Annotated in this window: 48 protein-coding genes, 1 pseudogene and 1 riboswitch (2 of these 50 running past the window's edge); of the genes and pseudogenes, 12 read left to right on the top strand and 37 right to left on the bottom strand. The window is 69.1% G+C overall.

Translation table 11 applies throughout. The annotated features are described in order from the left end of the window. A protein-coding gene (gene tnpC / locus ALIDE2_RS00985; protein ID WP_013516299.1) for an IS66 family transposase crosses the window boundary here: on the top strand, window positions 1-214 show its 3' portion. Its footprint begins 1,301 nt before the window's first position; the window shows 214 of its 1,515 coding nt (coding positions 1,302-1,515); its start codon lies off the left edge, out of view; its stop codon occupies window positions 212-214. A 40-nt stretch (window positions 215-254) separates the two neighbouring features. On the opposite strand, the pseudogene ALIDE2_RS24890 reads toward tnpC, so the two are convergent. From ALIDE2_RS24890 to ALIDE2_RS00955, 7 genes and pseudogenes are all read right to left on the bottom strand, one after another. Further along, window positions 255-491, bottom strand: a pseudogene (locus ALIDE2_RS24890) (helix-turn-helix domain-containing protein); the annotation flags it as partial. A 59-nt stretch (window positions 492-550) separates the two neighbouring features. Then, the gene (cas2, locus tag ALIDE2_RS00980) at window positions 551-760 is read right to left on the bottom strand and encodes a CRISPR-associated endonuclease Cas2 (protein ID WP_274427686.1); all 210 of its coding nucleotides are present in this window, start codon (window positions 758-760) and stop codon (window positions 551-553) included. A 48-nt stretch (window positions 761-808) separates the two neighbouring features. Continuing rightward, window positions 809-1,738 (bottom strand): type II CRISPR-associated endonuclease Cas1, encoded by a 930-nt coding sequence (cas1, locus tag ALIDE2_RS00975; RefSeq protein WP_013517128.1) that lies wholly within the window; start codon window positions 1,736-1,738, stop codon window positions 809-811. Between the two features lie 5 nt (window positions 1,739-1,743). Further along, the gene (gene cas9, locus ALIDE2_RS00970; protein WP_013517127.1) at window positions 1,744-4,833 is read right to left on the bottom strand and encodes a type II CRISPR RNA-guided endonuclease Cas9; all 3,090 of its coding nucleotides are present in this window, start codon (window positions 4,831-4,833) and stop codon (window positions 1,744-1,746) included. 158 nt (window positions 4,834-4,991) lie between these two features. Further along, entirely contained in the window at window positions 4,992-7,727 is a 2,736-nt protein-coding gene (gene metH / locus ALIDE2_RS00965; protein WP_013517126.1) for a methionine synthase, read from the bottom strand. 29 nt (window positions 7,728-7,756) lie between these two features. Beyond that, a riboswitch (S-adenosyl-L-homocysteine riboswitch) is annotated at window positions 7,757-7,837 on the bottom strand. Between the two features lie 17 nt (window positions 7,838-7,854). Continuing rightward, window positions 7,855-8,778, bottom strand: a complete 924-nt coding sequence (locus ALIDE2_RS00960; protein WP_158307687.1) for an SdiA-regulated domain-containing protein — start codon at window positions 8,776-8,778, stop codon at window positions 7,855-7,857. 58 nt (window positions 8,779-8,836) lie between these two features. After that, a complete protein-coding gene (locus tag ALIDE2_RS00955; protein ID WP_013517125.1) occupies window positions 8,837-9,286 on the bottom strand; it encodes a PACE efflux transporter in 450 nt (149 codons plus the stop codon). A 186-nt stretch (window positions 9,287-9,472) separates the two neighbouring features. Here ALIDE2_RS00955 and ALIDE2_RS00950 point away from each other — a divergent pair, with 186 nt between their 5' ends. Then, a complete protein-coding gene (locus ALIDE2_RS00950) occupies window positions 9,473-10,765 on the top strand; it encodes a Glu/Leu/Phe/Val family dehydrogenase (RefSeq protein WP_013517124.1) in 1,293 nt (430 codons plus the stop codon). 24 nt (window positions 10,766-10,789) lie between these two features. On the opposite strand, the gene ALIDE2_RS00945 is transcribed toward ALIDE2_RS00950, so the two are convergent. Together ALIDE2_RS00945 and ALIDE2_RS00940 are read right to left on the bottom strand one after the other, a co-directional pair. Then, the gene (locus tag ALIDE2_RS00945; RefSeq protein WP_013721196.1) at window positions 10,790-11,980 is read right to left on the bottom strand and encodes a CaiB/BaiF CoA transferase family protein; all 1,191 of its coding nucleotides are present in this window, start codon (window positions 11,978-11,980) and stop codon (window positions 10,790-10,792) included. A gap of 131 nt (window positions 11,981-12,111) precedes the next feature. After that, window positions 12,112-13,125, bottom strand: a complete 1,014-nt coding sequence (locus tag ALIDE2_RS00940; protein ID WP_013517122.1) for a Bug family tripartite tricarboxylate transporter substrate binding protein — start codon at window positions 13,123-13,125, stop codon at window positions 12,112-12,114. 137 nt (window positions 13,126-13,262) lie between these two features. On the opposite strand from ALIDE2_RS00940, the gene ALIDE2_RS00935 reads away from it, so the two are divergent. After that, window positions 13,263-14,162, top strand: coding sequence for a LysR family transcriptional regulator (locus tag ALIDE2_RS00935; protein WP_013517121.1), 900 nt, complete (start codon window positions 13,263-13,265; stop codon window positions 14,160-14,162). A 51-nt stretch (window positions 14,163-14,213) separates the two neighbouring features. On the opposite strand, the gene ALIDE2_RS00930 is transcribed toward ALIDE2_RS00935, so the two are convergent. After that, window positions 14,214-15,491 (bottom strand): CaiB/BaiF CoA transferase family protein, encoded by a 1,278-nt coding sequence (locus ALIDE2_RS00930; protein WP_013517120.1) that lies wholly within the window; start codon window positions 15,489-15,491, stop codon window positions 14,214-14,216. 109 nt (window positions 15,492-15,600) lie between these two features. Here ALIDE2_RS00930 and ALIDE2_RS00925 point away from each other — a divergent pair, with 109 nt between their 5' ends. Continuing rightward, on the top strand, window positions 15,601-16,518 hold the full coding sequence (locus tag ALIDE2_RS00925; RefSeq protein ID WP_013517119.1) for a LysR substrate-binding domain-containing protein: 918 nt from the start codon (window positions 15,601-15,603) through the stop codon (window positions 16,516-16,518). Window positions 16,519-16,563: 45 nt separating this feature from the next. On the opposite strand, the gene ALIDE2_RS00920 is transcribed toward ALIDE2_RS00925, so the two are convergent. From ALIDE2_RS00920 to ALIDE2_RS00875, 10 genes are read right to left on the bottom strand one after another with little or no spacing between them, the layout of a single operon-like run. Beyond that, window positions 16,564-17,784: a CaiB/BaiF CoA transferase family protein gene (locus ALIDE2_RS00920; RefSeq protein WP_013517118.1), complete on the bottom strand. Its 1,221-nt coding sequence runs from the start codon at window positions 17,782-17,784 to the stop codon at window positions 16,564-16,566. Between the two features lie 7 nt (window positions 17,785-17,791). Continuing rightward, entirely contained in the window at window positions 17,792-18,772 is a 981-nt protein-coding gene (locus ALIDE2_RS00915) for a Bug family tripartite tricarboxylate transporter substrate binding protein (RefSeq protein WP_013517117.1), read from the bottom strand. A 23-nt stretch (window positions 18,773-18,795) separates the two neighbouring features. Further along, window positions 18,796-20,610, bottom strand: a complete 1,815-nt coding sequence (locus tag ALIDE2_RS00910) for an acyclic terpene utilization AtuA family protein (protein ID WP_013517116.1) — start codon at window positions 20,608-20,610, stop codon at window positions 18,796-18,798. Further along, window positions 20,607-22,601 (bottom strand): ATP-binding protein, encoded by a 1,995-nt coding sequence (locus ALIDE2_RS00905; protein ID WP_013721195.1) that lies wholly within the window; start codon window positions 22,599-22,601, stop codon window positions 20,607-20,609. Before ALIDE2_RS00905 ends, ALIDE2_RS00910 begins: the two co-directional genes overlap by 4 nt. Before the next feature lie 13 nt (window positions 22,602-22,614). After that, window positions 22,615-23,436 (bottom strand): enoyl-CoA hydratase/isomerase family protein, encoded by an 822-nt coding sequence (locus ALIDE2_RS00900; protein ID WP_013517114.1) that lies wholly within the window; start codon window positions 23,434-23,436, stop codon window positions 22,615-22,617. Between the two features lies 1 nt (window position 23,437). After that, window positions 23,438-24,601 carry an acyl-CoA dehydrogenase family protein gene (locus tag ALIDE2_RS00895; protein WP_013721194.1) on the bottom strand — a complete coding sequence of 388 codons (1,164 nt, stop codon included), beginning with the start codon at window positions 24,599-24,601 and terminating at the stop codon, window positions 23,438-23,440. A 10-nt stretch (window positions 24,602-24,611) separates the two neighbouring features. Then, window positions 24,612-26,231 carry an acyl-CoA carboxylase subunit beta gene (locus ALIDE2_RS00890; RefSeq protein ID WP_013517112.1) on the bottom strand — a complete coding sequence of 540 codons (1,620 nt, stop codon included), beginning with the start codon at window positions 26,229-26,231 and terminating at the stop codon, window positions 24,612-24,614. 49 nt (window positions 26,232-26,280) lie between these two features. Then, window positions 26,281-27,429, bottom strand: coding sequence for an acyl-CoA dehydrogenase family protein (locus tag ALIDE2_RS00885; protein WP_013517111.1), 1,149 nt, complete (start codon window positions 27,427-27,429; stop codon window positions 26,281-26,283). Next, window positions 27,429-28,289: an SDR family oxidoreductase gene (locus ALIDE2_RS00880; RefSeq protein WP_013517110.1), complete on the bottom strand. Its 861-nt coding sequence runs from the start codon at window positions 28,287-28,289 to the stop codon at window positions 27,429-27,431. Before ALIDE2_RS00880 ends, ALIDE2_RS00885 begins: the two co-directional genes overlap by 1 nt. Next, window positions 28,286-29,272, bottom strand: coding sequence for a tripartite tricarboxylate transporter substrate binding protein (locus ALIDE2_RS00875; protein WP_013517109.1), 987 nt, complete (start codon window positions 29,270-29,272; stop codon window positions 28,286-28,288). Before ALIDE2_RS00875 ends, ALIDE2_RS00880 begins: the two co-directional genes overlap by 4 nt. 130 nt (window positions 29,273-29,402) lie before the next feature. On the opposite strand from ALIDE2_RS00875, the gene ALIDE2_RS00870 reads away from it, so the two are divergent. Further along, on the top strand, window positions 29,403-30,152 hold the full coding sequence (locus ALIDE2_RS00870) for an IclR family transcriptional regulator (RefSeq protein ID WP_013517108.1): 750 nt from the start codon (window positions 29,403-29,405) through the stop codon (window positions 30,150-30,152). Here ALIDE2_RS00870 and ALIDE2_RS00865 read toward each other — a convergent pair. Genes ALIDE2_RS00865 through ALIDE2_RS00850 form a run of 4 tightly spaced genes read right to left on the bottom strand, consistent with a single transcriptional unit; the run spans window position 30,149 to window position 33,342 of the window. Then, window positions 30,149-30,580 (bottom strand): PaaI family thioesterase, encoded by a 432-nt coding sequence (locus tag ALIDE2_RS00865; RefSeq protein ID WP_013517107.1) that lies wholly within the window; start codon window positions 30,578-30,580, stop codon window positions 30,149-30,151. The two genes, ALIDE2_RS00870 and ALIDE2_RS00865, sit on opposite strands and share 4 nt — an antisense overlap. After that, window positions 30,577-31,734 carry an acyl-CoA dehydrogenase family protein gene (locus ALIDE2_RS00860; protein ID WP_013517106.1) on the bottom strand — a complete coding sequence of 386 codons (1,158 nt, stop codon included), beginning with the start codon at window positions 31,732-31,734 and terminating at the stop codon, window positions 30,577-30,579. The genes ALIDE2_RS00865 and ALIDE2_RS00860 overlap by 4 nt, the downstream gene beginning before the upstream one ends. 19 nt (window positions 31,735-31,753) lie before the next feature. After that, complete coding sequence (locus ALIDE2_RS00855) at window positions 31,754-32,962, bottom strand: thiolase (RefSeq protein WP_013517105.1); 1,209 nt, start codon at window positions 32,960-32,962, stop codon at window positions 31,754-31,756. Continuing rightward, window positions 32,959-33,342 carry a Zn-ribbon domain-containing OB-fold protein gene (locus ALIDE2_RS00850; RefSeq protein WP_041700551.1) on the bottom strand — a complete coding sequence of 128 codons (384 nt, stop codon included), beginning with the start codon at window positions 33,340-33,342 and terminating at the stop codon, window positions 32,959-32,961. The genes ALIDE2_RS00855 and ALIDE2_RS00850 overlap by 4 nt, the downstream gene beginning before the upstream one ends. A 300-nt stretch (window positions 33,343-33,642) precedes the next feature. On the opposite strand from ALIDE2_RS00850, the gene ALIDE2_RS00845 reads away from it, so the two are divergent. Then, complete coding sequence (locus ALIDE2_RS00845) at window positions 33,643-34,824, top strand: M20 aminoacylase family protein (RefSeq protein ID WP_013721193.1); 1,182 nt, start codon at window positions 33,643-33,645, stop codon at window positions 34,822-34,824. 20 nt (window positions 34,825-34,844) lie between these two features. Further along, on the top strand, window positions 34,845-35,846 hold the full coding sequence (locus tag ALIDE2_RS00840; RefSeq protein ID WP_013721192.1) for a Bug family tripartite tricarboxylate transporter substrate binding protein: 1,002 nt from the start codon (window positions 34,845-34,847) through the stop codon (window positions 35,844-35,846). A 54-nt stretch (window positions 35,847-35,900) separates the two neighbouring features. On the opposite strand, the gene ALIDE2_RS00835 is transcribed toward ALIDE2_RS00840, so the two are convergent. The 5 genes from ALIDE2_RS00835 to ALIDE2_RS00815 form a co-directional block, all read right to left on the bottom strand. Further along, a complete protein-coding gene (locus tag ALIDE2_RS00835; RefSeq protein WP_013517101.1) occupies window positions 35,901-36,884 on the bottom strand; it encodes a tripartite tricarboxylate transporter substrate binding protein in 984 nt (327 codons plus the stop codon). Between the two features lie 17 nt (window positions 36,885-36,901). After that, on the bottom strand, window positions 36,902-38,410 hold the full coding sequence (locus ALIDE2_RS00830) for a class I adenylate-forming enzyme family protein (RefSeq protein WP_013721191.1): 1,509 nt from the start codon (window positions 38,408-38,410) through the stop codon (window positions 36,902-36,904). A gap of 1 nt (window position 38,411) precedes the next feature. Further along, entirely contained in the window at window positions 38,412-39,392 is a 981-nt protein-coding gene (locus ALIDE2_RS00825; protein WP_013517099.1) for a Bug family tripartite tricarboxylate transporter substrate binding protein, read from the bottom strand. A 179-nt stretch (window positions 39,393-39,571) separates the two neighbouring features. After that, entirely contained in the window at window positions 39,572-40,771 is a 1,200-nt protein-coding gene (locus ALIDE2_RS00820) for a M20 aminoacylase family protein (protein WP_013721190.1), read from the bottom strand. Then, window positions 40,768-41,751 carry a Bug family tripartite tricarboxylate transporter substrate binding protein gene (locus ALIDE2_RS00815; RefSeq protein ID WP_013721189.1) on the bottom strand — a complete coding sequence of 328 codons (984 nt, stop codon included), beginning with the start codon at window positions 41,749-41,751 and terminating at the stop codon, window positions 40,768-40,770. The genes ALIDE2_RS00820 and ALIDE2_RS00815 overlap by 4 nt, the downstream gene beginning before the upstream one ends. 109 nt (window positions 41,752-41,860) lie before the next feature. Here ALIDE2_RS00815 and ALIDE2_RS00810 point away from each other — a divergent pair, with 109 nt between their 5' ends. After that, window positions 41,861-42,769: a LysR substrate-binding domain-containing protein gene (locus tag ALIDE2_RS00810; RefSeq protein ID WP_013517096.1), complete on the top strand. Its 909-nt coding sequence runs from the start codon at window positions 41,861-41,863 to the stop codon at window positions 42,767-42,769. Between the two features lie 30 nt (window positions 42,770-42,799). Here the strand turns inward: ALIDE2_RS00810 and ALIDE2_RS00805 are convergent, their stop codons facing one another. The 3 genes from ALIDE2_RS00805 to ALIDE2_RS00795 are packed head-to-tail and all read right to left on the bottom strand — an operon-like array spanning window position 42,800 to window position 46,046. Continuing rightward, on the bottom strand, window positions 42,800-43,825 hold the full coding sequence (locus ALIDE2_RS00805; RefSeq protein WP_013517095.1) for a tripartite tricarboxylate transporter substrate binding protein: 1,026 nt from the start codon (window positions 43,823-43,825) through the stop codon (window positions 42,800-42,802). Then, window positions 43,822-44,847 (bottom strand): NADPH:quinone oxidoreductase family protein, encoded by a 1,026-nt coding sequence (locus ALIDE2_RS00800; RefSeq protein ID WP_013721188.1) that lies wholly within the window; start codon window positions 44,845-44,847, stop codon window positions 43,822-43,824. The genes ALIDE2_RS00805 and ALIDE2_RS00800 overlap by 4 nt, the downstream gene beginning before the upstream one ends. A 14-nt stretch (window positions 44,848-44,861) precedes the next feature. After that, on the bottom strand, window positions 44,862-46,046 hold the full coding sequence (locus ALIDE2_RS00795; protein ID WP_013517093.1) for a CaiB/BaiF CoA transferase family protein: 1,185 nt from the start codon (window positions 46,044-46,046) through the stop codon (window positions 44,862-44,864). Between the two features lie 177 nt (window positions 46,047-46,223). Here ALIDE2_RS00795 and ALIDE2_RS00790 point away from each other — a divergent pair, with 177 nt between their 5' ends. Then, window positions 46,224-47,147 carry a LysR family transcriptional regulator gene (locus tag ALIDE2_RS00790; RefSeq protein ID WP_013517092.1) on the top strand — a complete coding sequence of 308 codons (924 nt, stop codon included), beginning with the start codon at window positions 46,224-46,226 and terminating at the stop codon, window positions 47,145-47,147. A gap of 14 nt (window positions 47,148-47,161) precedes the next feature. On the opposite strand, the gene ALIDE2_RS00785 is transcribed toward ALIDE2_RS00790, so the two are convergent. The 5 genes from ALIDE2_RS00785 to ALIDE2_RS00765 all read right to left on the bottom strand — a co-directional run bounded on the left by ALIDE2_RS00785 (window position 47,162) and on the right by ALIDE2_RS00765 (window position 52,548). Then, entirely contained in the window at window positions 47,162-48,370 is a 1,209-nt protein-coding gene (locus ALIDE2_RS00785; RefSeq protein WP_013517091.1) for an acetyl-CoA C-acetyltransferase, read from the bottom strand. 66 nt (window positions 48,371-48,436) lie between these two features. Continuing rightward, complete coding sequence (locus ALIDE2_RS00780; RefSeq protein ID WP_013517090.1) at window positions 48,437-49,720, bottom strand: acetyl-CoA hydrolase/transferase family protein; 1,284 nt, start codon at window positions 49,718-49,720, stop codon at window positions 48,437-48,439. Window positions 49,721-49,856: 136 nt separating this feature from the next. Beyond that, on the bottom strand, window positions 49,857-50,651 hold the full coding sequence (locus tag ALIDE2_RS00775; protein WP_013517089.1) for an enoyl-CoA hydratase/isomerase family protein: 795 nt from the start codon (window positions 50,649-50,651) through the stop codon (window positions 49,857-49,859). Between the two features lie 82 nt (window positions 50,652-50,733). Beyond that, the gene (locus ALIDE2_RS00770; RefSeq protein WP_013517088.1) at window positions 50,734-51,627 is read right to left on the bottom strand and encodes a MaoC/PaaZ C-terminal domain-containing protein; all 894 of its coding nucleotides are present in this window, start codon (window positions 51,625-51,627) and stop codon (window positions 50,734-50,736) included. A 3-nt stretch (window positions 51,628-51,630) separates the two neighbouring features. Continuing rightward, entirely contained in the window at window positions 51,631-52,548 is a 918-nt protein-coding gene (locus ALIDE2_RS00765; RefSeq protein ID WP_013517087.1) for an SDR family NAD(P)-dependent oxidoreductase, read from the bottom strand. Between the two features lie 184 nt (window positions 52,549-52,732). Between ALIDE2_RS00765 and ALIDE2_RS00760 the strand changes: the two genes are divergently transcribed. From ALIDE2_RS00760 to ALIDE2_RS00750, 3 genes are all read left to right on the top strand, one after another. Continuing rightward, window positions 52,733-53,626 carry an HTD2 family dehydratase gene (locus ALIDE2_RS00760; RefSeq protein WP_041700548.1) on the top strand — a complete coding sequence of 298 codons (894 nt, stop codon included), beginning with the start codon at window positions 52,733-52,735 and terminating at the stop codon, window positions 53,624-53,626. A gap of 73 nt (window positions 53,627-53,699) precedes the next feature. Beyond that, a complete protein-coding gene (locus tag ALIDE2_RS00755; RefSeq protein WP_013517085.1) occupies window positions 53,700-54,866 on the top strand; it encodes an acyl-CoA dehydrogenase family protein in 1,167 nt (388 codons plus the stop codon). Between the two features lie 10 nt (window positions 54,867-54,876). Beyond that, window positions 54,877-55,718: the 5' portion of a CaiB/BaiF CoA transferase family protein gene (locus ALIDE2_RS00750; RefSeq protein WP_013721186.1), read on the top strand. Its footprint extends 340 nt past the window's final position; only the first 842 of its 1,182 coding nucleotides appear in the window; its start codon is at window positions 54,877-54,879; its stop codon lies off the right edge, out of view.

The raw sequence follows: 55,718 nt of genomic DNA, 5'->3' as shown, positions 1-55,718 counted from the left end.
GCCTGTGGCCCTGGGGCGCTCGAACTGGTTGTTCGCCGGCAGCTTGCGCGCGGGCCAGCGGGCGGCCGCCGTGATGAGCCTGATCCAGTCAGCGCGCATGAACGGGCACGACCCATATGCCTATCTCAAGGATGTGCTGACCCGGCTGCCCACGCACAAGGCCAGCCGGATTGAAGAACTGCTGCCGCATCGCTGGCAACCCATCGATATCTGATCATCAGCCATGGCCGCCAGCGGCGGTCAACATGGGTTTGCCGTGCGCTTACTTTGCTGCGATGGCTATCGGCCTTGAGCCATTGGCCCAACTGTTCCTTGTACGGTTCCAGGATGCTGGGGCCTGACACCCGCTGCGGGTATCGGGGTTCGGCCATCTGCCCGTCTTTGAGCCACTTGGTGGCTGTATTGCGCGAGATGCCCAGCCTGCGGCTGGCCTCGCGCACCGACACGTCCTGCCTCAGCACGAGGCGGCGCAACTTGCTCAATGTGCTCACGTTGATCACTCCTGCTCCCCCGTGCTGAAAAATTCAGCACGATAGAGCGGCAACGTGGCTCAGATTTCAACGTGAACGCGTCCCGAAATGGCCCAGATTTGGAAATGAATCAACAACAGGGTGTCCACCTGTGTTTGGCTGGTACAGAACCGCATGTAGACGCTGAACTGGCTCATCTCGAAGCCCAAGTCCAGCAATGCGTTGCGAAAGCCCGTGGCCGCGCGCCGCTCAGACTTTTCCACCACGGGCAAATCGAACATCACCACCATCCACATGAGCCGGTATCCGGAAAGCATGCCTCTAACAGGTCGTTTGAATCAGTCCGACTCGGAACTTCCCGCCAAGGCCAAAGGCAAACCCTGTAGAGGTAAATCGAGTTTCGTGCGCTCGCCTAAGTAGACCTGCGCGAGGGAGATGGCGAGTTTTTGCATGCAGACCATCACAGGCGTCACGCCCACGCTGGTCTGCATATCGTCATACAGCACACGCACAAGAGCGCGCTTGGTTTCCGGGGTGACGTGCGCTTCCCCCTGGGCCAGCAATTGCCACACCTTCAAATCCACCACGGGGCGGAAGGGCTCCATCAGATCATCCACCAAGCGCATGGCATTGCTATCGTTGCTGTGATGCAAGCCTATGCTCGGGTGCAAACCCGCAGCCACCACTGCCCGCGCCGTGGCCGAGCGCAGAATGGTGTAGCCATAGTTGAGCAGCGCGTTCACGCCATCACCGTTCTGGTCGCGGCGAAAGGTGTTACCGAATAGCAGGCCCCAGTAGCGGCGAGCGCCCTGCCCTTCGATGTTCTCCGGGTCGCCGCTTTTGACCTTACTCACCAGTGCAAGCAAAGGAGCGGTAGGGGCGGCAGCGGCCTCCAATGCGGCGGCCTGCTGCTCCAACTTGGACTTGACCACCGCCGCCCACAGGCGCTTGTGCACAGGCAGGCTGGCCGCGATCTGCGCCTCGATGCGCTTGGCTTGTACATGGTGACCGTCGATGGGCAGCAGCATACCCATGGCATTGTGGTTGGGGCCGCACAGCACAAACGGGGCGCCGCGTTCAGCGAGTGCCACGAGCAGGTTGTTGGTATAGGTCAGGCCGTGGGCGTTGGCGATGACAGCAGCAATGTCGTCCAGTGGCACCTGACCCAGTTCCTTGCGTTCACCTTCGGTGTCACGCACGACCAGGAAGCCGCGATTGACGAAGAGATGCCGCCGGTCGTCTGCGATTTCGACGATACGACCGATCATGGTCGTCAGCCCTTGAAACCGGGATCCCGCACTTCGCCAATGGGCGAGATGGTGACGCGACGGGTTTTGGCTTTTTGCAAGGAGCCCGCGTACTTGGAGGTGTAGGTAAAGGCATCTTGCTTGTCGGTATTTCGGGCATCCACATTGGCCTCATGAATGGGCGCCATGAAAATTTGCCCATTACTCCCACTAATCTTGACAATCCTCATCGTGCGCTCCGCTCCATCCACCTCCAGCCGCACACTGTCACCGATCACCAGCCGCATAATCAGTTTCCGCCCGTTCTGGCCCTCATGAGGATTGCGCAGGCGCCCCATTCCTCCCGCGCGCACGACGCCGTAGGCCCGGAAGGTCGAGATCACCTCCCCCTCCCACTTGCCTTTGTCGTTGACCGTGATCTCGATGCAGTAATTGCTCCCCCCCACATAGCCTTTGTAGGCCAAAGGCTGCCCATCCGCGCTCACGCCATGCCGCAAAGGCTGCGTGGCCTCGTGGATTCGGATCAGGTTGGAAATTTCGCGCCCGGCGCTGCCGTCAGCCTTGCGCCGCTGTTTGATAGAGCCGTCCTTACGGATACCGTAGGAGGTCTCTTCCATCATCGCGCCTTCGAAGCCATGGTCGGGCCGGTGGCTCACCCAGATATGGCGCACTGCACGCTCCACATGGTCGCGGTAGGTCGGCCAAGGCATGGGCATGCCGTCCACCAGGCGCGTGAGGCCGTCTCCGCGCGCCTGGGCACTGGCCGTGGCGAAACGCTGCATCAGCCCCTGATCCGTCACGCCGATCACGCAGGCATCCACGGCATGGTGCCGGTGGTCGTTGCGGTTCTTCTCGCCATCCAGGCCCAGCACGTCGTTGAGGCCGAATTTGCCGCGCAACAACGCCGTCAGCTGGCCTGGAATTACGCGCGTGCCGGGGCATACCAGCCGCAAATACTCGGCGGCCACGCGCGAGAGGTAGCGCGTGTCGTTCAACGCGCGGGCCAGGAAGTCCTTGTCATCGCCCAGCCAGCGCTCGTAACCGTCGGGCGCGAAGCGGTAGCGTTTGCGCAAGGGCATGCGCTCGGCACGCTGCAGGATGTCTTCATAGCTCCAGCCCTGTGCCTCGAATTCGGCACGCGCATCCCACGGCGTGCGATTGCGCTTGATGCGGTTGGCCTGGCGCATGGCGACGGTGCGGTTGTTCAGGCTGTCGTCCAAGGTCTTCGAAAAAGGCAGGATGTGCTCGACCTCCACCTCATCGCTCAGCAGCATGGCGGCGCTGATCTGCACGCCGCTGTAGGGGCAGCGCCGATCGGCCGCATCGAAGCTCAGCTCTTCCCAACAGATCCATTTCTGGATGTCACTGCCGCGTACCCGCTCTTCGCCGATGCCCAGCACCTCGGCAATAGACCGGCGAATGCGCGCATTACGCCGCTGGTTGTCGGCTTGGCGGCGCTGCGCTTCCACCTTCTGCTCACGGCTTTGCTTGAGGTCGCGCGCCAGTTCGATCACCACCTCGGTCGGCCGGCCGTAACGGCGAATCAGTGCATTGACCACCATGCGTACCTGGTTCAGGCCGATGTGCACCGTGGGGTTGGCGATCTTGCCGTAGCGCTTCTCATCCGGGTCCTCGGGCTTGCCGCTGCCAAAGGCCACGTGGCGCTGCAGCGCCTTGCCGTAATAGGGCAACTGCTTGAACACGGAACGGATCTCGCCCGTCTCCGGATGCACCAGGTCCTCCACTTCGCTCGCGTCGTATTCGAAGCCCAACTGGCTATGGTGGTCGAAGCCCGCGGCCTGCACCGCCTTGTCGTAGGTGATGACAGCGGCGCGCAGCGCAGGCACGATACGCGCGAGCGCCTTGCGGCTCAGGTTGCCATAGCCCTCGGGCAGGCTCACGTCGACGATGGCCTGCGCCCTGGCTTCGTCCACGCCAGTATGTGTCTGCAGCCAGGCGATCAGTGCGCCCTCGCCTTCCTCGGTCACCAGTTGCCAGACGATTTCGTCCTGCAGCGCTTCATCGAATCCGCTCCACGCGGCACCGAACAACTCTTTGCGCGCCAGTGCCGCGCTCGTGGCGTTGCCTTTGAGCTCCGTGCGCTTGGCATCCTCCAGGTTGAACTGCACGCTGCCCGAGAGTTTGAGCAGCTTGCGGATTTGCTCGAAGCTGAGTTTGGCCTTGGTTTCCAGCGCAGTTACCACGGCATCGCGCTGCGCCAGAGTGAGTGCGACTTCGCGCAGGTTCTCATCCAGCAGGCGCAGATGGTTGACCTCCTGGTGGATACGGAAGCGCTGCGTGCTCGGCAGCGCAAGCGGCGCGCGCTCTTCCTCGGGCAGCAGCGTGCAGCGGCCCGGCTTGACGGGGCGCAGGGGGCGCTGATGCAGCAACGTGTCCTTCAAGTCGGCGCGTGCCGCCTCGTGGAAGAGCGTGGGGTTGAATGCGGCCTGCGCGGCCCAGAGAGCATCGAATTCCTGTTCAATCATCGCGCGGTCGATGTAGAGGTCGTAGCTCTTGTCGATGCGCTTCTTGCCTTCCTCGGTGGTGTAAGGCTTCTCGCGGTAGCGTGCGCGCACGCCCTGCCCCTGCTGTAGTCGCGTCCACAGGTATTCGCCCACCGTGCGGCTGCCTTGTTCGGCCATCTGCTGGCGCAACTGGCCGATGGCCTTCTTGAGCACGCCGCTGTCGTTATCCTTCTTGTCCGTCTTGCGGTTGCTCTTGAAGCCGCGGCGCTGGTTGATATGGAATAACGCTCGCGCGAACTCTCCGGGGAGCAATGCTTCTTGCAGCCCTTTGGCACGCAGCGCGTAAGGATTGAGTTGCTCCAGCGCCTTGCGTTTGCCCGCATCTGCCGGAAAGAAACCGTGCTCCACCAGCTTGGCTTGCATGCGCGTCTTGCGCTTGAGCAGCCGGTCGCGGCGGCGGCGCATGGCCCGGGCCGCACGGCGGGTGACGGCGAGCGAAGAGCCGTCCTTGGGATTGCGGCCATCGCTGAAAATGCGCACGCCAGCCTTGATGACCGCCGTGGGCCTATTGCATGCGTCTAGCCGGAAAAGCGCCCATCCCAACGAGGTGGATCCCAAATCAAGTGCCAGGCGGTAGCGCAAACTCCGCATACGTTTCCCTCTCCATCAAAAAACACTTGCATGTTGTAACCAATTTAGTTATATTGCAACCACTCAGTTCACTGGGATATGCGCTCTGACCGCTAACAAGCTGAAAGATGCACCAAATGGAAAGCCCCGCATGCGGGGCTTTCGTCTTTTGGGAGTGTCTATCCCAGGTTAGGCGCCAGCCTGCGGCGCAGTTCCTCGACGTCCATGCCGCGGCGCGCGGCCATGTCCTGCACCTGGTCGTCGCCGATCTGGCCCACCACGAAGTAGGTCGCCTGCGGGTGCGCCAGGTAGAAGCCGCTGACGCTGGACGCCGGGAACATGGCCATGCTCTCCGTCAAGTCCATGCCGATCTCGCGCGCCTGCAGGGTGTCGAACAGGGCGATCTTGGCCGTGTGGTCTGGGCAGGCCGGGTAGCCGGGCGCGGGGCGTATGCCCTGGTATTTTTCCTTGATGAGGTCTTCGTTGCTGAGGCTCTCGTCTGCGCCATAGCCCCACAGGTCCTTGCGCACGCGCTCGTGCAGGCATTCGGCGAAGGCTTCGGCCAGGCGGTCGGCCAGGCCCTTGAAGAGGATGTTGCTGTAGTCGTCGAGCGCGTCGAGGAACTCTTTTTCCTTCTTCTCTGCGCCTATGCCCGCCGTGACGGCGAACATGCCGGCGTAGTCGGCAATGCCCGACTCCTTGGGCGCGACGAAGTCGGCCAGGCTCCGGCTGGGGCGCAGCCGGCCTTCGGCGTCCACCTGCTTTTCGGTCTGCTGGCGCAGGCCGTACCAGGTCATGAGGACCTGGGTGCGCGTCTCGTCGGTGTAGAACTCGATGTCGTCGCCCACTCTGTTGGCGGGGAACAGGCCGATCACGCCGTTGGCCTGGAGCCAGCGGCCCTCGATGATCTTCTTGAGCATGGCCTGGCCGTCGGCGTAGACCTTGCGCGCCTCCTCACCCACGACATCGTCGTCGAGGATGGCCGGGAACGCCCCCGCCAAATCCCAGGTCTGGAAGAACGGGCCCCAGTCCAGGTACTTGGCGATCTCGGCCAGGTCGAAGTTGCGGAACACGCGGCGGCCCAGCGCGCGCGGCACGACCGGGACATAGTCCAGCCGCGCGGCGTTGGCGCGCGCCTTTTCGATGGGCCACAGCGGCACCTTCTTCTTTTTGGCGTGCAGCTCGCGCACGTGGTCGTAGTCGGCCTGCACCTCGGCCAGGTAGGCGTCCTTACCCTCGCCCAGCAGGCTCTGCGCCACGCTCACGCTGCGCGAGGCGTCGGGCACGTAGACCACGGGGCCTTCGTACTGCGGCGCGATCTTGACGGCGGTGTGCACGCGCGAGCAGGTGGCGCCGCCGATGAGCAGCGGGATCTTCTTGATACGGAAATAGTCGTCCTTGTGCATTTCGCCGGCGACGTACTGCATTTCCTCCAGGCTCGGCGTGATGAGGCCCGACAGGCCGACGATGTCCGCGCCCTCGGCCTTGGCGCGCGCCAGGATCTCGTGGCAGGGCACCATCACGCCCATGTTGATGACCTCGAAGTTGTTGCACTGCAGGACCACGGTGACGATGTTCTTGCCGATGTCGTGCACGTCGCCCTTGACGGTGGCGACGACGATCTTGCCCTTGCTCGACACGTCCAGGCCCGCCGCCTCCTGCTGGCGCTTTTCTTCCTCGATGTAGGGAATCAGGTGCGCCACGGCCTGCTTCATCACGCGCGCGCTCTTCACCACCTGGGGCAGGAACATCTTGCCGGCGCCGAACAGGTCGCCGACGATGTTCATGCCGTCCATGAGCGGGCCTTCGATGACGTGCAGCGGGCGGCCGCCCCCCTGCACCACGATCTGCTGGTAGGCCTCCTCGGTATCTGCGACGATGAAGTCGGTGATGCCGTGCACCAGCGCATGCGCCAGGCGCTCGCCCACGGGGCGGGGGTTGTCAGGCGTGCCGCGCCATTCGAGCTTCTTGCTGTCGTCCTTGGCCGCGCCCTTGGCGGCCTCGGCGATCTCCAGCAAGCGCTCGGCCGCGTCGGGGCGGCGGTTGAGCACCACGTCCTCCACGCGCGCGCGCAGCTCGGGGTCGAGGTCGTCGTAGACGCCGACCATGCCGGCGTTGACGATGCCCATGTCCATGCCGGCCTTGATGGCGTGGTACAGGAACACGGTGTGGATGGCCTCGCGCACGGGGTCGTTGCCGCGGAAGCTGAAGGAGACGTTGGACACGCCGCCGCTCACCTTGGCGCCCGGCAGGTGCTGCTTGATCCAGCGCGTGGCCTCGATGAAGTCCACGGCGTAGTTGGCGTGCTCCTCGATGCCCGTGGCGATGGCGAAGATGTTGGGGTCGAAGATGATGTCCTCGGGCGCGAAGCCCACCTCATCCACCAGGATGCGGTAGGCGCGCTGGCAGATCTCGGTCTTGCGCGCGAAGGTGTCGGCCTGGCCCTGCTCGTCGAAGGCCATGACCACGGCGGCGGCGCCGTAGCGCTTGATGAGCTTGGCCTGGCGCTTGAACTCCTCCACGCCCTCCTTCATGCTGATGGAGTTGACGATGCCCTTGCCCTGCAGGCAGCGCAGGCCGGCCTCGATGACCTCCCACTTGGAGCTGTCCACCATCACCGGCACCTTGGCGATGTCGGGCTCGGACGCGATGAGGTTCAGGAAGCGCACCATGGCGGCCTTGCTGTCGAGCATGGCCTCGTCCATGTTCACATCGATGACCTGGGCGCCGTTCTCCACCTGCTGGCGCGCCACCGACAGGGCCTGCTCGTACTGCTCGCCCAGGATCATGCGCGCGAAGGCCTTGGAGCCCGTGACGTTGGTGCGCTCGCCGACGTTGACGAACAGGCTGCCTTCGCCAATAAAAACCGGCTCCAGGCCGGACAGCTTCATGGGGGGCGGGGTTACGGCGGACATCAGACTCACCTGTGCAATCGGTTCTCAGGGACAGGCGAGCGTCGTTGCCAAGAGAAAAGCCCCAAGCCTGACGGGAGGTCGCCCAGCCCGCTGCAACGCTCCTTGGGGAAACACGGATTCTATCGTTTCACTCGCCCGCCAGCGTGCCGGGCCGTGCGGCTGCGCGGGGCTTCTCGAAGCGGTAGAACAGGTTGGGCTCGGAGACGATGAACAGGCTGCCGTCCGGCGCCAGCGCCAGCCCCTCAGGCTGGGGGATCTTGCGTGCCAGCCCGTGCAGGCCGCGCCACAGCGGCAGCAGGCTCACCGGCATGCCCCGCGGGTCGTACTCCACGACCATCGCAGACTCCTCGCTGAGCAGCAGCAGGTTGCCCGTGGGCGCATGCGTCGTGACCGAGGCCAGGTCATTGATGAACAGCGCCCCCCAGTCCTGCCGGAGCCATATGGGCTCCACCCGGGGGTTGCCCCGCAGGCTCAGCAGCCGCAGCGGCCACTTTTCCTGGCCCACCAGCAGGCGCTGCGCGGATTCGTCCCACGACACGGTCTCCACCCCCAGGTTGCTGTGCAGCGTGTCCAGCGGCAGCCGCACCAACTCGCGGGCCTGGACTTCGCGGCTGTCCGGCCCGATGTCCACGGCATACAGCGCGTTGTGGCGCCCCCCGGAGAGCATGAAGCGCCCGCCCTCGACATGCGCGATGCCCTCCGTATCCTGCGCGCCGCTCACGCGGATGATTCGCAGCACCTCGCCCTCCACGCTCAGCTCCACGATCTGTGCAGGGCTGTTGGTGGAGGCAAACAGCGTGCCCGTGCCATTGTTGAAGGTGAGGCCGGACAGGTTCTTCTCCACGCCGCGCAGCGGCCGACCCTGGATCGTGGCCTGGTAGGCCGGCAGCCACAGCGAAACGGGGCGCAACTGCGCTTCCTGGCGCAGGCTCTGCCCCCAGTAGTACGTCATCGCTGGCAGCTGGAAATAGACCCCCAGCGCAGCGCCAACGACCAGTGCCGCCAGCAGGGCGCAGCGCGGCATGCGGGAAGAAGTCTGGGCCAGGGGCATGGCATTAGTCATACCGACCCTCAGCGCCCGCCCATCAAGCGGAGATAGCTATCAAAATTCAAGCAGGCTGTGCCGACGCCGGCAGGCCGAAGATGCGGTCGAAGGCCCAGTTGAAGAGGTAGGTGTAGACGAGGAAGAACAGCAGCAGCCCCGCTTCCATCAGCGTGGCCTCCCACAGGCTCACGCCGAACCACCAAGCCATGAGAGGAATGAGCGCCAATGCCAGGCCGCCCTCGAAGCCCATGGCATGCACCACACGGCGCATCGCCGAGCGGCCCTTGACGCTCTGGCGTGCCTCCCATTTCTCGAACAGGTGGTTGAAGGTGACGTTCCAGACGATGGCCAGCGTCGAGGCCACCACGGCCATGGCGCCCGATGCGCCCGCACCCTGGCCTATGGCCATGAACAGCAGGCTGGAGGCAAGGATGGCGATCAGCTCGTACAGGGAGACGAAGACCAGGCGGCGCCAGGGGCCCTGCAGGCCACGGGCCGTACGCGTTGCATTCATGGCGCGGCAGTATAGGTGCGCAGCCTGCGCCGCGCCCGGCCAGGGTTTTGCCGGGGCCGGCCTATTGCCAGGGATCGCCGCAGGGTCTATGCATCGGCTGCATTACAGGCATACAGATACGTGTTGGACAGCACAGGTACGCAGGCATAGAGTCTCGTTTCTCGATTTGTTTCACAAGGACAATCCATGACGTCCCCCTCCGGCACCCATCCTCTGCCCTCCTATCTCGACCCCAACCACCTCGGCCCCTGGGGCGTGTACCTGCAGCAAGTCGATCGCGTCACGCCCTACCTGGGCAACCTGGCGCGCTGGGTGGAGACCTTGAAGCGCCCCAAGCGTGCGCTGATCGTGGACGTGCCGATCGAGCTGGACAACGGCACCATCGCCCACTTCGAGGGCTACCGCGTGCAGCACAACGTCAGCCGCGGCCCGGGCAAGGGCGGCGTGCGCTTCCACCAGGACGTGACCCTGTCCGAGGTGATGGCCCTGTCGGCCTGGATGTCGATCAAGAATGCGGCCGTCAACGTGCCCTACGGCGGCGCCAAGGGCGGCATCCGCGTCGATCCCAAGACGCTGTCGCGCGGCGAACTGGAGCGCCTGACGCGCCGCTATACCAGCGAGATCGGCATCATCATCGGGCCGTCCAAGGACATTCCCGCGCCCGACGTGAACACCAACGCCCAGGTCATGGCCTGGATGATGGACACCTATTCGATGAACGTGGGCACCACCGCCACCGGCGTGGTCACGGGCAAGCCCGTGGACCTGGGCGGATCGCTGGGCCGCGTGGAGGCCACGGGCCGCGGCGTGTTCACCGTGGGGGTGGAAGCCGCGCGCCTGACCGGCATGCCCATCGAGGGCGCGCGTGTGGCCGTGCAGGGCTTCGGCAACGTGGGCGGCACGGCCGGCAGGCTATTCTCCGAGGCAGGGGCCAAGGTGGTGGCGGTGCAGGACCACACGGGCACCATCCACAACGACAAGGGCCTGGACGTGCCCGCGCTGCTGGCCCACGTGCAGCAGACCGGCGGCGTGGCCGGTTTCGCCGGCGCCGAGCCCATGGCCGACGACGCCTTCTGGGGCGTGGCCTGCGACATCCTCATCCCCGCCGCGCTCGAAAGCCAGATCACCAAGGACAACGCCGGCAGGATCCAGGCCAGGATGGTGATCGAGGGCGCCAACGGCCCCACCACCCCCGAGGCCGACGACATCCTGCACGACAAGGGCGTGCTGGTACTGCCCGACGTAATCGCCAACGCCGGCGGCGTGACGGTGAGCTACTTCGAGTGGGTGCAGGACTTTTCCAGCTTCTTCTGGACCGAGGACGAGATCAACGCCCGCCTGGTGCGCATCATGAAGGAGGCCTTCGCGGGCGTGTGGAACGTGGCGCAGGAGAACAAGGTCAGCCTGCGCACCGCCACCTTCATCGTGGCCTGTAAGCGCATCCTGCACGCGCGCGAGATGCGCGGGCTGTATCCCTGAGCCAGCGGCGGCTGGCCCCCGCACCTACCCTTCCCCAGAGGGGGAGGGCGTGATGACTTCGTCGATCTGCCCGTCCGTCCAGCCCAGCGCGGCCAGGATGGCGGCGGTGTGCTGGCCCACGGCGGGCACCGCATCCATGCGGTACTCGAAGGCGCTGTTCACGCCCGGCGGCAGCAGGGCCGGCACCTCGCCCGCGGGCGTGCCCACGCTGCGCCAGCGCTGGCGCGCCTTGAGCTGCGGGTGCGCCCACAGGCCGGCCATGTCGTTGACGCGGGCGTTGGCTATTGCCGCCGCATCCAGGCGCTCCACGACCTGTGCCGCCGTGAGTGCGGCGAAGACTTCCAGGATCAGCGCCTGCAGCTCACTGCGGTGCTGGTTGCGCTGGGCGTTGGAACAGAAGCGCGCGTCGGTGGCCACCTCGGGGCGCTGCAGCACGGCGTCGCAGAAGGTCTTCCACTCGCGCTCGTTTTGCAGGCCCAGCATCACCGTGGCGCCGTCGCCGGCCGTGAACGGCCCGTAGGGGTAGATGCTGGCGTGGCTGGCGCCGGTGCGCGGCGGCGGCGGTGCGCCGTCAAAGGCGTAGTACATCGGGTAGCCCATCCACTCGCCCATGGCTTCGAGCATGGACACGTCGATGTGGCTGCCCTCGCCCGTCCTGGCGCGCAGCAGCAGGGCCGACAGGATGTTGCTGTAGGCGTACATGCCGGCGGCGATGTCGGCCACCGAGATGCCGGACTTGGAGGGCGTCTCGGGCGTGCCGGTGACGGAGAGGAACCCCGCCTCGCTCTGGATCAGCAGGTCGTAGGCCTTCTTGTCGCGGTACGGGCCGTCGGCGCCGTAGCCGCTGATGTCGCACACGATCAGGCGCGGGTTGTGCTCCTTCAACGCCTCATACGACAGGCCCATGCGCGCGGCGGCGCCGGGCGCCAGGTTCTGCACCAGCACGTCTGCGGTCTTCAGGAGCTGCATCAGCGCGGCCTTGGCCTGGGGCTGCTTGACGTCCAGCGCCAGGCTCTCCTTGCTGCGGTTGATCCAGGTGAAGTGCGACGACTGGCCGCGCACGCGCTGGTCGTAGCCGCGCGCGAAGTCGCCGCTGCCGGGGCGCTCCACCTTGATGACGCGCGCGCCCAGGTCGGCCAGCTGGCGCGTGCAGAACGGGGCGGCGACGGCGTGTTCGAGCGAGACGACGGTGATGCCGTCGAGGGGGCGGGGCATGCAGGACTCCAGGCAATGGGGAACAGGTAGCGCTTCTCCCTCGCCCCCTTGGGGAAAGGGCTGGGGTGGGGAGGCCAGCCGCAATGGCAGATAGCTCAGGGCTGCGGCACCCGCGGTGTTGGCATGCGCACTCAATTAATGGTGGCGCCCGAGGTCTTCACGATCTGCGCCCACTTGGCGATGTCCTGCTTGAGCAGGGCGGCAAACTCGTTGGGCGTGACCGGCTTGTTGGCGGTGCCGGCCAGTTCCACGCCCTGGGCTTCCAGCTTGTCGCGCAGCTCCTTGTCAGCCATGGCCTGGCGCATGCCGTCCTGCAGGCGGGCCAGCGCCTCATTGGGAACGCCCGCGGGCGCGAACAGACCTATCCACAACGTGCCGCTGTAGCCGGGCACGAACTCGGCCAGGGCGGGTACGTCGGGCAGCACGGGCGAGCGCTGCGGGCTGCTCACTGCCAGCGCGCGCAGCCGGCCCGCCTTGATGTGCGCCAGCGTGGACGGCAGACTGCCGAACAGCAGCGGCAGCTGGCCGCCGAGCACGTCGTTGAGCGCGGGCGCCACGCCCTTGTAGGGCACATGCTGCAGCTCGATGCCGGCCATCTGGTTCAGCATTTCGCCCAGCAGGTGATTCAGCGTGCCATTGCCGGCCGAGGCGTACTGCAGGGTGCGCGGCTGGGACTTGGCCAGGGCCAGCAGCTCGGGCACGGTCTTGGCAGGAAACGAGGGGTGGGCCAGCAGCACATTGGGCACCGCGCCGATGAGGCTGATGGGCTGGAAGTCGGCCACGGGGTCGAAGCCTGGCGCCTTGTACAGGGCCGGGTTGATGGCCTGGCTGCTGCTGATGGTCATGAGCAGCGTGTAGCCATCCTTGGGCGCTCTGGCGACGGCCTGCGTGCCGATGTTGCCGCCCGCGCCCGGCTTGTTCTCCACCACGGCACTGCCGCCCAGCTTCTCGGCGAGCTTTTGCGCCACCACGCGGCCCACGATGTCGTTCGTGCCGCCCGCCGCCTGGGGCACCACCATCACGATGGGACGGCTGGGGTAGGCGCCTTGCGCGCAAGCCCCGGGGGCGGCGGTCAGGGCCCACCCCAGGACGGCGCCAGCGCACAGGGCGCGGCGGGTGATGATGGCGAAGTCGGCACGGCGCATGTGGTTGTCTCCTGGTGGAATGCCTATTGAGTAATGTGCCGATGTTCGCCGCCGGCCCGCGTCCGCGCAATCTTTCATATCAGAATCCAGGCTTCGGTTTTTCAAAAACCTGCACATGCCTCGTGCGTCCGGCCGCCATGCAATTCGAACTCAAGGATCTGCGTCTTTTTTTACTCGTGGCCCAGCGCGGCAGCCTTTCCCGTGCAGCGGAGCAACTGCACCTGTCCCTGGCGGCGACCAGCGCACGCGTCAAGGCGCTGGAGGAGCGGGTGGGCATGCCTTTGCTGATACGAGAGGCTCGGGGCGTGCGTCTGTCACCGCCCGGGGAGGCCTTCCTGTTTCATGCGCGAGCCATCCTGCAGCAGGCGCGCCAGTTGCAGGCCGAGCTGCAGGAGTACGGCGCGGGCCTGCGCGGGCATCTGCGCGTGTTCGCCAACACCACGGCGGTCACGGACTTCATGCCCGACATCCTGGCGGCGTACCTGACGGCGCACCCGCACATCAGCGTGGACCTGGAGGAGCGCCCCAACGCCCGTATCGCCGAGGACATCCGCGAAGGCCGGGCGGACCTGGGCATCGTGGCCGGCGAGGTGGACACCCACGGGCTGCAAAGCCTGCATTTCAGCACCGACCGGCTGGTGCTGGTCACGCCGCCCACCCCGGCCTGGCGCGCTATCCAGGAAATTCCGTTCGCCCAGGTGCTGCACGAGAATTTCGTGGGCATGCACCGCACCAGTACGCTGCAGACCTTTCTGGACGGCATGGGACAGCAGCTGGGGCATACGCTCAAGCTGCGCATCCAGCTGGCCAGCTTCGACGCCATGTGCCGCATGGTGGCCGCCGGCGTCGGCATTGCCGTGGTGCCCGAAAGCGGCGCCATGCGCTACGCCCAGGGAGCGCATGTGCACCAGGTCCAGCTGATGGACAGCTGGGCCGTGCGTCCGCGCTACATGCTGGTGCGCACGCTGCAGGGGCTGCCCGCGCATGCACAGGCGCTGATGGCGGCCGTGCAGGCCCACCACGCTGCGCGCGCGTGATGCCCCGGCCCTGCAAGCCCTGCCTCTCTGGGCGCCCTGCTTCTCAAAGTCTCAAAGCACGCCCTTGGCGCGCAGCTCCTGCAGCCGCGCCGCATCCAGACCCAGGCGCTCGCGCAGCACCTCGTCGGTGTGCTGGCCCAGGGCCGGCGGCGCGTGGCGCAGGGTCACGGGGGTATCGGACAGGCGCAACGGACTGGCCGTGGTCACCACGCGGTTCACGGTCTCTCCGGCGGGGGGCTGGGCGCCCGGGTAGCGTTCCTGCACAATGCGCAGGCTGCGCGCACGCACCTGTTCGTCGTCGAAGGCCTGGCCGATGTGGTTGATGGGCCCGCAGGGCACGGCCTTGTCCTCCAGCAGCCGCACCCATTCGGCGGTGCTGCGCGTGCGCGTGAGGGCGGCCATCATCGGGATCAGCGTGTCGCGGTGGATGACGCGGCCGGCGTTCTGCGTGAAGCGCTCGTCGCTGGCCCAGTCCACGCCCGCGACCTCGCAGAAGCGCGCGAACTGCCCGTCGTTGCCGATCGCCAGCAGCATGTTGCCGTCCTGCGTGGGGAAGTCCTGGTAGGGCACGACGCTGGGGTGGGTGTTGCCCTGGCGCTTGGGGACGTTGCCGGCGTTGAGAAAGCCCGCGCCCTGGTTGGCCAGGATGGCCATGGCCACGTCCAGCAGCGCCATGTCGATGTGCTGGCCGCGGCCCGTGCGGTGGCGCGCCTCCAGCGCGCCCAGGATGGCCGTGGTGGCGTACATGCCGGTGAACAGGTCGATCACCGCCACGCCCACGCGCATGGGGCCGCCGCCGGGCTCGCCGTCGGCGTGGCCGGTGATGCTCATCAGGCCGCTCATGGCCTGGATCAGCAGGTCGTAGCCGGCGCGCGGCGCATACGGCCCGGTGTGGCCGAAGCCGGTGACCGAGCAGTAGATCAGGCGCGGGTTCAGCGCCGACAGGCTGGCATAGTCCAGGCCGTAGCGCTTCAGGCCTCCGGTCTTGAAGTTCTCCACCACCACGTCGCTTTGCATGGCCAGTTCGCGGATCAGCTGCTGGCCCTCGGGCGTGGCCATGTCCACGGTGACGGAGCGCTTGTTGCGGTTGCAGGCGGCGAAGTAGCAGGCGTGGCTGGTCGGCTTGCCCTCGGCGTCGGGGAAGAAGGGCGGGCCCCAGTGGCGCGTGTCGTCGCCGTCTCCGGGCTTTTCGATCTTGATCACGTCGGCGCCCATGTCGGCCAGGTTCTGGGTGCACCAGGGGCCGGCGAGCACGCGCGAGAGGTCGAGCACACGCAGGTGGCTCAGGGCGCCGGTGGCGGCGCTGGAGGAGGTGTCGGCAGCGGTCATGAAGGCTTGGAATGAGAGTCGGATGCCCGCCGCATCCTACGCGCACCGCCGTGGCGCGGGTTTGGATTTATGAAAGCGGGCGTTTGCCGCGCTTTCTACAATGCCGGCCATGGCCATGCATTTCGATCTTGTGGACCTGCGCCTGATGGTGCACATCGCCGACGCCAACAGCATGACGCGCGGCGCCGAGCTGTCCTTTATCTCCCTGCCCGCCGCCAGCACGCGCATCAAGAACCTGGAGGAGAGCATAGGCACCAAGCTGCTTTACCGCACGAGCCAGGGCGTGACGCTGACGCCGCCGGGCCAGGCCTTCGTGACGCACGCGCGCATGGTGCTGGGCCAGATCGAGCACCTGCGCGGCGACATGCAGGAGTATGTGCGCGGCATCAAGGGCCACGTGCGCGTGTTCGCCAACACCACGTCGCTCGGCGAGTTCCTGCCGCCGGTGCTGCGCCACTTCCTGCGCCGCAACCCCGACGTGAACATCGACCTGCGCGAGCGCCTGTCGCACGACATCGTGCGCGCGGTGACCGAGGGGCAGACCGACATCGGCATCGTCGCCGGCCTGGTGCGCACCGAGAACCTGGAGACCCTGCCCTACCGGCGCGACCGGCTCGTGCTCGTGGTGCCGCGCGGCCACCCGCTCGACGGCCAGATGCAGATCGACTTCAGCGACACGCTGGAGCTGGACTACGTGGGCCTGCACGAGTCGAGCGCCATCCATGCCTTCCTGCGCCAGGCCAGCGACCAGCTGCACCGCCCGATCAAGCAGCGCATCCAGGTGGGCAACTTCGAGACGGCCTGCCGCATGATCGAGGCCGGCGTGGGCGTGGGCGTGCTGCCCGAGTCGGCGGCGAGCCGCCACGCGCACGCGATGGACATCGCCATCGTGCCGCTGTCGGACGCGTGGTCGGTGCGCGAGATGCAGATCTGCGTGCGCAGCCTGGAGGCCCTGCCCTCGTTCGCGCAGGAGCTCGTGGAGCTGCTCGTGGCCGACGCGCAAGGGCGGCTGCAGCTCGATCGTTAGCTATTAAAGAAAGAGCTATAAGCGCTTACCCCGCGCGCCCCAAGGCTAAATAATGGCGCGCTTTCGCAGATAGGCGAGATGGTCCGGGCCCAGACCCAGCACTTGCGCCAGGACCTCCTCGCTGTCCTGCCCCAGCATCGGCGCCGCACGGTAGCGCATGGGCGTTTGCGAGTAGCGGATCGGGTTGCGCAGGCTGGGCACCTCGGCGCCGCGCCCGTGGGGCAGCGTGAAGGCGAGTTCGCGGTGGCGCGTCTGCGGGTCCTCGAAGACCTGCGCCATGTCGTTGATCGGCCCGCTGGGCACGCCGGCCTGCTCGAAGGCGGCCAGCAGCTCGGCGCGCGCGCGCCCGCACAGCAGCGGCGCGAGCAGGTCGCGCAGCTCGGCACGGTGGGCCACGCGCCGGGCGTTGGTGGCGAAGCGCGCGTCCTGAGCCCACTGCGGGCAGCCCAGCACGCCGCACAGGGCCTGGAACTGCCCGTTGTTGCCGACGGCGACGATGAGCTGCCCGTCGGCGCAGTCGAACACCTCGGAGGGCGAGGCGATCGGGTTGGTGTTGCCCACGCGCGCGGGCACCTTGCCCGTCATGAGGTAGCCGAGCGCGAGGTGGCCGTTGAGCGCCACGGACGCGTCCAGCATCGCCGCGTCCACGTGCTGGCCCTGGCCCGTCTCGCGCCGGTGGTGCAGCGCGCCCAGGATGCCGATGGTGGCGTACAAGCCCGTGACCACGTCGGTGATGGGGATCGCGGTGCGCATCGCGCCCGCGCCCGGCGCGCCGTCGGGATGGCCGCAGGTGCTCATCACGCCGGCCAGGCCCTGCAGGATGAAGTCGTAGGCCGGCCGCGCCGCGTAGGGCCCGTCCTGGCCGAAGCCGGTGACCGAGCAGTACACGATGTCGGGCCGCAGCGCGCGGATGCTAGCCTCGTCCAGGCCGTACTTGGCCAGCGAGCCGGCCTTGTAGTTCTCCACCACCACGTCGCAGCGCGACGCGAGCTGCCGCGCCAGCGCCGCGCCCTCGGGCGTGGAGATGTCCAGAGTGACGGAGCGCTTGCCCCGGTTGTAGGCCAGGTACAGCGCCGAGTCGTTGCTGTCGGCGCCCGTCGCCGCGTCGGGCAGGAAGGGGCCCATGCGCCGCGTGTCGTCGCCCTCGCCGGGCTTCTCGATCTTGTAGACCGTGGCACCCATGTCCGCCAGGATCTGCGTGCACAGCGGGCCGGCGATCACGCGCGTCAGGTCCAGGACCTTCACGTCTTCGAGGATGGAGGCCATGGCGCGCTCACTCCAGGCGGATGTTGGCCTTCTTCACCACGTCCGCCCAGCGCCTGGCCTCGGACTGGATGAAGGCGTCGAACTGCTCGGGCGTGCCGCCCACCGGGTCGATGCCGTACTCGATGAGCTTGGCGTGGACGTCGGGCGCGTCGATCACCTTCTGCATCTCGGACGACAGCTTGCGCACGATGTCGCCGGGCACCTTGGCGGGCGCCAGCAGGCCGATCCAGCTGCCGCCCGTGAGGCTGGGGTAGCCCTGCTCGGCCATGGTCGGCACCTCCGGCGCGGCGGGCCAGCGCCTGGCGCTGGTCATGGCCAGCGCGCGCAGCTTGCCGGAGCGCACCTGGGGCATCATGGTCTGCACCGAATCGAAGGCCATGGCCACCTGGCCCGAGAACAGGTCCGGCAGCGCCGGCGCCATGCCCTTGTAGGGGATGTGCGTCATGGCGACGCCGGCGGTCTGGGCGAAGAGCTCGGCCGACAGCTGCGCGCCCGAGCCCGTGCCGCTGGAGGCGAAGGTGGCCTGGGTCGGGTTGGCCTTGGCCCAGGCCACGAACTCCTTCAGGTCCTTGGGCGGCAGTGCGGCGCTGGACACCATGAGCAACGGAATGGCGCCGAACTCGCTCACGCCGCGCAGGTCGGTGAGCGGCGCGTACGTCATCTTCGCGTACAGGCTGGGGTTGATGGCATGGCCCGCCACCACCACCAGCAGCGTGTAGCCGTCGGGCGCGGAGCGCGCCACCATGGCCGAGCCGATCTGCCCGTTGGCGCCGCCCTGGTTGTCCACGATCACCGGCGTCTTGAGCCGGTCGCTGAGCTTTTGCATCACCAGGCGGGTGACGGTGTCGGACACACCGCCCGGCGTGTACGGCACCACCACGCGGATGGGCTTGGAGGGGTAGTTGTCCTGCGCCCACGCGGGCGTTGCGGCGAACGCGAGCGCGCCCAGGCCAATGGCGAGCAGGTTGCGGCGAATCATCGATTGCATGGTGTGTCTCCTGGAGCGGTTCGTCAGTCAGCAAGAAGGTGGTGAGGCGCGAGCAGGCCGTCGTCGGCCCAGCGCCGGGGCACGCGCACGGGCCAGTCCAGCAGCATCTGCGCGAAGGACTTGCCCAGCGGGTCGGAGCGCAGGCTGGCCACGCCGCCGCCGGCCAGCGCCTGGTGCAGAACAAAATTGAGCGCCTGCAGGCCGGGCACCTCGAAGCGCTCCACCTCGCCCTGCACCAGGTGCGCGAACCAGGCTTTCACGCGCTCGGGCGTGAGCTGCGCGCGCAGCAGCGGCAAGAACTCGGGCCGCCGTGCGATCACGCCGATGTTCTCGTCGTCGCCCTTGTCGCCGCTGCGCGCCCAGGCCAGCGCCACCAGGGGCACGTCGATGCCGTCGTGCACCACGGGCGCGGCGGCGGGCGGCGCGGGCAGGGGCGCAGCGGCCACGGCGGGCGCGGCGGCGGGCAGGGCGACAGGCTCCACGCGCTCGCCCAGCACCACCTGCAGCGCCACCTGGTCCTTGGGCACCAGGAAGGAAAAGACCTTGATCACCGGCTGCACGTCGGCGCGCCCGGCGAACGACGAGCGCGTGCCCGGCCCCATGGAGGTGCCGGCCGAGGCGCATTCGCGCTGCAAGAAGGCCAGCGCCTTCGGGTCGGCATGGCGCGCGCCGATGCGCAGCACCACCTCGCGCGTGGGCAGGGCGCGGGCGTTGGGGCCGTACAGCGCCTCGCAGCCGAGCAGCTCCACGCAGGTCTCGGTGTAGTCGGCAAAGCCCTGCTCGCGCATCAGGGCCCGGGTGCGCGCGAGCAGCGCATCGGCGGTCTTGCGCGCCTTGGCAGGCGCGTCGATGCCGCGGATGGCCATCATCAGCTGCAGCTGGTAGCCGTCGCGCCAGGTGCCGTTGGCCTTGTAGCTGCCGGTGGGCGGGCGGCCGCGCGCGCCGGCCACGCGCACGTGGCCGGCGTCGAGCGCCTCGACGTGCACCTGGCGGAAGTCGCAGGTCACGTCGGGCATCAGGTAGTGGGCCGGGTCGCCCACCTCGTAGAGCACCTGCTCGGCCACCGCGCCCGGGTGGATGAGGCCGCCCGTGCCCTCGGGCTTGGAGAGCACGAAGCTGCCGTCCGCCGCGCAGTCGATCACCGGGTAGCCCATGTCGGCCCAGCCGGGCACCTGCTGCCAGTCGGTGAACAGGCCGCCCGTGGCCTGCGCGCCGCATTCGATCACGTGGCCCGCGAGCGTTCCGGCGGCGATGCGGTCCCAGTCGTCCCAGCCCCAGCCAAACTCGTGGGCCAGCACGCCCACCACCACGGCGCTGTCCACGCAGCGGCCGGTGATGACGATGTCCGCGCCCAGCGCCAGCGCCTGGGCGATGCCGCGCGCGCCGACATAGGCGTTGGCCGAGTACAGCGCGGCGGGCGGCGCCTCGCCCGTATGCAGGTCGCGCAGGCCGGCGGCGCGCAGCTGCTCGAACTGCGGCATCAGGTCGTCGCCCGTCACCACCGCGATGCGCGGCGCCAGGCCCTGCGCGGCGGCCACGGCAGCCAGGGCGTCGCGGCAGGCCTCGGGGTTGAGGCCGCCCGCGTTGGCGACCACGCGCACGCCGCGCTCGCAGATGGCGCGCAAGTTGGGCGCCATGGCGGCGTGCACGAAGTCGGTGGCGTAGCCCAGCGCCGCGTCCTTGGCGCGGGCGCGCGCCAGGATGGACATGGTGGTCTCCGCCAGGTAGTCGTACACCAGGTACTGCAGCCCCGGCACCTGCAGCAGCTGCGGCGTGGCGATGGCCGAGTCGCCCCAGAAGCCCGATGCGCCGCCGATGCGGACCGTCTTCGTCTTCATGCTGCCTCCTCGATGCGCAGCAGCAGCGCGCCCTTGGCCGACTGGCCGCCGGCCTGCGCGCAGACCTCGGCCACCACGCCGGCCAGCGGCGCGGTGAGCGTGTGCTCCATCTTCATCGCCTCCAGCACCAGCAGGCGCTGGCCGGCCTGCACCGCGTCGCCCGCGCGTACCGCCACGTCCACGATGCGGCCCGTGAGCGGGGCCGTCACCGCGCCGCTGCCGCCCTCGGCGCCGCGGCGCTTGCGCTCGCTCACGCGCTCGAAGCTCCAGGCGCGGCCGGCGTGGAAGCAGTGCAGCGCGTCACCCTGGGGGGCGACGACGATGCGCTCGGTGATGCCGTCGCACTCCACGCGCAGCGTGGCGCGCGCGCCGTCCTCCCAGGCGGCGTCGCGCAGGGCGAAGCTGCCGCCCTGCACCGCCAGCTGCCAGCCTTCGCCGCCGGCCGCGAGCTGCGCGTCCCAGCGCGCATCGCCCTGCGCCAGGCCGACGCGGGCCGCCTGCCCGCCCAGCACGGCGGGGCGGATGCGGCCGTCCTCCTGGTGCGGCATCGCGCCCGCCAGCGCCGCGAAGGCGGCCAGGGCCAGGGTGCGCAGGGGCGGCTGCGGGCGCTCGGACAGGCGCTCGCCGAAGCGCTCCTGCACGAAGCCGGTGTGCACCGCACCGCCGTCCGCGAACGCCGGGTCCGCCAGGCAGTCGGCCAGGAAGCCCTGGTTGCTGGGCAGCCCCAGCAGCACGCACTGCCCGACGGCGCGCAGCAGCTTGCGCCGCGCCTCGTCGCGCGTGCGGCCGTGCGCCACCAGCTTGGCCACCATCGAGTCGTAGTGCGGCGACACCGCGCCGCCCTCGACCAGGCCGTGGTCCACGCGCACGCCCCCTTCCTGCGGCGGCGGGCGCCAGCGCAGCACCGGCCCGGTCTGCGGCAGGAAGCCGGCGGGTACGTCCTCGGCCGTCAGCCGCACCTCGATGGCGTGGCCATCGAGCCGCACGTCATCCTGGGCCAGCGCGAGCGGTTCGCCCGCGGCCACGCGCAGCTGCCATTCCACGAGGTCCAGGCCGGTGATGGCCTCGGTCACCGCGTGCTCCACCTGCAGCCGCGTGTTCATCTCCATGAAATAGAAGCGCCCGTCACGGTCGAGCAGGAACTCCATGGTGCCCGCGCCGATGTAGCCGATGGCCCTGGCCGCGTTGATGGCGGCCTCGCCCATGCGTGCGCGCAGCGCGGCATCGACGGCGGGCGAGGGCGCCTCCTCGATCACCTTCTGGTGGCGGCGCTGCACCGAGCAGTCGCGCTCGCCCAGGTGGATCACGTGGCCGTGGCTGTCGGCCAGCACCTGGATCTCCACGTGGCGCGGCGCGAGCACGGCGCGCTCCAGGATCAGCTCGGCGCTGCCGAAGGCGACCTCGGCCTCCGAGCGCGCCGAGGCCAGCGCCTGCGGCAGCGCGCCGGCGTCCGGCACCAGCCGCATGCCGCGCCCGCCGCCGCCGGCGGCGGCCTTCACCATCACCGGAAAGCCAACGTCCGCCGCGGCGGCGAGCAGGGCCGCGTCGCCCTGATCCGCGCCCTGGTAGCCGGGAATGCACGGCATGCCCGCCGCCAGCACCAGCCGCTTGGCCTGGGCCTTGTTGCCCATGGCGCGGATCGCCGCGCCCGCGGGGCCTATGAACACGAGCCCGGCGGCATCCACCGCGTCGGCGAAGTCCGCGTTCTCGGCCAGGAAGCCGTAGCCCGGGTGCACCGCGTCGGCGCCCGCGCGCCGGGCTGCATCGATCAGGGCGGGGATGTTGAGGTAGGAGTCGCGCGGCGCCGCGCCGCCTATGCACACCGCCCGGTCGGCGGCATGCACGTGGGGGCCGTCGCGGTCGGCCTCGGAATACACGGCCACGGTGCCGTAACCCAGGCGGCGCGCGGTGCACATGATGCGGATCGCGATCTCGCCGCGGTTGGCGACGAGCACGGTGTGGAAGGGGCGGATCTGTTTGCAGGGTGTCATGGAGCGAGTCTCTTCAGGAGCGCACGGCATCGGCGGTGAATTCATGGCGCCAGGCGGCCGGGCGCTTTTCGCGGAAGGCCGCAATGCCCTCGGCGCCCTCGCTGCGCATGCAGGCGGCGAACAGGCGCGCGGCGTCGTCCAGCAGCGCGCCGTCGTCTTCCCGGCCGCAGCGGCGCAGCAGGGGTTTGAGGGCGCGGTTGGCGCCCGGCGCGCAGGCGCACAGGCGCGTCAGCCACTGCGCCAGCAGGGCGTCGAGCGCGGCGCCATCAAAGGCCAGCTCGTCCACCAGGCCCAGCGCCTGCGCCGCGCCGCCGGCCACGCGCTCGCCGAACAGGCCCAGGCGCAGCGCCGCGCGCCGGCCCAGCCGCGCGGCGACGAAGGGCGCGATCTGCGCCGGAATGATGCCCAGCGAGGTCTCGCTGAGCGCGAACTTCGCGTCCTGCGTGGCCAGCACCAGGTCGGCCGCGCAGGCCAGGCCCATGCCGCCGCCCATGGCCGCGCCCTCGACCACGGCGATGACCGGCACGGGCAGCGCGGCCAGGCGTTGCATGAAGCGGCCGAACTCGCGGTTGCGCGCGGCCACCGGGTCCTCGCCGGCAGCATCGGCATCGAGCCGCGCCTGGAAGTTGCCGACGTTGCCGCCGGCGCAGAAGAAGCCGCCCGCGCCGCGCAGCACCAGGGCGCGCACAGCGGCGTCGGACTCGGCCTGGGCAACGGCCTGCATGAGCGCAGCCACCACCTCGGGCGCGAGCGCGTTGCGTGTTTCGGGGCGGTTCAGCGTGGCGAACAGCACGTCGTGTTCGCGGCGCAGCAGGACGGGTGGGGCGCTGCTCATCTCAAGCTCCCATGTCCATCAGGCCCATCTTGCGCGCGATGACCATCATCATCACCTCGTCGGCGCCGCCGCCGATGGAGCCCAGGCGGTAGTCGCGGTAGGCGCGCGAGACGCGGTTGTCCCAGGTATAGCCCATGCCGCCCTGGAACTGCATGCACCAGTCGGCGATCTCGCGGCCCAGGCGGCCGGCCTTGAGCTTGGCCATGGAGGCGAGCTCGATCACGTCCTCGCCGTTGACGTAGGCCAGCGTGGCGCGGTAGGTCAGCGAGCGCAGCGCCTCCAGCTCGGTCTTGAGCTCGGCCAGCTTGTACTGGATGAACTGGTTGTCCAGCAGCGGCCGGCCGAAGGCGATGCGCTGGCGCAGGTAGTCAGCCGTCTCGTTGATGAGATCGATGCTCGCCAGGCGCCGCGCCGCGCCGTCCAGGCGCTCCTCCTGGAACTGCTTCATCTGGTAGATGAAGCCCATGCCCTCCTCGCCGATGCGGTGGCGCACGGGCACGCGCACCTCGTCGAAGAAGATCTGCGCGGTGTCGGACGACCACATGCCGAACTTCTTGATCTTCTGCACCTCGACGCCCTTGGCGCGCTTGCCGTTCTCCTTGAGCGGCACGACGATGAGCGACTTGTTCTTGTGCACCGGCCCGTCGGAGGTGTTGCACAACAGGCAGATCCAGTCGGCCTGCGTGCCGTTGGTGATCCACATCTTGGAGCCGCTGATGACATAGTCGTCGCCATCGCGGCGCGCGCGGGTCTTGAGCGAGGACACGTCGGAGCCCGCGCCCTGCTCCGAAACGCCGATGCTCACCACCACGTCGCCGGCGATCGCGGGCGCCAGGAACTCGCGCTTGAGCTCGTCCGAGCCAAAGGCCGCGAGCGCGGGCGTGGCCATGTTGGACTGCACGCCGATGCCCATGCCCACGCCCTGGGCGCGCGCGTGGCCTATGGCCTCGGCCGCGGCCAGGGCGTAGGAGAAGTCCAGCCCCATGCCGCCATAGGCCTCGGGTTTGGTGATGCCGAGAAAGCCCAGGCGCCCCATCTTCTTGAACAGTTCGTGCGCGGGGAAGATCTCGTTGGCCTCCCATTCGTCGACGAAGGGATCGATCTCCGCCGCGATGAAGCGGCGGATGCTGGCCATCAGCTCGTGGTGTTCGGGGGTGTAAAGCATGGTGTCTCCTTCAAAAACGGGCCACGCCGAACTGCACGGCGCGGGGTTGGCGCGCCTCGGCCTCGCGCGCGGTGGCCAGCACGAAGGCCAGCACGGCGCGGGTGTCGCGCGGATCGATCACGCCGTCGTCCAGCAGGTGGCCGCTGGTGTAGAAGGCGCTCGCCTGGGCGGAAAAGTTGGCGACGATTTCGGCCTTCTGCGCGGCCAGCCGGTCCTCGTCCACCGGCGCGCCCTTGCGCTCGGCCTGCTGGCGCGCCACGATCTCCAGCGTGGTGGCGGCCTGCTCGCCGCCCATCACGGCGGTGCGCGCGTTGGGCCACGAGAAGCAGAAGCGCGGCCGGAACGCGCGCCCGCACATGCCGTAGTTGCCCGCGCCGAACGAGGCGCCGCAGTGGATGGTGATCTGCGGCACGCGCGAGTTGGCCAGTGCCTGGATCATCTTGCTGCCGTGCTTGATCATCCCGGCCTCTTCCGATGTGCGGCCCACGATGAAGCCCGTGGTGTTCTGCAGAAAGACCAGGGGCGTGCCCGACTGGTTGCACAGCTGGATGAACTGCGCGGCCTTGGTCGCGCCGGCCGGGTCGATGGGGCCGTTGTTGCTGACGAAGCCCACCGCATGCCCCTCGATGCGGCCGTGGCCGCATACGGTGGCGGCGCCGTAGTCGGGCTTGAAGTCCATCCAGCGCGAACCGTCCACCAGGCGCGCGATCACCTCGCGCATGTCCACCGGCTTGCGGTGCTCCAGCACCATCACGCCGGCCAGTTCGTCCGGGTCCAGGTGCGGCGGCTCGGCGTCCGGACCGGGCGCGGGCATGCCGTCATTCCAGTCGAGGGTGGCCAGGATGTCGCGCGCCAGGGCGATGGCGTGCGCGTCGTCCTCGGCCACGTACTCGGCCAGGCCGCTCACGCTCGCGTGCATGGCGGTGCCGCCCAGTTCCTCATCGGTGGCGACTTCGCCCGTGGCGGCCTTGAGCAGCGGCGGGCCGGCCAGGAAGGCCTTGGCCCGGCCGCGCACCATCACCACGTAGTCCGACAGGCCCGGCATGTAGGCGCCGCCGGCGGTGGAGGAGCCGTGCACCACCGTCACCACCGGCAGGCCGCTCGCCGACAGGCGCGCCAGGTTGTAGAACATGCCGCCGCCGCGGATGAACTTGTCCACCCGGTACTTGCGCAGGTTGGAGCCGGCCGATTCGACCAGGTGCACGAAGGGCAGGCGGTTCTCCAGCGCGATGTCCTGGCAGCGCATGAGCTTCTGGTTGCCGGCCTCGGTGAGCGCGCCGGCGTCTATGCCCGAGTCGGTGGCGACGACCATGCAGCGCACGCCCGAGACGAAGCCGATGCCGGCGATCTGCGAGCCGCCGGGGATGCAGCGCTCGGGGTCGGGGTCGTCCATGCCGTAGCCGGCCAGGTTGCACAGTGGCAGGAAGGGCATGCCGGGGTCGAGCAGCCGGGCCACGCGCTCGCGCGGCAGCAGCGCGCCGCGCTTGGCGAAGCTGGAGGCGGCGCGGGCCGAGGCGTCGGCCGCGCGCTGCTCGAGCGCGCGCAGCTGGCCGACCAGGCCCAGCATGCCCGCACGCTGTGACTGGAAGTCCTCGGATGCGGGGTGGATGTGAGAGGCGAAGGGAATCATGGAGGGGCTTTCGATTTGGCTTTCCGGCAAGGGGGCTTGATCCAGGAGGTCAGAGGCCCAGGCGTTTGGCGATCAGGTCTTTCATCACTTCCTCGGCGCCGCCGCCGATCATCATGACCTTGACCTCGCGGTATAGCCGCTCCACGCGCGTGCCGCGCATGAACCCCATGCCGCCGAGGATCTGCACGGCCGCGTCGGCGCAGAACTGGAAGGTGCGGGTGGCGAAGTTCTTGGCCATGGCGATCTGGGCGGCGGGCGATTCACCGGCGTCCAGCCGCGAGGCGAGGTCGTCGAGCAGCGCGCGCGTGGCCTCGATGCGCGTGGCCATGTCCACCAGCCTGTGGCGTATCACCTGGCGCTCGCTCAGTGGCTGGCCGAAGGTGCGGCGCTCACGCGCCCACGCCACGGCGTCGTGCAGGCAGACCTGGGCGTAGCCGCAGGCGGCGGCGGCGAGCGCGAGGCGCTCGTGGTTGAAGTTGCGCATCAGGATGGCGAAGCCCTGGCCCTCATCGCCCAGCAGGTTCTCCACCGGCACGCGGCAATCGGTGAAGCCTATCTCGGCCGTGTCCGAGGCCCACCAGCCCATCTTCTGCAGCGGGCTGCGCGTGAGGCCGGGCGTGTCGCCCGGCACCAGCAGCAGCGAAACGCCGGCCGCGCCCGGCCCGCCGGTGCGCACGGCCACGGTGAACCAGTCGGCGCGCATGCCGGAGGTGATGAACAGCTTGCTGCCGTTGACGACGTAGTGGCCTCCGTCGCGCCGCGCGGTGGTGGCGAGTTGCGCCACGTCGGAGCCGCCGCCGGGCTCGGTGATGGCGAGTGCCGAGATCTGCTCGCCCGCCAGGATGCCGGGCAGCACGCGGGCCTTGAGCGCCTCGCTGCCGGCCACGGCGATGGGCGGCGCGCCGATGGTGTGCGAGAACAGGCCCGAGGCCACGCCGCCCGAGCCGCCCCAGGCGCGCTCCTCGAACAGGATCATGCGGTGGAAGGCGTCGCACTCGACGCCGCCGTAGGCCTCGGGGAAGCCCAGTTGCAGCAGGCCGGCCTCGGCGGCCTTGCGGTAGAGATCGCGCGGAAAGCCGCCGGCCTCGTCCCAGGCGCTCACGTGCGGAGCCACTTCCTTCTCGAAGAAGCGCCGCACGGTGGCGCGCAGGGTTTCGTGCTCGGCCGTGTAGTGGCGGGGGTTGGGGGCTTGCAGCATCAGGATTCCAGGAAGCCGGGTTTTTGGTAGAGCGGAAAGCCGTCGTAGGGCTGGGAGTTGGCGTGCGCGGGCAGCGCCCAGGTGTGCTTGGCGTTGGGCACGCCGCCGTCCACGCGCAGCGTGGTGCCGGTGACAAAGGCGGCGGCCGCGCTGAGCAGAAAGACCACCGCCGCCGAGACCTCGGCCTCGGTGCCCAGGCGCTGCAGCGGCACCTTGCGCGCCAGCGTCTGGATGCGTGCCTTGAAGGCGTCGGGGTAGGTGTCCAGGCCGCTGGAGGCGATCCAGCCCGGCGCCACGGCGTTCACGCGCACGCCGCTGGCCGCCCACTCGCAGGCCGCCGTCTCGGTGAAATTGAGCATGCCCGCGCGCGCCGCGCCCGAGTGGCCCATGCCCGGCATGCCGTTCCACATGTCGGCGATCACGTTGACGACTGAGCCACCGTGCGCCTCCATCCACTGCGTGAAGCACTCGCGCGCCATCACGAAGCCACCGGTGAGGTTGTTGCGCACCACGGCCTCCCAGCCCTTCTGGCTGATGTCGCGCAGCGGCGCGGGGAACTGGCCGCCGGCGTTGTTGAACAGGCCGTCGATGCGGCCATGGCGCGCCACGATGGCGGCCACGGTGGCGCGCACGGCCTCCTCGTCGCGGATGTCGCAGGCGTGCGTGCTCACGCGGTCGGGCTGGCCGATCTCGCCGGCCACGGCCTGCAGCTTGTCGGCGTTGCGGCCGATCAGCGCGAGCGATGCGCCCAGGCTGGCCAGCTCGTGCGCGGTGCAGCGGCCGATGCCCGAGCCGCCGCCCGTGATGGCGATGACCTGACCCGCGAACAGGCCGGGGCGGTAGATGGAGCGGTAGTTCATTGCTGCGCGTTCGGCTTGAGCCCCAGGCGCTGCACCTGCTGGCGGGAGGTTTCGTAGCGTTCGCGCGCGAAGGCGGCGTAGGCCTCGCTGTCGAGGTAGGCGCTCTCCTGGTTCAGTCGCTCCAGCGTGGCGCGCGTGGCCGGCGCCTCCAGCGCCTTGCGGAAGGCGTCGTGCAGCGTCTTGACCACGGCCGGCGGCAGCCCCTTGGGGCCGGCGATGCCGAAGGGCGAGTTCGCCACCATGTCGATCCCAATCTCGCGCAGCGTCGGAACGCCCGGCCAGCGCGGCGCCCGCCGGGCCGTCCACAGCACCAGCACGCGCGCGCGGCCGTCGTCCACCATGGGCGCGATGCCGCCGGCCGTGACGCCGAGGTCGATGTGCCCGCCCATGAGCGCGGCGATGATTTCCGACTCGCCCTTGTAGGGCACGTGGTTGAGCCGGACGCCGGCGCGCTGCGCCATCTCCTCCACCGTGACGTGCATGGTGCCGTTGATGCCCGTGGTGCCGTAGCTGATCTGGCCGGGGCGCTTCTTCGCCTCGGCCACCACGCCGGCCCAGTCGCGCCAGGGCGCGTCGTTGCGCACGGCGATGCCCAGCGCGTAGCCCGAGAGGTGGATCACGTAGCTGAAGTCGTTCATCGGATCGAACGCGGTCTTCTGCAGGTGCGGCAGGCGGAACACCGGCTCGGGCAGCACCGACAGCGTGTAGCCGTCGGGCGCGGCGCGCACCACGTGGTTGGCCCCCAGCACTCCGGCCGCGCCGGGCTTGTTCTCCACCACGACCGGCTGGCCCAGCTCGCGGCCGGCCAGCTCGGCGATCTGGCGCACCAGGCTGTCGGTGGCGCCGCCCGCGGGGAAGGGCACCACCAGCGTGACGGGGCGGCTGGGGAAGGGGGTGGCCTGGGCGCGCGCGCCCAATGCCGTCAATGCGGTGGCGGCAGCGAGGCCTTGCACCAGGTGTCGGCGGTCGATGTTGGCGGTCATGGTGTCTCCTGGGGATGGATGCCGCGCTCCTGACAGCAGGCGCGCGGCACCGCCATTGCAATGCGTTGGCGCGGGGCTGGCAAACGCCGCGCTGCCGGATGTGCATAATGTGCACATACGAATTACCCTTATGCCGCCTTCACATCCGGTCAACGGCGCGCAAAGCGTCGAGCGCGCGTGCGCCTTGCTGCGCCGCATCGCGGCCGGGCACGCCGAGGGCGTCCCGCTGCGCAGGCTGGTGGACGACACGGGACTGGACAGGACCACCGCCTGGCGCCTCGTCTCCAGCCTGGCGGCCCAGGGGCTGGTGCACAAGGACGAGGCCACCGGCCTCTACCACCTGGGCCTGGAGGCCGCCGCGCTGGGTGCGGCCTGCATGGACCGCTCGCCCCTGGTGCGGGCTTGCCTGCCGGCGATGAAGGCGCTGGCGCGGCTGTCGGGCGACAACGTGTTCCTGGTGGTGCGCTCAGGCGACCACAGCCACTGCCTGCACTTGGAGGAAGGCGAGCACCGCGTGCGCTCGTTCGCGCTCAACGTGGGCGGCACGCGGCTGCTGGGGCAGGGGGTGGGCAGCATCGCGCTACTGGCGCGACTGGGCGACGACGCGCTGGTGGCGCACTACCGGCGCCACGAGGCCGAGTACCAGGCAGACGACGTGGGCCTGGCCCGGCTGCGGCGCTGGGCCGTGCAGACGCGGGACTGCGGCCATTCGTACGGCAGTTCGGGCGGGGTGGCCGGGATCGGGCTGGGGTTCCGCGTGGGGTCCTGCGCCGACGCGGCGCTGAGCGTGATCGCGCCGCGTTCGCGGCTGCCGCGCTCGCGCGGCGCGGAGCTGGCGCTGGCGATGCGGCGGGAGATGGGGGCGTGGAGGCTGCTTTAGCCGCCCGATGGCGGATGGCCGGCCGAGGTCTTCCCCAGCCAGTACTTGAAGGTGCCGCTGGCCGTGGCCACGAGGCGGCCGTCCGCGTCGAGCAGCTGCGCGGCGCAGCTGCACAGGCTGCGGCTCGCGTGCACCACCCAGCCCTCGGCCAGCAGCGCGCCGCGCGCGGGGCGGTGGAAGCGGCTGCTCATCTCCACCGTCACCGCGGTCCGCGATGGCGCCGTGGGCAGCTCGGCCGCGGCGCGCGCCATCACCGAGTCCAGCAGGGTCATGACCACGCCGCCATGCGCGGCCGGCAGCTGGTTGAGCAGTTCCTCGCGCATGTGCGGCAGGCGCATGTGCACCTTGCCGGGCGGGGCCGGCACCTGGGCGGCGCCGATCAGGCGCATGAAGGCATTGCGGTCGGGCGGCAGGCCTGCTTCGCTCATGCGGCGCGCGCCGCGCGCACCATGTTGCGCGCGATGATGATCTGCTGGATCTGCGTCGTGCCCTCGTACAGGCGGAACAGGCGCACGTCGCGGTAGAAGCGCTCGATGCCGTACTCGGCCATGTAGCCCGCGCCGCCCAGGATCTGCACCGCGCGGTCGGCCACGCGGCCGCACATCTCGGTGGCGAACATCTTGGCGCACGAGGCCTCGGTGGAGACGTTGTGCCCATCGTCGCGGCGGCGCGCGGCGTCGATGGTCATGCACTCGGCGGCGTAGAGCTCGGCCTGGCTGTCGGCCAGCATGGCCTGCACGAGCTGGAATTCGCAGATCGGCTGGCCGAACTGCTTGCGCTCCAGCGCGTACGCGAGCGCGTCGCGCAGGATGCGCTTGGCCACGCCCACGGCCACGGCGGCGATGTGGATGCGGCCCTTCTCCAGCACTTTCATGGCGGTCTTGAAGCCCTGGCCTTCCTTCAAGCCGATCAGGTTGGCTGCCGGCACCTTGACGTTGTCGAAAATCACGTCGCAAGTGTGCGCGCCGCGCTGGCCCATCTTCTTGTCGTACTTGCCGAAGCTGATGCCGGGGCTCTTCGCATCCACGATGAAGGAGGACACGCCGCCCGCGCCCTTGTCCTGCGGGTTGGTGCGCGCCATCAGCGTGAACATGCCGGCGTGCGGTGCGTTGGTGATGAAGCGCTTGGTGCCGTTGACCACGTAGTGGTCGCCCTGCAGGATGGCCGTGGTGCGCAGCGAGGCGGCGTCCGATCCCGCCTCGGGCTCGGTGAGCGCGAACGAGGCGATGACCTCGCCCGTGGCCAGCTTGGGAAGCCACTGGGCCTGCTGCTCGGGCGTGCCGTCCATCAGGATGCCCTGCGAGCCTATGCCCACCGTGGTGCCGATCACCGAGCGGAACGCGGGCGCGGTCTGGCACAGCTCCAGCAGCACGCGGCATTCCTCCTCCATGGTCAGCTCCAGGCCGCCGAACTTCTCGGGGATGGTCATGCCGAACAGGCCCAGCTCGCGCATCTCCTGCACGATGGTTTCGGGGATTTCGTCGGTCTCGGCCACCTCGTTCTCGGCCGGCACGAGGCGCTCGCGCACGAAGCGGCGCACGCTGTCGAGCAGGGCTTCCAAAATTTCTGGGTCGCGGATCATGTTCGGGCTCCTTCGGTGTTCAGAGGGTTTCTGTCGTGCCGAGCACGGCGGTGGATTGGCTCGACAGCGTACCGCCGTTGCCATGCACCACAGCCGTGCTGTGGCGCTTGAGCTGGCGCGCACCGGCCTCGCCACGCAGCTGGCGCACGGCCTCGATGAGCGCGAAGATGCCGTACATGCCCGGATGCACGCAGGACAGGCCGCCGCCGTTGGTGTTGACGGCCAGGCGCCCGCCGGGGGCGATGCCGCCGTTCTCCACGAAGGCGCCGCCCTCGCCCTTGGCGCAGAAGCCCAGGTCCTCCAGGAACAGGATGGTGTTGATGGTGAAGGCGTCGTAGACCTGGGCCATGTCCATGTCGGCCGCCTTCAGGCCCGCCATGGCGAATGCCTGGGCACCCGACTGCGACGCGCTGGTCGTCGTCAGGTCGGGCATGCACGAGATCTGGCGGTTCCAGATCGCCGTGGCATTGCCCAGCACGTAGACCGGGGGCCTGGGCAAGTCGCGTGCACGCTCGGCGCGCGTGAGCACGATGGCGCCACCTCCGTCGGTCACCAGGCAACAGTCGCGCACGGTGAGCGGGCTGGCGATCGGCCGGGCCGCGAGCACGTCCTCGATGGTGAGCGGGTCGCGCATGAAGGCCTCGGGATTTTGCTGCGCCCAGGCGCGCGCGGCCACGGCCACCTCGGCCAGCTGCGTGCGCGTGGTGCCGAACTCGTGCATGTGGCGCGCCGCGGCCAGCGCGTAGGCGGTCACGGGCAGCACGGGCTCGTAGGGGAACTCGTAGGGCTGCGGGTCGAGGAAGCGCCGCGCGGCCTGGCTTTCCTTGCGCCCGAAGGTGGCTGAGCGCTGCGCGCTGCCGTAGCACACCAGCACGGCCTTGCACTGGCCGGCCTCCAGCGCGCGAATCGCCGGCAGCAGGTGGGCGATGAAGCTCGAACCGCCGATCATGGTGCCGTCCACGTAGGTCGGGTTGATGCCCAGATGCTCGATCACCGGCATGGGCCACATGCTGGCGTTGACGCTGCAGGTGGCCAGGCCGTCGATGTCCTGCATGCTCAATCCCGCGTCGGCCACGGCCGCCTGCGCGGCGCGCACCAGCAGGGTCATGTCGTCCATGCCCGGGGCTTCGCCGCAGCCATAGGTGGCGGCGCCGGCAATGGCCACGCGGCCGCGCAGCGGACGGTTCACGGCCGCCGCGTCCAGGTGGGATCGGGGAATGCGGCTCATGCGGCACCTCCTTGTGCTGCGGGCTGGAACAGCACCAGGCCGCGCCCGTCCTTTTGCGCCACATGGGCCTGCACGCGCAAGCCTATGGCCACGCCTTCAGGCGCCAGGCCCTCGACGCGGCTCATCATGCGCACGCCTTCGTCCAGGTCGATCAGCGCCACGTTGTAGTTGCCGCCGGCGTCCTGCTTGCGCGCGATCGTGCTCGTGGAATAGACCGTGCCCAGGCCGCTCGCGCGCACCCAGCGCAGGCCGCCGGCGCCGCAATGCGGGCACAGCTCGCGCGGGGTGAAGACATGGTTCTGGCACTGCGGGCAGCGCTGTATGCAGAAGCGGCCGGCATCGAGCTCGGCCTGGTAGTGGGTTTGTGCGCTCAGGTGCATGGGTAGCGGCTGATAAGTCGTGTCGCTTGCCAGCATGCCCGTACCGCAGGCGCGCTTCAATTCGGCAATTTGGAAGGGCGTCTTCAGGGCACCGGCGGATTGCCGCCATCACCGAGGAATGAAAGTGCAGCGCTGCGCCGCCAGGCGTACATCCATCGGTGCAAACCCGGCTTCGACATTCGACAAGCGTGTATTTACAAAAGGAAAATAGATGGTGGCAATGGCCCTGCATAGGATGACGCCACGGTATGCGCACGCCTCTTGCATGCGGCACCGAAACAACGAACTGTCGCCACACCCATGGATCCATCGGTATCTACTGCATTGCTGCACGCCATGCGCGCCTTGTCGCCGGAGTTCATCGCCATCCGCCGCGACCTTCATGCACACCCGGAACTGGCCTTCGAGGAACGCCGCACCAGCGACCTGGTCGCCGAGCGGCTGGCCGCCTGGGGCTACCAGGTACATCGCGGCCTGGGCGGCACCGGTGTCGTCGGGACGCTGCGCAAAGGCGGCGGCAGCCGCTCACTGGGCATACGCGCCGACATGGACGCGCTGCCCATCCAAGAAAAGACCGGCCTGGATTACGCCAGCCGCCACGTGGGCAAGATGCACGCCTGTGGCCATGACGGACATACGGCCATACTGCTGTGCGCCGCCCGCTACCTGGCCGAGTCGGCCGACTTCAGCGGCACCCTGCACCTGATCTTCCAGCCTGCCGAGGAGAACGAGGGCGGCGCGCTGCGCATGGTGGATGAGGGCCTGTTCACGCTGTTTCCCTGCGACGAGGTCTATGCGCTGCACAACTCGCCGGGGCTGCCTGTAGGCCAGATGGCCATCAGTCCCGGCCCGCTGATGGCGTCCTTCGATCGCGCCACGGTGACGCTGCGCGGGCGCGGCGCCCATGGCGCCATGCCCCACCACGGCATAGATCCCATGCAATGCGCAGCCAGCATCATGCTGGGCCTGCAATCCATCGTCTCGCGCGAGATCGATGCGCTCAAGTCGGCGGTGATCACCGTGGGTTCGATACAAGCCGGCGAGGCCTACAACGTGGTGCCCGAGAGCGCACAGCTCAAGATCGGCGTGCGCACGCTCGATCCCAGGGTACGCACGCTCGTGGAACAGCGCATCCGTGAGTTCATCGCCGCACAGGCGCAAAGTTATCAACTGCAGGCCGAAGTGGTCTACGAGCGCAAATACCCGGTGCTGGTCAACCACGCCGTGCAGACGGAAGTACTGCGCCAGGCCGCCATGCGCCTGGTGGGCGCCGACAGCGTCGTGGAGCGTCCTCCCGTCATGGGCAGCGAAGACTTCGCCTACATGCTGGAGCACCGCCCCGGCGCCTACATACGCCTGGGCAATGGCACCGGCGAAGACGGGGGCTGCAACGTACACAACCCGCTGTACGACTTCAACGACAACGCCTTGCCGATAGGCGCGGCGCTTTGGGTGCATCTGGCTCAAAGCAGCCTTGTCTGATCCTTGAACCAGGAGACCTCATGCGTACTTTCACCCGCCGCCATTTTCTGCAGTCGGCCGGCGCCACTTGCACCCTGGCAGGGCTGCCTGCCTGGGCCGCCGACGCCTTTCCCGCCAAGCCGCTGACCCTGGTGGTGCCCTACCCCGCCGGAGGCGCCAGCGACGCGTCGGCGCGCATCTTTGCCGAATCCTTCACCCAAAGCCTGAACCAGCAGGTGATCGTCGAGAACTACGGCGGCGGCACCGGGCTGATCGGCGCCAACAAGGTGCTGAGCGCGCCGGCTGACGGCTACACCTTTCTGCACGGTTCCCCCAACGAGGTGATCCTGCCGCCCATGCTCAACCCGGCGGCTCGCTACAAACCCTGGGACTTCGTCTTCGCAGCGCCCATCACAACGGCGTCCATCGTGCTGCTGGTGCGCAACGGCATCCCCGTGGGCACCATGGACGAGTTCCTGGACTATGCCCGCCAGCAGAAGGACAAGCCGCTGACCTACGCATCGGTGGGCATCGACTCGCTCTACCACCTGATGGGCGATGCGCTGGCGACGCGCTTGAACCTGCCGTTCCTGCACGTGCCGTACAAAGGGGCCGCGCCCGCGTTGCAGGACCTGGCCGGCGGGCAGGTGGACTTTGGCATCCTGCCGTATCAGACGAGCTTCGACGGCATGCAGGCACAGGGCCGATTGAAGGTCATCTCCAGCTTTTCCAAGGACATGGCCCCCGGCCTGAAGCACATCGCGCCAATTACCCAGAGCAAGCAGATACCGGATTTCGTGCACGAGATCGGCGGCGGCTATTTCATGCGCAAGGGCACGCCCGCCGACCGCGTGGCCGCCCTGCGCAAGGCCATTGGCGAGGCCGTTGTCAAGCCCGAGATCCGCAGCCGCCTGGAGGCCGAGGGGCGCAAGGTTGCCCAACCAACGGAGACTCAGGCGCAGGCGGATGCGGCGTTCAAGGAAATGACCGACCGCATCGCCGCCTTGCTGAAAGTGCTGGGGCGCAAGAATCTTGCGCTCTGAAACAGCCTCTAGGGCTTACTCAGAAAGCGCTTGCAGCTATTCTTTCTGACAATCTCAGCCCGCCGTGATCCCGGCGGTCTTGATCACCTTGGCCCACTTGGCCAGCTCGGAGCGCAGGAACTGGCGCATCTCCTGCTGCGTGCCCGGCGCTGCCTCGGCGCCGGCGTCCAGCAGGCGCTGGCGCACGGCGGGGTCCCTAAAGGCGGTGTTGAAGTCTGCATTGATCTTGTCCAGCACGGCCTGGGGCGTCTTGGCGGGAGCGAACAGCGCGGCCCAGGAATAGGCCTCGTAGCCGGGAAGCCCCGCCTCGGCCGCAGTGGGCACGTCGGGCAGCATGGCCGAGCGCTGGCGGCTGGCCACGGCCAGCACCTTGATGCGCCCGCTCTTGATGTGCGGTAGCGCCGTGGGCGCGTCGCTGAACATCAGCTGCACCTGGCCGCCCAGCAGGTCGTTCATGGCCGGCGCGCTGCCCTTGTAGGGCACGTGCTGCAGCTTGGTGCCTGCCTCCATGTTGAACAGCTCGCCCGCCAGGTGCGTGCCGCCGCCATTGCCTGACGAGCCGTAGCTCAGGTTGCTGCCCGGCTTCCTGGCCAGGGCGATGAGCTCCTTGAGCGTATTGGCCGGAACCGACTGGTGCGCCACGATGAACACGGGGAACATGGCGGCGAAGCTGATGGGCGCAAAGTCGCGCTCGATGTCGTAGGGCAGGTTGCCCATCAGCGTGGGGTTGACCGAGTGGTGGATGGCGCCCATGAACAGGGTGTAGCCATCGGGCGCCTCGCGGGCCGCGGCCTGCGCGCCGACCACGCCGCCCGCGCCCGCGCGGTTGTCGATCACGGTGGGCGTCTTCCAGATCTCGGACAGCTTCACGCTCGCGGCACGCGCCGTGGTGTCCACGGGGCCGCCGGGCGGAAAGGGCACGATGAAGCGCACCGGCTTGGTGGGCCAGGCATCGGAGGCCAGGGCGGCGAAGGGCTGCGCGGCCGCGGCCAGCAGGCCGCCGGCGACCAGGCTGCGGCGTGTCATGTGGATGGGCATGGTGTGTCTTTCTTGATTCAAAGTTTGGCGGCCTGCTCTTGCAGTCGGCGCTTGAGCACCTTGCCGTTGTGGCTGGTGGGCAGCTCGGCCACGGTGACGATGTGGCTGGGCTGCTTGTAGGGCGCGAGCTGCTCGCGCAGCCGCGCGCGCGCGGCGGCCTCGTCGAAGGTGGCGCCGGCGCTCAGCTCGACGAAGGCGATGACCTCCTCGTTGCCGTCCTTCTCCGGGCGGCCGACGACGGCGCTGCGCTGCACGCCGGGCAGCTGGTTGAGCGCCAGCTCGACCTCGGCCGGATAGACGTTGAAGCCCGAGCGGATGATCATCTCCTTGAGGCGCCCGACGACGAACAGCGCGCCATCGGCATGCAGCTCGCCCAGGTCGCCGCTGGCGTACCAGCCGCCGTCGCGCATCACGGCGTTCGTGGCCTGCGGGTCGCGGAAATAGCCGCGCATCAGGCCGCGGCCGCGTATCCACAGCTCGCCGCGCTCGCCCGTGGGCACGGGCCGGCCGCTGGCCGGGTCGGTGACCTGCACCTCGGCGTCCTGCACCACGTAGCCCACGCTGGTGTCGGGGCGCTGCTCGGAGAGGCGCGTGAGGTGCACCGAGCCCGCGTACTCCGACAGGCCATAGCCGTGGTGCAGCGCCTGGCCGAAGGCGGCCTCCACGCGTTGCTTGAGCGTCAGGTCCAGCGGGCCAGCGCCGGTATAGACATAGCGGAGCAGCGGCGCCTCGGGGTGGGCGATGCTTCTCTCCCGCAGATGGGCCAGCAGGCGCGAAAAAAGCGCCGGCGGCCCCTGCAGCTGCGTCACGCCGTGGTGCGCCAGCGCGTCGAGCAGATCCTCTGGATCGAACTGCGGGCGCAGCACCAGCTGCGCGCCCGCGTGCAGAGAGGTCAGCAGCACCGTGGCCAGGCCGAAGATGTGCGTCATGGGCACGAAGGCGTAGCAGCGGTCCTGCGGGCCCAGGCCGCGCGACGCCGCCGACACGCGCGCGAAGTGGATCAGCGCCTCGTGCGTCACCATCACGCCCTTGGGCGCGCCCGTGGTGCCCGAGGTGAAGATCAGCGCCGCCACGTCGTCCTGCAGCGGCGGCGGCTCCACGGTCGCCTCGTCCCGCGCGGCGCCATGCTGCATGCCGGGCAGCACGCTGGCGACGGCCGCATGGCGCGCGGCATGGGCGGCGGCGCTCCTGGAACTGCTGGCGGTGAAGTACAGCACGCGCGCATCGGCCTTGGCGGCGAAGGCATCGACCTCGCCCGGCGCCATGCGCGCGTTCACGCCGCAGGACCACGCGCCCACGCGGCTGCAGGCCAGGATCAGCGCTGCGTGCTCGGGACAGTTCTCGGCCACGACGAGCACGCGGTCGCCGGCGCGCACGCCCAGGGCGCGCAGCTCGGCCTCGGCCGCGTCGGTGAGCGCGCCCAGGTCGGCGAAGCTCAGGCTGCGGCCGTCAGGCAGGTGGATGAAGGGCTGGCCGGGCGCCTCGGCCAGCCAGCGGTCCAGCAGTTGGTGGATGCGCTGCGCCATCTCAATCCACGGTGATGCCCTGGGTCACCGTGGCCCACATGGCGCGTTCCTTGGCGGCGCGCTCGGCCAGCTTCTGGGGGTTGCCCGTCCACTCGTCGTAGCCCAGGTCCTTGTAGCGCTTCTTCAGGTCCGGCTGCGCCAGGGCGGCATTCGTGGCCTTGTTGAGCTTGGCCACCAGCTCGGGCGCCATGCCCTTGGGGCCGTAGACGCCGTACCAGCCGCCCACATCGAAACCCTTGAGGCCCTCGATGCCGGATTCGGCGAAGGTGGGCACGTCGGGCAGCGAGGCGTTGCGCTGGGGCGAGGTGACGGCGATGGCGCGCACCTTGCCGCTATGGATGTAGGAGCTGGCGGTGCTGATGATGTCCAGCATCATGTTGAGCTGGCCGCCGATCACGTCGGTCATCGCCGGCGCGTTGCCCTTGTAGGGGATGTGGTTCATCTCGATGCCGCTGCGCCGGGCGAACAGCAACGCGCCCAGGTGGTTGGAGCCGCCCACGCCGGCCGAGCCGTAGGCCAGCTTGCCGGGATTGGCCTTGGCATAGGCCACCAGCTCCCGCACGTTCTTGTAGGGCTCGTTGTTGTTCACCACGAGCACGTTGTAGTAGCTCAGGATGGGCGCCACCGGGGCCAGGTCCTTGGCCGGGTCGAACGGCATCTTGGTCATCACGTTGGGGCTGATGGTGATGGTGGGGCTGGCGGCGAACCACAGCGTGAGGCCGTCGGGCTTGGCACGCACCACCTCGTTGCCCGCAATGGTGGCGTTGGCGCCGGGCTTGTTCTCCACCATGACCGGCATGCCCAGTTCCTTGGACAGCGCCTGGCCGAACAGGCGCGCGCCCTGATCCACGGGGCCGCCGGCGGCATAGCCCACGATGAGGCGCACGGGCTGCGCGTCCTGCGCGGCGGCAGGCAGCGCGGCAAGCAGCGACGGGGTGATGGCCAGGGCGGCCAGGGCCAGGCGGCGGGTGGGTGTGAGCATGGGTATATCTCCTGCAAGGACTCTCGGGAAACAGCGCGGCACCGCCATGGAGGCATGGCGTGCCCGCATGGCGCGAGATGGTGCGTCTTTACCAGCCCCCTGGGAATCTGCTTTTGCCGAAGCGGGGGTTTGGGTGCCGTTAGAGAGGGTTTACCCGGAGTGCGGCTGGCCCCCCTGTGTCAACACAGGAACCGCTGCGCCAGCTGGCTCCAGAAGGCCGCGCCGTAGGGCAGGTTGCAGTCGTTGAAGTCGTACTTCGGGTTGTGCAGGCCGCGCCCGCCATCGGCCGGGCCATTGCCGATGCGCACGAGCGCGCCGGGGCAGCGCTGCAGCATGTAGGCGAAGTCTTCGCTGCCCATGAGCCGGGGGTGTTCCAGGTCCACGGCGTCGGCGCCCACCAGGTCGGTGGCCACCTGCGCGGCGAGCGCCACGGCCTCGGGGTCGTTCACCAGCACCGGGTAGCCCTCGACGTAGTCGATCTCCGCGCGCGTGCCGTGCGCCTGCGCAATGCCGGTGGCGAGCGCCGTGATGCGCTCCTTGAGCAGGGCCCGCACCTGCGGCGCGAAGGAGCGCACGCTGAGGCCGATCTCGGCATCGGCGGGTATCACGTTCAAGGCGTCGCCGGCGCGCAGGCGCCCCACCGTGACCACGGCCGACTCGGCCGGGTCCACGTTGCGCGCGACCACCGTCTGCAGGCCCGTGACGATGGCCGCGGCGGCCACCAGCGGGTCTGCCGCCAGGTGCGGCCGCGCCGCATGCCCGCCCACCCCCAGGACCTTGATGAACACGCGGTCGCCCGCCGCCATGAAGGCGCCGCTGCGCAGGAGGAAGCGCCCCTGGGGCACGCCCGGGTGGTTGTGCATGGCGTACACCGCGTCGCAGGGGAAGCGCTCGAAGAGCCCATCGTCCACCATCGCCTTGCCGCCGCTGTCGAAGCCGCGCTCCTCGGCGGGCTGGAAGATCAGGTGCAGCGTGCCGCTGAAGTTGCGCTGGCGCGCCAGGTACTTGGCGGCGCCCAGCAGCATGGCCATGTGCCCGTCGTGCCCGCAGGCGTGCATCAGCCCCGGCGCGCGGCTGGCATGCGCCGCGCCGGTGGCCTCCTGGATGGGCAGCGCATCCATGTCGGCGCGGATGCCCAGGCGGCGGCTGCCGTCCCCCTGGCGCAGGGTGCCCACCACGCCGGTGCCGCCGATGCCGCGCGCTACCTCGTAGCCCCACTCCTGCAGCCGGCCCGCGACGAAGTCCGCCGTGCCGTGCTCGGCAAAGGCAAGCTCCGGGTTCTGGTGCAGGTGGCGGCGTATGGCCACCAGCTCCTGCTCGTAGGGCAGGAGCTGGTCGATCCGGGCATACGCCGCCCGGCGGTCCGGGGCGGCGCTCATTCGATGACGATGTTGTTCGCCTTGGCGATGCGTTGGTAGAACTTGATGCGCTCCACGATCTCCGCCTGGTAGGCCTGCGGCTTCACGTCCTCCGGCACCATCATGCCCCGCTCCACCCAGGTGGCCTGCGTGGCCGGGTCCTGCAGCACCTTGCGCACGGCCGAGTACAGGCGCCCGATGATGACGTCGGGGGTGTGGGCCGGGGCCGCCAGGCCGGTCCAGGACGTGAGGTTCAGGTCGGGCAGCTTCAGCTCGGCGAACGTGGGCACGTTGGGCAGCTGCGGCACGCGCTGGGGCGCGGCCACGGCCAGCGCGCGCAGCTTGCCGTTGCGGATGTTGGGCAGGTTCGAGGACAGGTTGTTCCACGCCAGCTGGACCTGCCCGGCGAGCAGGTCCGTCAGCGCCACGCCGGCGCCGCGGTACGGAATGTGGGTCACGTGTATCCGGGCCTGGGTCTTCAGCAGCTCCATGCTCAGGTGCGACACGGAGCCGACCCCCGCGCTGGCGTAGTTCAGCTTGCCGGGATTGGCCTGGGCGTACTTCACCAGGTCGGCGAACGTCTGCACTGGCACGCTGGCGTTCACCAGCAGCACGTTCGCCAGGCGGTCGATCAGGGTGATGGGCGCGAAGTCCTTCACCGCGTCGTAAGGCAGGTTGGGGTTCACGGCGGGGTTCACCACGTGCGTGCTCTGCGAGGCCACGACGAGGGTATAGCCATCGGGCTTGGCCTTGGCGACGAAAGCCGACCCCAGGGCGCCGCCGGCGCCGCCCTTGTTGTCCACGATCACGGGCACGCCCAGCTCGCGGCTCAGGCGGTCCGCCATCAGGCGGCCGGAATTGTCCACCGAGCCGCCGGGCGTGAACGGCACCACGAGCGTGATGGGCTTGGACGGATAGGCGTCCGCGGCATGGGCATGCACCCAGGGGGCCAGGCTGCCGGCGGCAGCCAGGCCAACGAATTCGCGTCGGTTGATTGGCATCTCTTGTCTCGGTGAAAAGCAGGGGGAAGCCAAAGGTTACGGACGCCGGGCAGCGCTGACAAACGACAATTTCGTCCTTTGCGATAACGCGGTGTAATACCCCCCCGGCATGAAGATCCTCTCTCCGTCACTGATCGAGCTGCACGCCTTCCTGGCCGTCTGCCGGCAGGGCAGCTTTCGCCGCGCGGCGGACGACCTGTGCGTGACCCAGGCCGCCGTGAGCCGCGCGGTGCAGCGCCTGGAAGAACACCTGGCCGCCGGGCGGCTGTTCGAGCGCTCCCCCGCCGGGGTGGTGCTCACGCCGCGCGGGGCGCAGTGGCGCAAGCTCGTCGAGCGCCATGTGCTGGCGCTGGAGTCGGCGGCGGAAACGCTGGGCCGGGCGTCGCGGCCCCGGCTCGTGCGCCTGAGCGTCATTCCCACCCTGAGCATCCAATGGCTCATGCCGCGGCTGCCCGGGTTCCACGAGCGCAGCCCCGGCGTGAAGGTGGAGCTCAGGCAGTTCCGGCACGACGAGGACTTCACGCGCGACGACGTCGACCTGTGGCTGGACGTGAAGCGCCCCAGCCGCCGCTGGCCCGAGCGCATACAGACCCGCTACCTGATCGGCCGCGAACTCATCCCCGTGTGCACCGCGCGCCTGGCCAAGGCGTACCGCACGCCGCGCGACCTGCAGGGCGCAACCCTGCTGCACCACACGAATTTCCCCGACAACTGGGCACGCTGGTTCGCCAAGGCCGGCGCGCCCTGCACGCCGCGCCTGGGGCCCGGGTTCGATCTGACGATGCACCTCATCGTCGCCGCCAAGGCCGAGATGGGCGTCGCCGTGGTCCCCGCCTGCCTGGTGGAGCGCGAACTGCGGGCCGGCGAGCTGGTCATGCCGTTCGACGTCGAGGTGTCATCCGGGCGCGGCTACTTCCTATGCTGGAAGCGCGACGCCGCCGCCTTCGCGGCGCGGGAAGAATTCTCTGGCTGGCTCCTGGAGCAGGCACACGCCGGGGGCGGCCCGGGGGCAGGGTGACAAGGTCTTCGAGCTTGAAAGGGATGGCTCCTAGTCGGCCTTGGCACCGGACAGCCGCACGATCTCGGCCCACTTCTTCTCTTCGGATTTCATGTAGGCCTCGAACTCCTGAGGACTGGAGCCCACGGGCTCGGCCCCCATGCGCTGGTACTGCGCCGCGACTTCGGGTTTCCTGAGCGCCTCCTGCGCGGCCTTCGCCAGCACCCCCACCACGTCCGCAGGCGTGTTCCTCGGCGCCCACAGCCCGTACCAGGTGCTGGTTTCGAAGCCGGCGACCCCTGCCTCCTGCATGGTCGGTACCTGTGGCAATGAGCTGGAGCGTTTTCTGGTCGTGACGGCAAGCGCCTTGAGTTTTCCCGATGTGATGAACGGCATGGCCGAAGGCATGGAGTCGAACATCAGCTGCACCTGCCCGCCCATCAGGTCGGTGAGCGCGGGCGAGCTTCCCTTGTAGGGCACGTGCTGCATCGCAATGCCCGTCCGTATCTTGAACAGCTCGCCCGAGAGGTGCTGCGACGAGGCGTTGCCCGCCGACGCGAAGTTCACCGCGCCCTTGCTCTGCTTCAGGTAGGCGATCAGCTCCTGCACGCTGGATACGGGCATGTCGCTCCTGACGACCAGCACCAGGGGCACGTCGACGATCTGGGTGATGGGCGCGAAGTCGTTGAACGCGTCGTACGGCACCTTGTCGTACACGGCGGGGTTGATGACGTGCAGCGAGGCGTTGCTCAGCAGCGTGTACCCGTCCGCCGGGGCTTTCGCCACCATTGCCGAGCCCACCATGCCGCTGGCTCCGGGCTTGTTGTCGACGAAGATGCTCTGCTTCAGTATGTCGCCCATCGCGACCGCGACCACGCGCCCCACCAGGTCCGTGGGGCCACCCGGTGGATAGGGCACGACCAGCCTGATCGGCGCCTTGGGATAGTCCGTCGCCGCCCGTGCCACCGCTGGCGCCAGGGCCGCCGCCCCGAGTGCCGCCGCAGACGCCAGTGCCTGCAACGCCTTGCGCCTGCTGCCATGCCACGCGGGGGTGGCGTGATGGGGGTGCTGCTTCATGGTATGTCTCCTTTGATTGCGAGTGCGACTTTCCCCACCACGTTGCGGCCGTGCAAAGCACTCAATGCCTGGCAGAGTTGGTCCATGGGAAAAACCTGGGTGACGGCCGGATGGATGGCCCCGCGCCGGGCCAGCGCGAAGAGCTCGGCCATCATGGCCTGCATCTGCGCCGCGTATTTCACGCGCTCGTTGGCCGGTGTCCAGCCTATGTATTGGCCATAGAAGAAGCCGAACACGGTGAGGTTCTTGACCAGCAGGATGTTCATGGGAACCTGGGGAATCGTTCCACTGGCAAAGCCTATGCTGACGATCTTTCCGTTCTGCGCGGTGCAGCGCAGCGCCTGCAGCAGCAGGTCGCCGCCGACGGGGTCGAACACCAGGTCCGCGCCCCGCCCCTGCGTGAGCTTCTTGACCTGCCCGATCAGGCCGTCCGGCCCGACCGCATGGTGCGCGCCGCCCTGCAGTGCGGCCTGGCGCTTCTGCGCGCTGCTGGCGCAGGCGATGACCGTGACGCCTTCGACAAGCCGCGCCAGCTCGACCGCCGCGGCGCCAACCCCCGAGCCCGCGCCCAGCACCAGGACGGTGTCGCCCTGGCGCAGCTGCGCCCGCCAGTGCAGCGCCGCATAGGCCGTTCCGTAGGAAATCGGCACGGCAAGCGCCTGCAGCGCACCGAGCCCGGCGACGATGGGGTACACGGTAGCGCCATGCACCACGATCTGCTCGCCGTAAGCCCCCCAGTCGCAGATGAAGGCCACCAGGTCCCCCGGCCTGACGTGGCCGACGTCGCCGCCGCAGGCAAGCACCCGGCCCACGCCTTCCGTGCCGGGCACGAAGGGAAGCGGCGGGGTCTTTTGATAGCGGCCCTCGATCAGCAGCCCGGTGGCGTGGCTCACCGTGGCGTAGTGCACTTCGATCAGCACTTCGTCCATGCCGGCCCGGGGGGCCGGTGCGACATCCTGCAGCGCGACCACGTCCTGCGGCGGGCCGAATTCCCGGCAGACGAGAGCTTTCATGGTGTTCATCCCTGACCTCCGATTCAAACCGCGACGACCTGCTGCGCGACGAGCGCAGCGATTTCCTGCGCATCCAGGCCAAGGCCGTGCAGGATGGCCTGGCTGTGCTCGCCTATGCGCGGCGCCGGCTGCGCAGCGCCCGCATGGCAGGCCCACGGCGCCGCGGCCCACAGCAGCGGCCCGAAGCCCGGCTGCTCAATGGTCTGGAACGTGTGCAAATGCCTGGCCTGCGGATGCTCCACCACGCCCCTGCCTTCCCGGACACGGGCGTGCAGCACCTGGTGCTGCCCGAGCAGCGCCTCCAGCTGCGCCAGCGATTGGGGCGCGACCTTCCGGGACAGTTCGGCATGCAGCAGCGCCTTGTGCTCCAGGCGCAGCGCGTTGCTGGCAAAGCGCGGGTCGGTTTCCCAGTGCCGCAGGTCGAAGGCCTTGCAGATCCTCAGGAACTGCTCGTTGTTCAAGGCCAGTATGGTCAGCTTGCCGTCCGCGGCGTCGAATATCCCGTTGGGCGCGCTGACGGGTTGCCGGGCGGCCTGCGCGCCGGCCAGCTCCTCGGAGAAGACCGTGGACTGCAGCGCGCAGCAGACGTTGAACAGGCTGATCTGCACGTGGCTGCCCTCCGCGGTACGGGTCTTGTGCAGCAGCGCCGCGGTGCATGCCTGCGCCGCGTACACGCCGGCGGCTATATCGGCCAGCAGCAGGCCTATGCGCTGCGGCGTTCCGCCGGCATCCCGGTTGGTGTGCATCAGGCCCGAGTCCGCCTGCATGACGGAATCGGTGGCCGGATGGTCAGCGAACGGCCCGTCCGGCCCGTAGCCGCTGATGGACACGTACACGGGCCCGAGGCCGCGCGCCCGCAGGCTTTCGTAGTCCAGGCCCAGGCGCTCCACAACCTGGGGGCGGAAGTTCTGCACGATGACGTCGGCCCGTTCCGCCAACCGCAGGATCACCGCCCTGCCTTCCGGGCGCCTGGCGTCGATGGCCAGGCTTTGCTTGCCGCTGTTATAGGTGCTGGAAATGGTGCTGTGTCCGTCGCTGGCAACGCCAACGTGGCGCCCCCAGTCGCCCTGGGGCGGCTCGACCTTGATGACCCTCGCGCCCTGGCCAGCCAGCAGCTGCGCACAGTAAGGGCCTGCCACACCCTGGCTCAGATCCAGCACGGTGAATCCCTGCAGCGGCATGAGTTCCTGGACCGGCGTCGTACCCATTCATCATCTCCTTCGCCGGGAAGGCCGCGGCGCTGGCCGCCGCCTGCCCTTCCCGGTCGTCATGTTCGCAGGCATGGTAGGCGGCGCAGCCGATGCTGGGAATCCGCAAAAAATAGCCAGCGATGTTGATTCGTGCTCAACAATCAGCGCATCGAACGAATGGCCCGGGGAGGCTGCATGGATCTGAATCTGGTGCGCATGTTCATCGCGATCGCGGAGTCCAGGAATCTCACCGACGCCGCGAGGCGATCGGGCATGACGCGTTCCAATGTCTCGCGCCGCCTCAAGGCGCTGGAGCGGGAATACGGCGCGCAGCTGCTGCGCCGCACGACGAGACATGTGGAGCTGACGCAGGCCGGGCGCATTCTTTACGGGCACTGCCAGCAGGCCATGAACGAGCTGCAGGACGCGCAGCGCAAGATCGAACAGATGCACCGCACCGTCAGCGGCGAAATACGGGTGCGCATCCCCACCGGGCTGGGGCACTTCTATCTCAAGCCCCTGATCCTGGAGTTCTGCAAGAACCACCCGGAGCTCCAGCTGCGCCTGGTCATCAACGACCAGATCCACGATCTGGTGGCGTCCAAGGTCGATCTGGCGATCCACATCACCTCGGCCCCCCTGGTCGACCATGTCGCGACCAAGGTGTGCGACATCCGCTGGTGCCTGGTCTGCACGCCGCAGTACCTGCAACAGCATGCGCTGCACCTGGAGCAGCCCGTGGACCTGAAGCAGGCCCGGCTGATCGCGCCCCTGGCGCTGGGACAGAGGGTGGAGTTCACCGGCCCGGGCGGCGCGGGCAAGGTGCTGGTGCAGCACGGCGCATCCATCCAGTCGGGCGACTACCAGTTCCTGTTCAACGCGGCGTCGCAGGGCCTGGGCATCGCCCTGCTGCCCAGCTACGCCGTGTGCGAAGCGCTCAAGCGCGGCGACCTGGTGCGCGTGCTGCAGCGCTACGAGGTCATGGGCATCGGCAATGCGCTATACGTCGTGCGGGCATCCAACCGCCAGCCATCGGCGGCCACCGTGGCGTTCATCGACCTGCTCACCACGTCCGTGCGCGCAATGGCGCCGCACTGGGACCTGCACGATGCGCCATGACCGGGCGCATCAGGTCACACGCGCTCGAACACCGCCGCGATGCCCTGCCCGCCGCCGATGCACATGGTCTCCAGGCCGTAGCGGCCCTTGCGGCGCTGCAGCTCGTGCAGCAGCGTGGCCAGGATGCGCACGCCGGTGGCGCCGATGGGGTGGCCCAGCGAGATGCCCGAGCCGTTCACGTTGAGCTTGTGCTCGATGGCGCCCTGGTCCTGCCAGCCCCAGCCCTTGAGCACGGCCAGCACCTGGCAGGCGAAGGCTTCGTTGAGCTCCACGAGGTCCATGTCGTCGATCTTCAGGCTCAGGCGCGCCAGCAGCTTCTTGACGGCCGGCACCGGGCCTATGCCCATGTGCGAGGGCTCACAGCCCGCCGCGGCCCAGCCGACCAGCGTGGCCATGGGTGTCAGGCCCAGCTCGGCCAGCTTGTCCTCGGCCACGATCAGGCAGGCGGCGCTGGCATCGTTCTGCTGGCTGGCGTTGCCGGCCGTCACGGTGCCGTTCGGCATGAGCACGCGCAGCTTGGCCAGGCTCTCGGTCGTCACGTCGGCGCGGAAGCCTTCGTCCCTGGCGAACGTGACCGGATCGCCCTTGCGCTGGGGCACCTGCACGGGGACGACCTCGTCGGCGAAACGCCCCGCGGCCCAGGCCGCCGCCGCGCGCTGGTGGCTGCGCAGGGCGTAGGCGTCGGCCTCATCGCGCGTGATGGAGTAGTCGCGCGCCAGGTTCTCGGCGGTCTCGATCATCCCGGAGATCTTGCCGAAGCGCTCCACGGGCTGCGAGCGCTCGCGCCCGCGGTCCAGCCGGTCGTAGAAGCGCACGTTGCCCGAGCGCGCCCCCCAGCGCATGTCGGTGCTGTAGTACTCGATGTTGCTCATGCTCTCCACGCCGCCGGCGATCACGACGTCGGCGGCGCCGCTCTGCACCATCATCGAGGCCGTGACGATGGCCTGCAGGCCGCCGCCGCAGCGCCGGTCGAGCTGCATGCCCGGCACCTCCACGGGCAGGCCGGCCTGCAGCGCGGCCCAGCGGCCCACGCAGGGCACCTCGCTGTTGGCGTACGACTGGGCCATGACCACGTCGTCGATGCGTGCGGGGTCTATGCCGCTCTTCTGGACCACGGCGCGCACGGTGGTGGCGGCCAGCTCCTCGACGGGCACGGGCCGCAGGCTGCCTCCGAAGGTGCCGACGGGGGTGCGGACGGGGGTGACGATGGCGGCTCTGCGCATGATGCTTCTCCTTGGAGTTTGAATAAAAATGGCCTATAGCGCTTATCCGGCAAGCGCTTACAGCTATTACTTTTGATTGAACGCGGCGCCACAGCGGCGCAGCGTCTCGTAGGCCTGGCGCTCCAGGTCCTCGCGGTGTTCGGGCGCGGCGATGTCAATCAGCCGGCGCACGCGGCGCGACAGCGGCTGGCCGCGCAGGTCGGCCACGCCATGCTCGGTGACGATCAGGCCCGCGTCGCTGCGCGGCGTGCTCACGGGGCCAGACAGCCGGGCCACGATGCGGCTGGCGCCCTTGGCCGTGGCCGGCAGCGCCACGATGGGCAGGCCGCCCTTGCTGCGCGCCGCGCCGCGCAGGAAGTCCACCGCGCCGCCCACGGCGCCCACGTAGCAGCCCGCGGCCACTTCGGCGTTGATCTGGCCCGTGAGGTCCACCTCGATGGCGGCGTTGATGGCGGCCAGCTTGTGGCTGGCGGCCAGCACCTCGGGGTCGTGCGTGTACTCGGTGCCGCGCAGGGCGAGCTGCTGGTTGCGGTGCGCCCAGCGGCGCAGGCATTCGCTGCCCATGAGGATGCCGCCCACGCCCACGCCGGCGTCCACGCTCTTCTTCGCGTTGGTCAGCACGCCGGCCTCGGCGAGCCGGGCGATGCCGTCGCCCACCGCGCCGCTGTGCAGGCCCAGGTCGCGGTGGCCGTGCAGCGCGGCGAGCACGGCCTCGGGCAGGTTGCCCACGCCCAGCTGCAGCGTGGCGCCGTCCTCGACCAGCGCGGCGATGTGGCGCGCGATGGCCTGCTCCGCCGGGCCGGGCGCGCTGCGGCTTTGCTCCAGCGGCGGGTGCTCGGCGTCGATGCACAGTGCGAAGTCGCCGGTCCGCAGGTGCACGCCGCCGTGCGTCCAGGGGATGCCGGGGTTGACCTCGGCGATCACCACGCGCGCCTTCTCCAGCGCCGCGGGCAGGTATTCCTGCGCCAGCCCCAGGCTGTAGCGGCCTTGCTCGTCGGGCGGCGAGACCTGCAGCAGCACCACGTCGACAGGCAGCACGCCCGCGCGGATCAGGCCCGGCAGGTGCGAGTAGTGGCAGGGCAGGATGTCGAGCACGCCCGCGTCGGCCAGCCTGCGGTGCGCGCCGCCCGCGGCGTAGCCGAAGAAGTCGATCGCGTCGGCCTGCTCGGGCGCGAGCGTGTCCGACGCGGCGATGCCCACGAACACGCGCAGCCTTGCGCCCTGGGCCAGCGCATGGCGGTGCGCGGTCACGGCGCGCGTGAGCGTGAGCGGCTCGGCCGTGGTCTGGCCCCACCAGAGCGTGTCGCCGGGGCGGATGAGCTGCCGCAGCCGATCGGCTAATGCGCTCATATCAGTTTTCCATGGCGCCGAGCGCCACCAGTGAACCATGAAACCGGTGCGCCGGCGGACGCCGTGGAGCAGGCTTTGCCCGGCCACTGGCGTCGGCCCCCTTGGGGGATGACGCCGAAGGCGACACAGGGAGGATTCATTTTTTATCCCAGTCGAAGCGCAGGGGCTGCTTGTCCTTGAAGCGCTGCACCGCCTCCTGATGGTAGGCCGAGCCGCGGCACATGGCCTGGCCGTAGGACTCCAGTTCGGCGATGGTGCGCGCGCTGCTCTCGAAGGACTGGTTCATGATGGTCTTGGCCATGCCGATGGCGGCCGTCGATGCCTCGCCGAAGCGCCGCGCCAGCGCCAGCGCCGCCGCGTGCAGCGCGGCGCCGTCCTCGACGACGTCGTAGACCATGCCGAGCTGCCGCGCCTCCTCCACCTCCACGGTGCGCGCGGTGAAGACCAGCTCCTTGGCCTTTTGCATGCCCACGATGCGCGGCAGCAGGTGCAGGGCGCCCAGGTCGGGGATCAGCCCAATGCGGCCGAACACGGCGCAGAACCTGGCGCGGCGCGTGGCCAGCACGAAGTCGGCGGACAGCGCCAGGCTCAGGCCCGCGCCGAAGGCCGGACCGTCCACGGCGGCGATCACGGGCTTTTCCAGGTTCACGAGCTCGGGGAACCACTGGTGCAGCTCGCGCATGCCGGCGCGGAAGGTCAGGCCCGTGCGGCTGGTGTCGAGCATGGCCGAGATGTCGCCGCCCGAGCAGAACGCGCCGCCCGCGCCGGTGAGGATGACGGCGTAGACCTCCTTGTCGTCGCGCATCTGCGCGATGGCGGCGGCCAGGGCCGGGCGCATGGCCTGATTGAGCGCGTTGCGCGCCTCGGGGCGGTTCAGGGTGATGGTGCCTACGCCGTCCTGCACGGAGGTCAACACGGGGGATGCGCTCATGGGGGGGCTCCTCGGAGTATTAATGTAAAAAGTGGCTGCAATGCGCGTGCAGCAAGCGCTTGCAGCTCACTTTTTCGATGCTTCAGGCCAGTTCGGCGTAGCCGTGGCTCAGCACCACCTTGTCGCGCTCGGCAACGCGCGCGCGCAGCTGGATCTTCCCCGGCTGGCCGGGCACACGCCAGATCTCGGTCACCAGGGTCTCGCCGGGGTAGACGGGCGAGGCGAAGCGGATGTCCAGCGCCTTGAGAAGTGCCGGGTCGCCGCCCGCGCACTGGCGCAGCACCGCCCGGGCCACCAGGCCGTAGCTGGCCAGGCCGTGCAGGATAGGGCGCTCGAAGCCGGCCTTGCGCGCCACCTCGGGTTCGGCGTGCAGCGGGTTGTAGTCGCCCATCAGGCGGTACAGCAGCGCCGCCTCGGGGCGTATGGCCTGGGTGTCGGTGAAGTCGGGCGCGCGGTCCTGGGGCGTGGGCTGCAGCGCGGGCAGCGGCTCATCGCTGGGCTGGCCGCCGCCGTGCTGGCTGTAGCCGCCGTCGCCACGCAGGAAGGTCACCTGCTGCAGCGTGGCCAGCAGTGCGCCGGCCCGGGTCTCCAGCAGCCGCTCGGTCACCAGGATGGCGCCCTTGCCCTCGCCCTTGTCGATCAGGTGGGTGATGCGGCTCTTGCCGATCACCTCGCAGTCGGCCGGCAGCGGCCGGTGCCAGCGCACGCGCTGCTCGCCATGCAGGAGCTTGACCCAGTCGATGCCCGTGTCCGGCTCGCGCGCCCAGAAGCCCGGGTAGCCCAGCACCACGGCCAGCGTGGGCAGGGCGCGCAGGCCGCCGGACATGCCCTCGTAGACGAAGGGCAGGGCCGCCGCGTCGAGCGGGTCGTTGCCCAGCCCGAGGCTGAGCGCGTAGAGCATGGTGTCGCGCTCGGTGTAGTGCTGGTGCACGGGCTCGAACGCCCGGTTCTTCAGGTGGCGGTAGTCGATCGCCATGGCTTACACCGGGTCCCAGCTGAACACGTCGCCCGAGCGCTCCATGGGCACGAAGCTGCTCTTGAGCGCCGGCATGCCGTGCTCGGCGATGAACTCGGGCGTCCAGCCCTCGCTGCGGTGCACCGAGCGCACGGGGCGCGGCTGGCTCATGAGGAAGATCTCGTTGTTGCGCACGGCGAACACCTGGGCGTTCACGTCCTTGGCGGCGTCCGACAGCAGGTACACGGCCAGCGGCGCGATCTTGTTGGGCGTCATCTGCTGGATCTTGGCCACGCGCGCCTGCTGCTCGGGCGTGTCGGTGGGGATGGAACCGATCATGCGGCTCCAGGCGAACGGCGCGATGCAGTTGGAGCGCACGTTGAACTTCTGCATGTCCAGCGCGATGGACTTGGACAGCGCCACCAGCCCCAGCTTGGCCGCGCTGTAGTTGGCCTGGCCGAAGTTGCCGATCAGGCCCGAGGTGGAGGTCATGTGCACGAAGGCGCCGCTCTCCTGCTCCTTGAAGTGGTTGGCGGCCGCGCGCGCCATGTAGTAGCTGCCGTACAGGTGCACCTTGACCACGGCGTCCCACTCGTCCAGGCTCATCTTGTGGAAGAAGCGGTCGCGCAGGATGCCGGCGTTGTTGACCACGCCGTCGATGCGGCCGAAGTGGTCCAGCGCGCACTGCACGATGCGGCCGGCCGCTGCGGCCTCGGCCACGCTGTCCATGTTGGCCACGGCCTGGCCGCCTGCGGCGCGGATCTCCTCGACCACCTTCTGCGCGGGGCCGGCGTCCTGGCCCTCGCCCGTGGTGGAGGTGCCGATGTCGTTGACCACCACCTTGGCACCCGCTGCCGCCAGGGCCAGCGCCATGTCGCGCCCTATGCCGCCGCCGGCACCCGTGACCACCACTACCTTGTCCTGCACCATCTTCTGCGCCATGTCCGTCGTCCTTGGTTTGCGTTGTCGATAAGCGCCCAAGCATGAACGCAAAGGCACGGCAGCGCCATTTCGCAATCGAAAGGCCGGGCTTTGGCTGCATGAAAGCAGCCCGGCGGGGACTTCATGGCCACAGAAGGCACGCTTTCACAAACGTGGATTGCGCGCGCGCACACCAGCCCCCACGATGGCGGCCATGACGGACACCACCATAGACACCGCCCTGCTCGCTCACCTGCAGACCTGGCAGGGCAGGACCGAGACCCTGAGCGACAGCATCGCGGCCGTGCCCGTGCAGGCGCTCTCGGCCACGCTGGACCGCGACGACCCGGCGCCCGCCTCGGGCACGCCGCTGCCCCCGCTGTGGCACTGGATGTACTTCCTGCCGCATGCGCGCGCCAGCGAGATCGGGCCCGACGGCCACCCGAAGCGCGGCGGCTTTTTGCCGCCCGTGCCGCTGCCGCGGCGCATGTGGGCTGGCGGGCGCCTCGCCTGGGAGCCGACCAACCCGCTGTGCGTGGGTCAGCAGGTGCAGCGCCGCTCGACGATACGCTCCGTCAAGCACAAGGCCGGCCGCACGGGCGAGCTGCTGTTCGTGCTGGTGGAGCACCAATACCACAACGAGCGCGGCTTGGCGCTGACTGAGGAGCACGACATCGTCTACCGCTCCGCGGCCCGGCCGGGCGACCCCGCGCCGCCGCCGCAGACCCCGCCGCTGGCCGGCCAGCAGGCCTGGTCGCGCGCCATCGTGCCGGACGACGTGCTGCTGTTCCGCTACTCGGCGCTCACCTTCAACGGCCACCGCATCCACTACGACCGCAAGTACGTGACCGAGGTCGAGGGCTACCCGGGCCTCATCGTGCACGGCCCGCTGATCGCCACGCTGCTGCTGGACCTGCTGCGCCGCGAGATGCCCGGCGCGCAGGTGGCGGCCTTCGACTTCCGCGCCGTGCGCCCTACCTTCGACCTGCACCCGTTCAGCGTGCACGGCAAGCCGTCCGCCGACGGCAGGACCGTGGAGCTGTGGGCCCAGGACCACGAGGGCTTCCTGACCATGCAGGGCATGGCCACCCTGGCCTGACACGCTATCAAACAAAGAGCTTACGGCGCTTGATGGACGGGCGCTGGAGGCCGATTTTTACTCAAAGACCACCATGATCGAACAGACCAGCTCCAACAACCACCACGAGATCCGCGACGCCATCCGCGCCCTGTGCGCCGAGTTCCCCGACGAATACTTCCGCAAGGTGGACGAGCAGCGCGCCTACCCGGCCGAGTTCGTCGATGCGCTGACGAAGGCCGGCTGGATGGCGGCGCTGATCCCGCAGGAGTACGGCGGCTCGGGCCTGGGCCTGACCGAGGCCAGCGTGATCATGGAGGAGATCAACCGCTGCGGCGGCAACTCCGGCGCCTGCCACGGCCAGATGTACAACATGGGCACGCTGCTGCGCCACGGCAGCCAGGCGCAGAAGGAGAAATACCTGCCCAAGATCGCCAGCGGCGAATGGCGCCTGCAGTCCATGGGCGTGACCGAGCCCACCACCGGCACCGACACCACCAAGATCAAGACCAGCGCCGTGAAGAAGGACGGCCGCTACGTGGTCAACGGCCAGAAGGTCTGGATTAGCCGCGTGCAGCACAGCGACTGGATGATCCTGCTGGCGCGCACCACGCCGCTGGCCGAAGTGACGAAAAAGAGCGAGGGCATGTCCATCTTCATGGTGGATCTGGCCGAGGCGCAGAAGAAGGGCCTGACGGTGCGCCCCATCCCCAACATGGTGAACCACGAGACCAACGAGCTGTTCTTCGAGGACCTGGAGATCCCCGAGGAGAACCTGATCGGCGAGGAAGGCAAGGGCTTCAAGTACATCCTGGACGGCCTGAACGCCGAGCGCACGCTGATCGCCGCCGAGTGCATCGGCGACGGCTACTGGTTTCTGGACCGCGTGACCAGCTACGTGAAGGACCGCCAGGTGTTCGGCCGCCCCATCGGTCAGAACCAGGGCGTGCAGTTCCCCATCGCCGACGCCTTCATCGAGGTCGAGGCCGCGAACCTCATGCGCTGGAAGGCCTGCGAGCTGTTCGACCGGCACGAGCCCATGGGCGCGCAGGCCAACATGGCCAAGTACCTCGCGGCCAAGGCGAGCTGGGAGGCCGCCAACGCCTGCCTGCAGTTCCACGGCGGCTTCGGCTTCGCCTGCGAATACGACGTGGAGCGCAAATTCCGCGAGACGCGGCTGTACCAGGTGGCGCCGATCTCCACGAACCTCATCTACTCCTTCGTGGCCGAGCACATCCTCAAGCTGCCGCGCTCGTTCTGAGGTGACCGCCATGCCCCGCCCCCTCGACGGCATCACCGTCGTCTCGCTCGAACACGCCGTCGCCGCCCCGTTCTGCACGCGCCAGCTGGCCGACCTGGGCGCGCGCGTCATCAAGGTGGAGCGCCCCGGCAGCGGCGACTTCGCGCGCGGCTACGACCAGCGCGTGCGCGGCCAGTCGTCGCACTTCACCTGGATCAACCGCAGCAAGGAGAGCCTGGCGCTGGACGTCAAGCAGCCCCAGGCCAAGGCCGCGCTGATGCAGCTCCTGAAGACCGCAGACGTGCTGGTGCAGAACCTGGCGCCCGGCGCCGCCGCGCGCATGGGCCTGTCGTATGAGGCGTTGAAGGAGCACAACCCGCGCCTGATCGTGTGCGACATCAGCGGCTACGGCGCCGACGGCCCGTACCGCGACAAGAAGGCCTACGACCTGCTGATCCAGAGCGAGGCGGGGTTCCTCTCCGTCACCGGCACGCCCGAGACGCCCTCCAAGTCCGGCATCTCGGTGGCCGACATCGCCGCCGGCATGTACGCCTACAGCAACATCCTGTCGGCCCTGCTGCTGCGCGCCAGGACGGGCGAGGGCAGCCACATCGACGTGTCCATGCTCGAAGCCATGGGCGAGTGGATGGGCTACCCGATGTACTACGCCTTTGACGGCGCACCGCCGCCGCCGCGCACCGGCGCCAGCCACGCCAGCATCTACCCCTACGGGCCGTTCACGGCCGGCGACGGCGCCACGGTGATGCTGGGCCTGCAAAACGAGCGCGAGTGGAAGACCTTCTGCGACGCCGTGCTGCAGCGCCCCGAGGTGGCCACCGACGCGCGCTTCTGTTCCAACGCCCAGCGCAACCA

The organism is Alicycliphilus denitrificans K601 (assembly GCF_000204645.1).
Classification (GTDB): domain Bacteria; phylum Pseudomonadota; class Gammaproteobacteria; order Burkholderiales; family Burkholderiaceae_C; genus Alicycliphilus; species Alicycliphilus denitrificans.
Note: the sequence above shows the minus strand (reverse complement) of the source record. Positions and strands in the feature narration are given on the sequence as shown.

Coding starts and splice junctions, on each gene's coding strand:
- ALIDE2_RS00775 (WP_013517089.1), bottom strand. CDS start 50,651: ATGAGCGCATCCCCCGTGTTGACCTCCGTGCAGGACGGCGTAGGCACC.
- cas9 (WP_013517127.1), bottom strand. CDS start 4,833: ATGCGGAGTTTGCGCTACCGCCTGGCACTTGATTTGGGATCCACCTCG.
- ALIDE2_RS00795 (WP_013517093.1), bottom strand. CDS start 46,046: ATGGGTACGACGCCGGTCCAGGAACTCATGCCGCTGCAGGGATTCACC.
- ALIDE2_RS00800 (WP_013721188.1), bottom strand. CDS start 44,847: ATGAACACCATGAAAGCTCTCGTCTGCCGGGAATTCGGCCCGCCGCAG.
- ALIDE2_RS00960 (WP_158307687.1), bottom strand. CDS start 8,778: ATGCCCCTGGCCCAGACTTCTTCCCGCATGCCGCGCTGCGCCCTGCTG.
- ALIDE2_RS00835 (WP_013517101.1), bottom strand. CDS start 36,884: ATGCCCATCCACATGACACGCCGCAGCCTGGTCGCCGGCGGCCTGCTG.
- ALIDE2_RS00880 (WP_013517110.1), bottom strand. CDS start 28,289: ATGAACTACCGCTCCATCTACCGCCCCGGCCTGTTCGCGGGTCAGGTC.
- ALIDE2_RS00940 (WP_013517122.1), bottom strand. CDS start 13,125: ATGCGCCGTGCCGACTTCGCCATCATCACCCGCCGCGCCCTGTGCGCT.
- ALIDE2_RS00865 (WP_013517107.1), bottom strand. CDS start 30,580: ATGAGCGAAGCAGGCCTGCCGCCCGACCGCAATGCCTTCATGCGCCTG.
- ALIDE2_RS00810 (WP_013517096.1), top strand. CDS start 41,861: ATGAAGATCCTCTCTCCGTCACTGATCGAGCTGCACGCCTTCCTGGCC.
- ALIDE2_RS00830 (WP_013721191.1), bottom strand. CDS start 38,410: ATGGCGCAGCGCATCCACCAACTGCTGGACCGCTGGCTGGCCGAGGCG.
- ALIDE2_RS00780 (WP_013517090.1), bottom strand. CDS start 49,720: ATGAGCGCATTAGCCGATCGGCTGCGGCAGCTCATCCGCCCCGGCGAC.
- ALIDE2_RS00930 (WP_013517120.1), bottom strand. CDS start 15,491: ATGACCGCTGCCGACACCTCCTCCAGCGCCGCCACCGGCGCCCTGAGC.
- ALIDE2_RS00825 (WP_013517099.1), bottom strand. CDS start 39,392: ATGCTCACACCCACCCGCCGCCTGGCCCTGGCCGCCCTGGCCATCACC.
- ALIDE2_RS00755 (WP_013517085.1), top strand. CDS start 53,700: ATGATCGAACAGACCAGCTCCAACAACCACCACGAGATCCGCGACGCC.
- ALIDE2_RS00915 (WP_013517117.1), bottom strand. CDS start 18,772: ATGCAATCGATGATTCGCCGCAACCTGCTCGCCATTGGCCTGGGCGCG.
- ALIDE2_RS00845 (WP_013721193.1), top strand. CDS start 33,643: ATGGATCCATCGGTATCTACTGCATTGCTGCACGCCATGCGCGCCTTG.
- ALIDE2_RS00855 (WP_013517105.1), bottom strand. CDS start 32,962: ATGAGCCGCATTCCCCGATCCCACCTGGACGCGGCGGCCGTGAACCGT.
- ALIDE2_RS00805 (WP_013517095.1), bottom strand. CDS start 43,825: ATGAAGCAGCACCCCCATCACGCCACCCCCGCGTGGCATGGCAGCAGG.
- ALIDE2_RS00920 (WP_013517118.1), bottom strand. CDS start 17,784: ATGGCCTCCATCCTCGAAGACGTGAAGGTCCTGGACCTGACGCGCGTG.
- ALIDE2_RS00875 (WP_013517109.1), bottom strand. CDS start 29,272: ATGACCGCCAACATCGACCGCCGACACCTGGTGCAAGGCCTCGCTGCC.
- ALIDE2_RS00870 (WP_013517108.1), top strand. CDS start 29,403: ATGCCGCCTTCACATCCGGTCAACGGCGCGCAAAGCGTCGAGCGCGCG.
- ALIDE2_RS00945 (WP_013721196.1), bottom strand. CDS start 11,980: ATGCCCCGCCCCCTCGACGGCATCACCGTCGTCTCGCTCGAACACGCC.
- ALIDE2_RS00885 (WP_013517111.1), bottom strand. CDS start 27,429: ATGCTGCAAGCCCCCAACCCCCGCCACTACACGGCCGAGCACGAAACC.
- ALIDE2_RS00900 (WP_013517114.1), bottom strand. CDS start 23,436: ATGAGCAGCGCCCCACCCGTCCTGCTGCGCCGCGAACACGACGTGCTG.
- ALIDE2_RS00840 (WP_013721192.1), top strand. CDS start 34,845: ATGCGTACTTTCACCCGCCGCCATTTTCTGCAGTCGGCCGGCGCCACT.
- ALIDE2_RS00820 (WP_013721190.1), bottom strand. CDS start 40,771: ATGAGCGCCGCCCCGGACCGCCGGGCGGCGTATGCCCGGATCGACCAG.
- ALIDE2_RS00895 (WP_013721194.1), bottom strand. CDS start 24,601: ATGCTTTACACCCCCGAACACCACGAGCTGATGGCCAGCATCCGCCGC.
- cas2 (WP_274427686.1), bottom strand. CDS start 760: ATGGTGGTGATGTTCGATTTGCCCGTGGTGGAAAAGTCTGAGCGGCGC.
- ALIDE2_RS00850 (WP_041700551.1), bottom strand. CDS start 33,342: ATGCACCTGAGCGCACAAACCCACTACCAGGCCGAGCTCGATGCCGGC.
- ALIDE2_RS00790 (WP_013517092.1), top strand. CDS start 46,224: ATGGATCTGAATCTGGTGCGCATGTTCATCGCGATCGCGGAGTCCAGG.
- ALIDE2_RS00910 (WP_013517116.1), bottom strand. CDS start 20,610: ATGAAGACGAAGACGGTCCGCATCGGCGGCGCATCGGGCTTCTGGGGC.
- ALIDE2_RS00905 (WP_013721195.1), bottom strand. CDS start 22,601: ATGACACCCTGCAAACAGATCCGCCCCTTCCACACCGTGCTCGTCGCC.
- cas1 (WP_013517128.1), bottom strand. CDS start 1,738: ATGATCGGTCGTATCGTCGAAATCGCAGACGACCGGCGGCATCTCTTC.
- ALIDE2_RS00765 (WP_013517087.1), bottom strand. CDS start 52,548: ATGGCGCAGAAGATGGTGCAGGACAAGGTAGTGGTGGTCACGGGTGCC.
- ALIDE2_RS00860 (WP_013517106.1), bottom strand. CDS start 31,734: ATGATCCGCGACCCAGAAATTTTGGAAGCCCTGCTCGACAGCGTGCGC.
- ALIDE2_RS00890 (WP_013517112.1), bottom strand. CDS start 26,231: ATGATTCCCTTCGCCTCTCACATCCACCCCGCATCCGAGGACTTCCAG.
- ALIDE2_RS00935 (WP_013517121.1), top strand. CDS start 13,263: ATGCAATTCGAACTCAAGGATCTGCGTCTTTTTTTACTCGTGGCCCAG.
- ALIDE2_RS00950 (WP_013517124.1), top strand. CDS start 9,473: ATGACGTCCCCCTCCGGCACCCATCCTCTGCCCTCCTATCTCGACCCC.
- ALIDE2_RS00770 (WP_013517088.1), bottom strand. CDS start 51,627: ATGGCGATCGACTACCGCCACCTGAAGAACCGGGCGTTCGAGCCCGTG.
- ALIDE2_RS00815 (WP_013721189.1), bottom strand. CDS start 41,751: ATGCCAATCAACCGACGCGAATTCGTTGGCCTGGCTGCCGCCGGCAGC.
- metH (WP_013517126.1), bottom strand. CDS start 7,727: ATGTCCGCCGTAACCCCGCCCCCCATGAAGCTGTCCGGCCTGGAGCCG.
- ALIDE2_RS00925 (WP_013517119.1), top strand. CDS start 15,601: ATGGCCATGCATTTCGATCTTGTGGACCTGCGCCTGATGGTGCACATC.
- ALIDE2_RS00760 (WP_041700548.1), top strand. CDS start 52,733: ATGGCGGCCATGACGGACACCACCATAGACACCGCCCTGCTCGCTCAC.
- ALIDE2_RS00955 (WP_013517125.1), bottom strand. CDS start 9,286: ATGAATGCAACGCGTACGGCCCGTGGCCTGCAGGGCCCCTGGCGCCGC.
- ALIDE2_RS00785 (WP_013517091.1), bottom strand. CDS start 48,370: ATGCGCAGAGCCGCCATCGTCACCCCCGTCCGCACCCCCGTCGGCACC.